The sequence below is a fragment of the Parabacteroides sp. AF39-10AC genome, assembly GCF_003635405.1.
Classification (GTDB): Bacteria; Bacteroidota; Bacteroidia; order Bacteroidales; family Tannerellaceae; genus Parabacteroides; species Parabacteroides distasonis.
In genome coordinates, this window is record NZ_QTLP01000005.1 from 57672 (window position 1) to 115342 (window position 57671).

Annotated in this window: 43 protein-coding genes (2 of these 43 cut by a window edge); 11 read left to right on the forward strand and 32 right to left on the reverse strand. The window is 44.4% G+C overall.

What is annotated here, in order from left to right; genetic code table 11:
• Positions 1 to 725, reverse strand: partial view of a FecR family protein gene (locus DW033_RS06000; RefSeq protein WP_036613589.1) — the 5' portion only. The gene continues 334 nt to the left of window position 1, outside the view; the window shows 725 of its 1059 coding nt (coding positions 1–725); the start codon lies at positions 723 to 725; the stop codon falls past the left edge of the window.
• Between the two features lie 324 nt (positions 726 to 1049).
• On the opposite strand from DW033_RS06000, the gene DW033_RS06005 reads away from it, so the two are divergent.
• Entirely contained in the window at positions 1050 to 1604 is a 555-nt protein-coding gene (locus tag DW033_RS06005) for an RNA polymerase sigma-70 factor (RefSeq protein ID WP_008778443.1), read from the forward strand.
• A gap of 96 nt (positions 1605 to 1700) precedes the next feature.
• On the opposite strand, the gene DW033_RS06010 is transcribed toward DW033_RS06005, so the two are convergent.
• The 11 genes from DW033_RS06010 to DW033_RS06070 form a co-directional block, all read right to left on the reverse strand.
• Positions 1701 to 5453, reverse strand: a complete 3753-nt coding sequence (locus DW033_RS06010) for a glycoside hydrolase family 2 TIM barrel-domain containing protein (protein WP_122382531.1) — start codon at positions 5451 to 5453, stop codon at positions 1701 to 1703.
• Between the two features lie 3 nt (positions 5454 to 5456).
• Entirely contained in the window at positions 5457 to 6926 is a 1470-nt protein-coding gene (locus DW033_RS06015; RefSeq protein WP_122382532.1) for a glycoside hydrolase family 30 beta sandwich domain-containing protein, read from the reverse strand.
• Between the two features lie 27 nt (positions 6927 to 6953).
• A complete protein-coding gene (locus DW033_RS06020) occupies positions 6954 to 8495 on the reverse strand; it encodes a RagB/SusD family nutrient uptake outer membrane protein (RefSeq protein ID WP_122382533.1) in 1542 nt (513 codons plus the stop codon).
• A gap of 20 nt (positions 8496 to 8515) precedes the next feature.
• A complete protein-coding gene (locus DW033_RS06025; protein ID WP_233554136.1) occupies positions 8516 to 11827 on the reverse strand; it encodes a TonB-dependent receptor in 3312 nt (1103 codons plus the stop codon).
• A gap of 297 nt (positions 11828 to 12124) precedes the next feature.
• Complete coding sequence (locus tag DW033_RS06030) at positions 12125 to 13156, reverse strand: FecR family protein (RefSeq protein ID WP_122382580.1); 1032 nt, start codon at positions 13154 to 13156, stop codon at positions 12125 to 12127.
• Positions 13157 to 13238: 82 nt separating this feature from the next.
• On the reverse strand, positions 13239 to 13781 hold the full coding sequence (locus tag DW033_RS06035; protein ID WP_122382535.1) for an RNA polymerase sigma-70 factor: 543 nt from the start codon (positions 13779 to 13781) through the stop codon (positions 13239 to 13241).
• Between the two features lie 374 nt (positions 13782 to 14155).
• Entirely contained in the window at positions 14156 to 15757 is a 1602-nt protein-coding gene (locus DW033_RS06040) for a xylulokinase (protein ID WP_122382536.1), read from the reverse strand.
• Between the two features lie 12 nt (positions 15758 to 15769).
• Positions 15770 to 17296 (reverse strand): L-arabinose isomerase, encoded by a 1527-nt coding sequence (araA, locus tag DW033_RS06045; protein ID WP_005866983.1) that lies wholly within the window; start codon positions 17294 to 17296, stop codon positions 15770 to 15772.
• Between the two features lie 61 nt (positions 17297 to 17357).
• Positions 17358 to 18044 (reverse strand): L-ribulose-5-phosphate 4-epimerase, encoded by a 687-nt coding sequence (gene araD, locus DW033_RS06050; protein WP_122382537.1) that lies wholly within the window; start codon positions 18042 to 18044, stop codon positions 17358 to 17360.
• A gap of 1136 nt (positions 18045 to 19180) precedes the next feature.
• Positions 19181 to 19741, reverse strand: coding sequence for an RNA polymerase sigma-70 factor (locus DW033_RS06065; protein WP_005866979.1), 561 nt, complete (start codon positions 19739 to 19741; stop codon positions 19181 to 19183).
• 637 nt (positions 19742 to 20378) lie between these two features.
• On the reverse strand, positions 20379 to 20573 hold the full coding sequence (locus DW033_RS06070; RefSeq protein WP_122382538.1) for a hypothetical protein: 195 nt from the start codon (positions 20571 to 20573) through the stop codon (positions 20379 to 20381).
• 543 nt (positions 20574 to 21116) lie between these two features.
• Here DW033_RS06070 and DW033_RS06075 point away from each other — a divergent pair.
• The 3 genes from DW033_RS06075 (at position 21117) to DW033_RS06085 (ending at position 26494) form a co-directional block, all read left to right on the forward strand.
• Entirely contained in the window at positions 21117 to 23936 is a 2820-nt protein-coding gene (locus DW033_RS06075) for a TonB-dependent receptor (RefSeq protein WP_122382539.1), read from the forward strand.
• Between the two features lie 264 nt (positions 23937 to 24200).
• Entirely contained in the window at positions 24201 to 25760 is a 1560-nt protein-coding gene (locus DW033_RS06080) for a sensor histidine kinase KdpD (RefSeq protein ID WP_005861390.1), read from the forward strand.
• Between the two features lie 2 nt (positions 25761 to 25762).
• Entirely contained in the window at positions 25763 to 26494 is a 732-nt protein-coding gene (locus tag DW033_RS06085; RefSeq protein ID WP_005861388.1) for a response regulator transcription factor, read from the forward strand.
• Between the two features lie 53 nt (positions 26495 to 26547).
• Here DW033_RS06085 and DW033_RS06090 read toward each other — a convergent pair whose 3' ends face one another.
• From DW033_RS06090 to rsmH, 14 genes are all read right to left on the reverse strand, one after another.
• Entirely contained in the window at positions 26548 to 27957 is a 1410-nt protein-coding gene (locus DW033_RS06090) for a carbon starvation protein A (protein WP_005866976.1), read from the reverse strand.
• Between the two features lie 115 nt (positions 27958 to 28072).
• Positions 28073 to 28522: a GatB/YqeY domain-containing protein gene (locus tag DW033_RS06095; RefSeq protein ID WP_005861384.1), complete on the reverse strand. Its 450-nt coding sequence runs from the start codon at positions 28520 to 28522 to the stop codon at positions 28073 to 28075.
• A 19-nt stretch (positions 28523 to 28541) separates the two neighbouring features.
• Positions 28542 to 29906: a cell division protein FtsZ gene (gene ftsZ, locus DW033_RS06100; RefSeq protein ID WP_122382540.1), complete on the reverse strand. Its 1365-nt coding sequence runs from the start codon at positions 29904 to 29906 to the stop codon at positions 28542 to 28544.
• Between the two features lie 33 nt (positions 29907 to 29939).
• Entirely contained in the window at positions 29940 to 31298 is a 1359-nt protein-coding gene (ftsA, locus tag DW033_RS06105) for a cell division protein FtsA (protein ID WP_122382541.1), read from the reverse strand.
• 5 nt (positions 31299 to 31303) lie between these two features.
• Positions 31304 to 32032 carry a cell division protein FtsQ/DivIB gene (locus DW033_RS06110; protein WP_005866972.1) on the reverse strand — a complete coding sequence of 243 codons (729 nt, stop codon included), beginning with the start codon at positions 32030 to 32032 and terminating at the stop codon, positions 31304 to 31306.
• On the reverse strand, positions 32029 to 33417 hold the full coding sequence (murC, locus tag DW033_RS06115; RefSeq protein WP_005861375.1) for a UDP-N-acetylmuramate--L-alanine ligase: 1389 nt from the start codon (positions 33415 to 33417) through the stop codon (positions 32029 to 32031). Before murC ends, DW033_RS06110 begins: the two co-directional genes overlap by 4 nt.
• Positions 33418 to 33422: 5 nt before the next feature.
• Entirely contained in the window at positions 33423 to 34529 is a 1107-nt protein-coding gene (gene murG, locus DW033_RS06120; RefSeq protein ID WP_008773833.1) for an undecaprenyldiphospho-muramoylpentapeptide beta-N-acetylglucosaminyltransferase, read from the reverse strand.
• A complete protein-coding gene (locus DW033_RS06125; RefSeq protein WP_005866970.1) occupies positions 34526 to 35833 on the reverse strand; it encodes an FtsW/RodA/SpoVE family cell cycle protein in 1308 nt (435 codons plus the stop codon). Before DW033_RS06125 ends, murG begins: the two co-directional genes overlap by 4 nt.
• An 11-nt stretch (positions 35834 to 35844) precedes the next feature.
• Positions 35845 to 37182, reverse strand: coding sequence for a UDP-N-acetylmuramoyl-L-alanine--D-glutamate ligase (murD, locus tag DW033_RS06130; RefSeq protein WP_009018312.1), 1338 nt, complete (start codon positions 37180 to 37182; stop codon positions 35845 to 35847).
• Positions 37183 to 37185: 3 nt separating this feature from the next.
• A complete protein-coding gene (gene mraY / locus DW033_RS06135; RefSeq protein WP_005861367.1) occupies positions 37186 to 38445 on the reverse strand; it encodes a phospho-N-acetylmuramoyl-pentapeptide-transferase in 1260 nt (419 codons plus the stop codon).
• Between the two features lie 13 nt (positions 38446 to 38458).
• Positions 38459 to 39919 (reverse strand): UDP-N-acetylmuramoyl-L-alanyl-D-glutamate--2,6-diaminopimelate ligase, encoded by a 1461-nt coding sequence (locus DW033_RS06140; RefSeq protein ID WP_009276483.1) that lies wholly within the window; start codon positions 39917 to 39919, stop codon positions 38459 to 38461.
• A 2-nt stretch (positions 39920 to 39921) separates the two neighbouring features.
• The gene (locus DW033_RS06145) at positions 39922 to 42117 is read right to left on the reverse strand and encodes a penicillin-binding protein (RefSeq protein WP_122382581.1); all 2196 of its coding nucleotides are present in this window, start codon (positions 42115 to 42117) and stop codon (positions 39922 to 39924) included.
• A gap of 18 nt (positions 42118 to 42135) precedes the next feature.
• Complete coding sequence (locus tag DW033_RS06150; RefSeq protein ID WP_005861360.1) at positions 42136 to 42489, reverse strand: FtsL-like putative cell division protein; 354 nt, start codon at positions 42487 to 42489, stop codon at positions 42136 to 42138.
• Positions 42490 to 42501: 12 nt separating this feature from the next.
• Positions 42502 to 43419, reverse strand: coding sequence for a 16S rRNA (cytosine(1402)-N(4))-methyltransferase RsmH (rsmH, locus tag DW033_RS06155; RefSeq protein WP_057319203.1), 918 nt, complete (start codon positions 43417 to 43419; stop codon positions 42502 to 42504).
• 476 nt (positions 43420 to 43895) lie between these two features.
• On the opposite strand from rsmH, the gene DW033_RS06160 reads away from it, so the two are divergent.
• Both DW033_RS06160 and DW033_RS06165 read left to right on the forward strand, forming a co-directional pair.
• Entirely contained in the window at positions 43896 to 44720 is an 825-nt protein-coding gene (locus tag DW033_RS06160) for a 1-acyl-sn-glycerol-3-phosphate acyltransferase (protein WP_121956253.1), read from the forward strand.
• A 12-nt stretch (positions 44721 to 44732) separates the two neighbouring features.
• Complete coding sequence (locus DW033_RS06165; protein WP_005866962.1) at positions 44733 to 45707, forward strand: GNAT family N-acetyltransferase; 975 nt, start codon at positions 44733 to 44735, stop codon at positions 45705 to 45707.
• A 104-nt stretch (positions 45708 to 45811) separates the two neighbouring features.
• Here the strand turns inward: DW033_RS06165 and DW033_RS06170 are convergent, their stop codons facing one another.
• The 3 genes from DW033_RS06170 to DW033_RS06180 form a co-directional block, all read right to left on the reverse strand.
• Entirely contained in the window at positions 45812 to 46543 is a 732-nt protein-coding gene (locus DW033_RS06170) for a YjbH domain-containing protein (protein WP_048927964.1), read from the reverse strand.
• A 66-nt stretch (positions 46544 to 46609) separates the two neighbouring features.
• Positions 46610 to 48865, reverse strand: a complete 2256-nt coding sequence (locus tag DW033_RS06175; RefSeq protein ID WP_008780715.1) for a carboxypeptidase-like regulatory domain-containing protein — start codon at positions 48863 to 48865, stop codon at positions 46610 to 46612.
• Between the two features lie 11 nt (positions 48866 to 48876).
• Positions 48877 to 50127 carry a hypothetical protein gene (locus DW033_RS06180; RefSeq protein ID WP_034527693.1) on the reverse strand — a complete coding sequence of 417 codons (1251 nt, stop codon included), beginning with the start codon at positions 50125 to 50127 and terminating at the stop codon, positions 48877 to 48879.
• A 597-nt stretch (positions 50128 to 50724) separates the two neighbouring features.
• Between DW033_RS06180 and cls the strand changes: the two genes are divergently transcribed.
• A complete protein-coding gene (gene cls / locus DW033_RS06185; RefSeq protein ID WP_005866953.1) occupies positions 50725 to 52161 on the forward strand; it encodes a cardiolipin synthase in 1437 nt (478 codons plus the stop codon).
• Here cls and DW033_RS06190 read toward each other — a convergent pair.
• The 3 genes from DW033_RS06190 to DW033_RS06200 are packed head-to-tail and all read right to left on the reverse strand — an operon-like array spanning position 52133 to position 54153.
• Positions 52133 to 52690, reverse strand: coding sequence for an RsmD family RNA methyltransferase (locus tag DW033_RS06190; protein WP_005861342.1), 558 nt, complete (start codon positions 52688 to 52690; stop codon positions 52133 to 52135). The two genes, cls and DW033_RS06190, sit on opposite strands and share 29 nt — an antisense overlap.
• Positions 52681 to 53505 (reverse strand): DUF3822 family protein, encoded by an 825-nt coding sequence (locus tag DW033_RS06195; protein WP_122297549.1) that lies wholly within the window; start codon positions 53503 to 53505, stop codon positions 52681 to 52683. Before DW033_RS06195 ends, DW033_RS06190 begins: the two co-directional genes overlap by 10 nt.
• A 12-nt stretch (positions 53506 to 53517) precedes the next feature.
• Positions 53518 to 54153, reverse strand: coding sequence for a hypothetical protein (locus DW033_RS06200; protein ID WP_048927963.1), 636 nt, complete (start codon positions 54151 to 54153; stop codon positions 53518 to 53520).
• Positions 54154 to 54246: 93 nt separating this feature from the next.
• Between DW033_RS06200 and DW033_RS06205 the strand changes: the two genes are divergently transcribed.
• The 4 genes from DW033_RS06205 to DW033_RS06220 all read left to right on the forward strand — a co-directional run.
• On the forward strand, positions 54247 to 55662 hold the full coding sequence (locus DW033_RS06205) for an ATP-dependent RecD-like DNA helicase (protein ID WP_122297547.1): 1416 nt from the start codon (positions 54247 to 54249) through the stop codon (positions 55660 to 55662).
• A 109-nt stretch (positions 55663 to 55771) separates the two neighbouring features.
• A complete protein-coding gene (locus DW033_RS06210) occupies positions 55772 to 56503 on the forward strand; it encodes a hypothetical protein (protein WP_122382542.1) in 732 nt (243 codons plus the stop codon).
• Between the two features lie 9 nt (positions 56504 to 56512).
• A complete protein-coding gene (rsmI, locus tag DW033_RS06215) occupies positions 56513 to 57217 on the forward strand; it encodes a 16S rRNA (cytidine(1402)-2'-O)-methyltransferase (protein WP_122297545.1) in 705 nt (234 codons plus the stop codon).
• Positions 57218 to 57236: 19 nt separating this feature from the next.
• Positions 57237 to 57671, forward strand: the beginning of a protein-coding gene (locus DW033_RS06220) for a hypothetical protein (protein WP_005861330.1). It continues 438 nt past the right edge of the window; the window shows 435 of its 873 coding nt (coding positions 1–435); it begins with the start codon at positions 57237 to 57239; the stop codon falls past the right edge of the window.

Consider the following 57671-nt stretch of genomic DNA (forward strand, 5'->3'; position numbering starts at 1 on the left):
TTTTCGGATGGTAGTAACGTCCTATGACTCACATTCCCTGATTTATTCTTCACCTCGAGATTTACGGAGCCCGTCACTAAAGTAGTCGAAATTATATTCTCATCCCCATAAGCTTGTATATTAAACTCCGTGCCTAAAACTCTAACCCTATGCTGATCTCCTGAAGTACTGACAATAAAAGGTTGTTTTTCGTTGTGAGTGACTTTAAAATAGGCTTCTCCTGATAAATATACTTTTCTTTCTTTTTGGTCATAAGACATCGGATAGGATAAAACACTACCCGAATTTAGATAAACAACAGTACCATCCGGTAAATTAAAGCGTGTACGGACTCCCGCATTTGCCTGAAGTGTTATAATTTGAGGATCTCCAAATTCAGAATCAGCCTTTCTATGGGAAAATAAGGTTGATAGTCCAATGATAGCAATTATACAAGCCGCAGCGACAGAGAACCTCTTCAGCCAATATGAACGAGTCCGTTTTGCTAATCGTTGTTCCAGCTTTTCGTAGGCAATCAATGGATTTCGGCTAGCGATCCGTTCCATCGCATTGTTCGCATAATATATACGGGCGGTCTGTAATAAGATCCTCTTATTATTTTCATCCGCTTCCAGCCAAGCTTCAATATAAGATTTTTCCTCATTAGAAGCTGTGTCCTTTATATACCGTAAAAGCATCATACCTTCCGGCTCTTGGAAATTAATATGTCTATTTTCAGTTTTCATTCTTATCTGTTTCTATAACTAAGACAATCCTGAAAGAACACACCCTTAATTAAAAAGCAATTTTTTTTCAACTTTCTCATTTTTAGCCCAAGGTGACCGCATCAATTTTTTTTACGGAAGACCGTTAGACTTTTACTACTTACTTTCCCATAGGATATATACTTCATCAGTAAAGTAAGTAGTACTTCATCGGTAAAGTAAGTATATCTTGTGATAAGGATGTCCTAAAAGTGATATTTCGATGTGGTTACCCTGATTTTAACCTTGAATATCCAAGATAAAATATATCTTTGCTTACAGAAAAGAAAGGATGAAGAAGGTGCTATGGATGATTCTACTTTAATTGAACAAATACAATTAGGAAGTAAAAACGCTTTTAAACAGATGTTTATCAAATTTTATTCGCCACTATGCGAATATGCTTCCCAATATGTTTCTGATGAGGATGCCGAAGAACTTATTCAGGAGCTAATGTTATTTATATGGGAAAACCGAAATTCCTTATTTGTAGAGATATCCCTAAAATCCTATCTTTTTATGGCTGTTAAGCATCGTTGCCTCAATGCGATCAAAAGGCAATTGTATCATGAGCGAGTACATAGCCTGATTTATGATAAGATTAAAGATCAATTTGAGAATCCTGATACCTATTTCGTAAACGAGCTTACAGAGAATATCACGAAAGCGATCGAAGAATTGCCTGAGAATTACCGGGAGACATTTAAACTTAGCCGATTCGGAGAGCAATCTAATCCCCAAATCGCAGAGGCCTTGGGGGTTTCTATCAAAACCGTGGAATACCGGATTACACAATCCTTGAAAATATTGCGGGTTAAATTGAAGGACTATTTACCTTTTATCATGTTCTTATTCGCATAAAAATAGAGAAAGAAATGCGCAATGTAGCATATCACAAGAGTACTCACGCAAGCGTTCGTGGGTAGTCATGTACGCTTGCATGAGTAGTCATGAATGTTAATGCGGCTGCTTACGTAAATCAATAGGTTTTATCCTTATCTCACGTTCATAAGCTCCGGGGTACACTTTATAACTATCAAAAACCGCACGAGCCGTACATCCGACCCCGGTCGTCGCATAATCCAGATTGAACGTTATTCCATCTTGTTTCTGGAGCTGATAGGTATACATCGCTTTTGTCAGGTTATCCGTGGAATAAGGATACGCATTAAAATTGAAAAACTTATTCATTGAGAACTCTAACCCAAGCCCCTGTTCATCGGTCATGCGTACCCAACGGTTATCCGTACGGAGTCCGTAATCTTGCGGGATTAAGTAAGGTTCATACATATCATCCACCGTAGACCGGTAAATACCGATTTTATAGCCCGTCTTACGATCCGGATAATTCTCTTGAGGGCCACGCCCGTACCATTCTACTTGATTCAGACGTTCATCCAATGTGAGTGTCATACCAACACGAGGCAACCAGAGAGGAAGTTTTCCTTGCGGTAGTAAAGTATGCTGCAGAACAATTTGCCCATCACCCGCAATCATATAGGTATACATATTTTCAAAACCATTACTTTGAGTTCCCCAGATATACAAATCTTTTTTCTCCACGGCGCTATTGCCTGTCAAGCAAATTTCCCTAACACGGATCAAAGCTTTCCCTTCTATCAACTGAGCGTCCACAGAGATTGGATAATGATTGAGTTTATCAATCCCTGTTGAATAATATTCCGCTGCGATTTGCTGGCCATATCCCTCTTTCCAACTATAAGAACGAGCATTTCGGGAATTCCATTGGTCCTGCTCATTTGCCAATGGAGCCCTCCAAACATTCATCTTTAAAGGTTCTTTCAGCATTTCACTATTCTTATAGATCATGGAGATCAATGTCCCTTGCTTTTTATCAAAAACATATTTAAAATCCGTTCCGGAAATCAAGATTTGCCCCTTTTCTTGTTCTAATGATACCGGGGAAATGGATACCGTTTCAACCTCCTTCTCTCTATGCCAAGGAAGTTCCAATTGGTCCCAAGCTACCTCAAAGCCAGCCGGAGCCCAGCATTCCTTATTCCTTAATGTCGAACTGAACGTAATCCGATATTCTGCACCTGCTTGAATAACAGGTTTCTTAAATGGTATTTGAACTTTCACCTTCGATAACGGGGCTACTCGCAAATCCAATTCACCTTCATCCAATACCGTACCATCCGCTTCCAAGAACCATTTCGTACGATAATAAGAACTATTCAAGAAATGACTTCTATTCCAAACCTCTATCCAACCATTTCCGGCATCAAGCCATGAGATTGAAATAGGTTGAACAGACTTCTTCATCTGCCACATCTCCGGTTGAACAGTACGATCCGGCCAGATACTCCCATAAGTACGGGCACCTATACCATAACTAAAGAATGATCCTAAGGTCGTTTCAGTCTCAAAGTCAAGCCATAAGGCAGCTTGTTCGGAAGAACAAGACTGATCTGGCGTAAAAGCGGTCGTAAAAATACCGACATTGTCCATCTGTGCGTCACAGATATAAACATCCGTTTCTTGGCCATGGATCTCCGCATTTCTACCGATATTCACGGGGAAAGGAAAATTCTTGATCGTACCGGATACCGCCTGTTCACCCACCTTTTTTTGATCGATATAAACCGCCATCGCCTTGCCATCATATACACCCGATAATTGATGCCAATTATTCTCCCAATCCACCGGCAATTTCACACGTAAGATATGACGTTTATCCGTATATAAATAAAAATCCAGTGAATCTTCCCCCTGTTGCTGCAATCCAAACTGATAACTACCTTTTGTGATAAAAGATCCGCAGCTACTTATCAGTTTCCGAGGATAAACATCACAAGTTAAGGTTAACTGGTCACCCGTAATTTCCACATTCGACTGCCTATAGACCTCTACCCATTGATCGTGTCCGTTCAAATCCAGTACATTTCCCTTACTCTCTTTCACCAAACGGGCATTACCCATAATATGAGCGGGAGTTTGATAAGGGGATTTATCATTCAATAGACGGACTGGCTCCGTCAAACCCGGACTGACGAAATCCCAAATAGCCCCTCCCATCGTACGGGGATGCGCATAAATCACCCGCCAGTAATCGTCCAAACCGCCACCTCCATTTCCGGCGACAGACAAATATTCATCCATAAAGGACGGACGGATATCCGAGCTATCCGGACAAATACCTACTTGCATCTCTAATTCGATCGGAGTCGGGTAACGAGGACCTATAATCTCTTCCGCCGGATGAGCGAAAGCATTACCGCCATACATCCAATAACGTGTGTAATCATATTTCCGGCCTTCCTTGACAACCTCACCAATATTAAATCCCTCGCCACTCTCATTTCCGGCACTCCAGAATAAGATACTCGGATGATTACGATCACGAAGAACCATCTGCCGAACTCTCTCCTTATACATCTCCGTAAACTCCGGCTTTTTTGAGACAAACTCGGTAGCATGAGCCTCTACACCCGCCTCATCTATAACGAAGAGCCCATACTCATCCGCCAGTTCCAGATATTTATTCACCGGTGGATAATGAGACGTTCGGACCGCATTGAAATTAAATCGCTTCAATATCTCAAAATCTTTTCGGATAATATCCTCGGTCATCGCATGGCCCATCTCCGGATGCTGCATATGGGAATTCTGGGCATTCACTTTTAAGAGTACTCCGTTTAAATAAAAAGCCTCTCCTCTAATTTCAGTCTCCTTAAAACCCATACGGGTTGCTATCGCATCGTGCTCCGCACCATCCATGGTTAGCAAGCTCATTTTTAGCGTATATAAATACGGAGTCTCAGAGGTCCATTTCTTTGGATTTTTTATCAACCGTGATAAATCCAACCTCTTCTTACCGATCGATTCGATCTTAAACGGATCGCTATTTAATTCCGTAACCAATTCCTTCCGGTCATCCCATAATTGAACTTTCAATCGGTAATCTATCGAAACCTCTTCCGTGTACTTTTTAATGTCTACCTGCAGCTTCAAGTCCGCATCTGTATAAGTATCATCCAGATCAGTCACGACATACCAATCAAAAAGACGGACAGAGGGCGTCGCATAAAGCCAGACATCATCGAAGATGCCAGCTAAGCGCCAATAATCCTGTCCTTCCAGATAATAACCATCCGAATACTTCAAGACATGTATCGCTACAGTATTCTTTCCCGGCTTCAGATATTTCGTGATATTATATTCCGCAGGTTCTTGTGCTCCCTCATTATAGCCGATTGCCTGTCCGTTCACCCAAACAAACGAAGCGGACGCCACCTTTTCCAAACGAAGAAATACTTGATCGTTTTCCCATGATGCCGGAAGCGTAAAAGTCTTCCGATAAGCCCCAGTCGGATTATATTCCTTCGGCACAAACGGGGGATTCGCTTTAAAAGGCGCATGCACATTACGAAACAACTTATCGCCATATCCCTGCATCTCCCAATTAGAAGGAACCGGGATCAAAGACCATGCCTTATCATTAAAGTTCTCCTTATAAAAATCAGAAGGGATACCTTCCGGCGTATCACTAAAGAAGAACTTCCAATCCCCGTTTAAGGAAATATGCTTCTCGGGTATATGATACGCCCGTCCCTCCTCTTGATTCCATCCAAAGACTGATGTGTTTTCTATATAATCAGATAGATGGTCCAAGTATTTTTTTTGTTGGGCTGGTAAAAAGCAGGATGCTGCCAGAAGGCAACATCCTACGATAACGGATTTTCTCATACGCTACTTAATTAAAAGTGTATTCACTGAATTGGCTTTTAATACAGGTGAATATACTGAATTGTTAACCTTAAAACTTACCAGTTTATCCACTGATCCAGAGTTTCCCGCCACAATAACGACACTATTATCCGGATTCACGAAAGCCAATACATCTTTATACGCACCATCCGTCACTAATCTTTTCGCACCCGGTTGTACATAATGACTTACATGTTTCATTATATAGTATTCCGGAGTATACGAGAAAGTCTTACCGTCTTCACTTACCACCACCAAGGAATTCTGAGCCCATCCCCAACGGCTGATACCTCCGTGCTTTAAGGATGTATTCCAATAAGTATAGACAGACACGCCATGACTCAAATAATGTTTCATCAAATCCCAAGAATGAACAGCACCATTCCAGTCATTCTTACCATTTCCACATTCTTGCTCCGTTTGTAGGAACTTCAAGTGCGGATATTTACGAGCGGCTATCGGCAAGGCATCTTTTCCAGCCCACTGGAATCCGATGGCTTTCACATAACGCTTGCAATCCGGATCTTGCATAATGGAATCAATCATCGCCTCACGGGGACGCTCCACCGTTCCATACATCATCTCTACCCCTTTCTCTGCCATAGCTGGACCAAGATATTTCCCCATAAAGGTAGCCAATCCACCCAAGGTCCAGCAACAGCTTGGGTAGGGCTGGTCAGAGTTAAACTCATTCTGAGGCATCACTCCAAATATATCAATACCCTCCTGCCGGTAGGCATCAATGAACTTCGAGAAATAAAGCGCATAAGCCTTGAAATAGGCATCTTTCTGAATGAAAGCGTCCGCACCCTCAAATGCTTGGCGGTCCTCGGGCAGCTCGTTATCAACTACCCTGAACATAAAGGTTTCTTCTCCCGTCTGTCTTTTCTTCAGCCGCTTAGCTAATGCGGTCGTTGATCGGGAAGCGTAGTGCTTATTCCACTTCATCCACGAGGGAGGACACCAAGGTGAGGCCCAAATCTTGATGTTCGGATTGTAACGCTGGGCACCTTGAATAAATGGGATCAAGGTAGCCCGGTCGTGATCGATCGAGAAATTCTTCATTTCAAAGTCTCCTTCTGTCTCATTATACGAATACCAGTCTATGGCGAAATCATTCGCCGCTACCGGCATCCGGCAAATCGTAAAATTCGCGCCTACACCCGGGGCGAACATCTCTTTTAAGATACTCTCACGTACGGTTTCATCTAGCAGAGAGAGAGAAGTCCATCCCAACTCATTGAAACAAGTACCAAACCCATCAATCGTTTGAGCGGTCTTTGTTACGTCTACAACCACATCCGGCTCTGAAGTTTCAGATACCGCTACCACTTCGGGTTGTGTAACCCATGGGGACTCAAATGTCGTACTTACCCACTCCGCTTGAGGAGCCGTCTTGCATGAACAGCAGATACAGCTAAACGCTAGTATTGATAAAAAATGTGTTTTCATAGATATTTATTTAAATTCATTCCTTAATTACCAACCTGCATTCTGTTTCAAATTCGGATTCACATTAATTTCCGTATCCGGGAATGGTAATAACCAATTACGTTCCTTAAAACCCGCATCCGGGAAATCGAAATAGGTTCCATCACCTCTAGGGATCTTCTTACCTTGATCAGCCAGCACTTTATCCGCATCTCCCCAACGGATCAAATCTTGATAACGTACAAACTCAAACGCAAGTTCCAAACGTCTCTCTAGCTTAATGTCCTCAAATAACTTATCGCCTCTGGAGGTCAAATCCGGCATTTGCGCTCTAGCACGAACTTGATTGATGTAACTTAAAGCCTTTGTGTCATCCGGGCTCGACTTACGATTATAAGCCTCCGCTGCCATCAAAAGGACATCCGCATAACGAGTAATACGGTAGTTCATCCCGCTAATGGTATGATACTCCTCGCCCGGGGTCTCATCGACAAAAGCGCCATGCTTGATACGTACATACCCTTCCGTTCCATAGGGTAAATTACCTTCCGAATCACGGAAAGAACCTCCGAACTCCGAAATCAAATCTTGCTCACTGATTACAGTACCTTTCCTGCGCACTACATCACCCGCCGCAACAAAAGCGTCATATAATTCAGCTCTCGGGCCGCACCAGCCCCAACCGGTTTCCGTGATACCGCTCGTCCCTGCTGTAAACCATGGCGTACGAGGGCCACAATAGGCCACAACCGTATTCCCTTCCGTTATCGTTGACAACTCATCCGCATAAGACACCTCAAAAATAGATTCCTTCCCAAACTCGGTAGATTTACGGGTTAACATCGAAAAGTCTGGATTCAAGGCATATTCATTGCTATTGATCACCTCATCGAATATGACCGCAGCCTCATCATATTTTTTCTGATAAAGATACGCTTTTCCTAACCAAGATTGAGCGGTACCCTTGGAAATATTTCCTTTTTTCGCCGCCGATAACTGACTTTTTAAAGGTAAATCGGGGATAGCCTCCTGTAAATCCTTCTCTATTTGCCCCCAAAGCTCTTCTAGCGTGGAGTTGGGTTGCGCATAATTATCCGGATCAAGAGGTTCCGTTACCAAAGGAGCAGTTCCCCAAAGAGTCACTAACTCAAAATAAGCATAGGCACGGAAAGTCTTGGCCTCCGCGATCGCCATCTTTTTCACTTCCGATTCCGGAGCCACTTTGTTAATCAATAAGTTCGCAGTATAGATGATCTGGTAATATTTCGTGAACATCGCACGAAGTATCGTATTACTCGATCCGAAACGAAACTCATCCAATTCCTCACCTTGGTTATTATCTCCACGACCGCCACCACCAGCCATGGCGTCATCCGAAAGAAGATTCTTGAACTGGAACGTATTCAAATCACTGCTTTGCATCTTATTGTAAATAGCATATAAAGCCTCTGTAACCTCTGCGTCCGTCTTATAAAAAGACTCCTGTGTCGTTACCCCTCTTTGTTCCGTATCCAGAAAATCCGAGCAACTAGCCGTACACAACGTAAATGCCAACGATAATATTCCGTATTTAATGATTCCTGTATTCATAATCCATGCATAATTAGTAGTTAGAAATTAAGAGATAATCCGAATAAAACCTTCTTAGATATCGGGAAGAATCCACGATCTATACCGATGCTATTATTATTGGAGCTAGATGCCTCCGGGTCCATACCCAGATAATTCGTAAATGTGAAAAAGTCATCCAAAGACGCATAGATACGTGTATGCCCGATATGCAACTTATTTGTCACGAGAACCGGTAATGAGTAACCTAATTGTATTTGCTTGATTTTCATAAAAGAGCCGTTAAATAACATCTGGTCACTATTCCAGTACTTAGCGTCTACGGTTGCGGACGGGCGTGAGGCGTTCGGATTCTCCGGAGTCCAACGATCGGTGTAGAACAAAGACAGCTTGTTTGTCGCCGGACGGTCCGTACGGATAATACCCATCAAGATATCGTTTCCTGCTTGTCCCTGTATGAACATCGTAAAGTCAAACCCCTTATATTCCATATTCAAGGTAGCTCCGTAGGTAATATCCGGAATAGCGCTACCGATATACGTAAAATCATTCGCATTCACCGTTCCATCGCCATTTACGTCCACAAAGTTCACGTTTCCTGTTGCCGGATCTATACCATCCGTCTTATATCCCCGGAAATACCAAACCGGAAGGCCTTTCTCGAACGCCGTGGCAGAAGACCATTTGTTTACGGAAGCACCATTTAGGCGACTGATTGTTGGGTCTAAGTAAGTCACCTCATTTTTCAAGGTAGATAAGTTCGCCGCGATACTATACTTAAAATCACCTATATGATCACGCCAAGTCAACTCAAAATCAAATCCCTTATTCACCACGTTTCCACCATTGATCGGGGAAGCGCTATTACCGGCTTCTAGTGGAGGCGTATTTGTCGTAATCAGATCTTTCGTAGTCTTATGATAGTAGTCCATCGTAAACCCTAGACGATCGGCCAAGAAGCGTAGATCGATACCAAAGTCTAACTGCTCACTGGTTTCCCATGTCAATTTATTATTACCCAATACGGAAGGAGAAGAAGCGGTCGCATATGTACCATCCGCCAAAGGATACAAGGTAGAAGCATTCATGCTTGACCAAGTCAGATAATTGGTTACAGAACCGGATGACACGACATTAGACGCATAACTGTATTTACCAAGGTTCGACAAACTACCATTTTGTCCCCAACTACCACGAATCTTAGCGTAAGAGAACCCATTCAGTTCCGGAAAGAAATCCTCGTTACTGATCACCCAACCCGCTGATAAAGCAGGGAACGTACCCCAACGATTATCCTTCGGAAGGATAGAAAGACCGGCAGCGTCCCGGCGAACCGTCGCTTGGAATAAATATTTATTCTCATAATCATAATTGATTCGGGCAAAATAGGAAAGCTTCGTATCAGTCAAGGTGGTTCCACCTACCTTTGAATTTGCCTGCGTAGAGATATAATCCAGATCGGCATACGAATCTTGGTCTTTGATCAATGGATAACCGGAAGCCGTAACCGTCTTATAATCCCTGCGGGAAACCGCGGTTCCTGCCATGAAGGTAAAGTTATGCTTATTGAAGCTCTTTACATAAGAAGCATAATTTTCCCATTGCCAATAGGTCATGGTAGCGTCCGACTCGCTAACAGAAGCAAACGCATTCATCATCTCGCCGCTATAATAGTATTCCGGCTTATAGTTGTGTACGTTTTTAGAGAAATAATTAATACCTAGCTTTGAGGTAAAAGTAAGTCCCTCTAACGGAGTGATATCCATATAAGCATTACCCATCAATGACGTAATCGTAGTAGCAGTTTGAGACTGCCCCTTCTGTACGAACGGATTAATCGTCTCTCCGTTTACATATTTAGAGATTCCGTAATAATTACCATTCTCCGATTGCATCACCGGCTTCCCGGCATCGATCAATTCCCGCACACGGGTAGGAACCTCGCCTACATATTCTACCGGTGTCAGCGGGTCTAGCAAAATAGCGTTAGAGATCACGCCACGAGACTCGTCATTCTCGTTGATCGAATGCTGTACGGATCGGTTGATCTGGACACTACTACCTACCTTCAACCATTTGTTCACCTTCTGGCTTCCGTTAAACATCCCGGAATATCTTTTATAGTTATCATCGTCACCTTTTACGATACCATCTTGATTCAAGAAAGATAATGACATTAAATAAGTAGACTTTTCATTTCCTCCCGAGATTGACAAATTATGCTTTTGCATCGGAGCCGCCTCAAAGGTCTCTTTCACCCAATCCGTATCGGTACCGTCCCATTGAATACCCGGAATAGCGCCGGATTCATCCATGTAAGATATGTATTGCTCCGCATTCATGACTTTCGGAGTCTTGCCCAAGCTCTGAATCGTATATTGGAAATCGTAAGTCACTTGAGTCTTACCAGCCGAACCATTTTTCGTGGTAATCAAAACGACGCCATTACCACCTTCCGCACCGTAGATAGCAGCAGATGCTCCATCTTTCAAAACCTCCATACTAGCGATATTACTAGGTTCCAAACCACTAATATCATCCGTACGCAAACCATCGACAATATATAAAGGGTCCGAGTTACCATTAGAGCTATAACCACGTATACGGATTTTCATACTGGAACCCGGAGCGCCGGAAGAAGACAATACCTGTACACCGGAAGTCTTTCCTTGCAAAGCTTGCTCCGGTCGTGTATTAGCGCTATTCATCATATCCTCGGCTTTTACGGATGAGATCGCTCCCGTCACCACGCTCTTTTTCTGGATACCGTAACCTACTACGACTACCTCATCCAACGCTTTCGTATCCTCCGCCAATTTTATCAGAAAGGAGCTTTGGCCTTTTACCACTATCTCCTTAGGAGAATAACCGATATAAGAGATTAACAATGTAGCGTTATCCGGAACCTCCAGTGAAAATTTACCATCCATATCTGTAATCGTTCCGTTCGTAGTGCCTTTCTCTACGACATTCGCTCCAATCACCGGAATCCCGGTACCATCCACGACAACGCCGCTTACCCGTCTTCCTTGCTGGACGATCATGACATCGGATGTCTTATTCAAGACAATCTGCCGGTCACTTATCACATAATTCACATCACTCTTTTTAAAGAGATTATCCAAGATAGTTGTTATTTCTTTCCCGTCTACAGAGATATCAACTTTTCGGTCTACATCTACCGATTTCTTATTATACAGAAAACGGTATTCTGTTTTCGATTCAATCTCAGTCAAGACATCTTCTACTGATACATTTTTTAGATCTAATGAAAGTGTAGTCATTTGCGAATAGCCGGTAGAAGCAATAACTTGCATTACACTACAGATCAGTAATAACAGGCATATTCTCATAATACAAAAGAATTTAGAGGTAATTAACCGCCGTTTAATTTCATCAAGTGAAACTGATTTCATAATTTTGCTGTGTTTAGTTAGAAAATAAGGTTATAAAAATTTTACGACTAAGCTTTATAAAAGGGGAGGTGTACGAGACCTTCCCTTTTTTAGCCTAATTTCGTGTCATGATATAGTTTTTCCACTCTTTTTTATTCCATAGGCAACATCTATTTAATAGTTAACAAATAAAATCCTTCTACATAGACAAGACGTCTCAACTCTAGAAGTCCACACCCAAGATGTGTATTTTTTTCACTTTTTTGTTTTGTACACCTCTATTTTTTGTTTTCGGTAGTGATTATCGGTACCCCGGTCCCTGTTTGAATATTTATATTGGATAGGAGCCGTCAACCGTAATAGGCGCAATATCTCATCCAACGATTCTTGTTGGAAGGTAGCCCGATAGGGCTGATGAGCTATAGCGGTATCTTTTAAAACAATATCTACATTAAAGGTCTGCCCGATTTTCTTGAATACATATTCTAAAGGATCATCCCGGAAAACCATGGCACCATCTTTCCACGCATACCATTTATAGGGATCGATCCGCTCGATCCGACAAGAAGAAGTATTCACGTTGTATCCCATCCGTTCGCCGGATACCAAGGAAAAGACTCGTTGTTTCCCCAGAGAGACATTTACTTTTCCAATCGCCATCGTCACGGCCACGATTGAATCGTTCCGATAAGCCTCCACATTGAAAGCGGTTCCCACAGCAGAGACCTCTACCCCATCAGTTTGAACAATGAATGGATGCTCCGGATCTGATTCCACCTCGAAATAAGCCTCTCCGGAAAGTTCTACTTGTCGCTTATCCCAGTCAAACACAGTCGGATATTTCAAAGAGCTTCCCGCATTCAGCCAGACCAAGGAACCATCTGGTAAATTCACCCGGGAATGGGTACCATAAGGAGCGAAGACCTCTTGATAAGTGACTTGGGCATATTCCGTACGTTGGTTGGAAATAAATAAATATGAAGAAAAAAGAACCAAGGGCAATAGAAGTATCGCCGCCGCATATTGCCAATAACGGACAAATCTCGACTCATACCATTTTACGGGATCAATCCGACTCATCATTTTTTCATTGGCACTAACTACATGAATCGTATCTGCCCCAAAAGCGGGATGGGCAACCTGCCATATATTTTTCAATCGCTGATAATACCGAAGATTGTCGGAACTTTCCTTTATCCAAGCCACCAATCGTTCCGTGTCTTCCTTATTTGTATTCCCGGAAAGATAGCCGGTTATTAACTCCTCTATTTGTTTTCTTGTGCTCATCATAACTTTATATTCTATAAAAAAGACGTTTAAGTCCTAAAGCCCCACATTCAAATAACATTCTTTAAGAGAACAGGGTAATCTATAAAACAAAGAAATCCTTTAGGTGATGACGTAATAGTTCCAGTGCCTTGCTAATCCGCACCTCGACAGTACGCTCGGATACCTGTAAACGTGTAGCGATCTCTTTATACTTTAATTGTTCAAAACGACTCATCCCGAAGGCCTCCCGGTAAACAGGAGGAAGTTTTTCCAACGCATCTTTTAAATGAGTGTATAAATCAGAATATAATATGTAGTTCTCGGTATCGACATCATCTAGTTCCGCATAGGATAAAACGGTGTCCTCATGTTCCCGTACAACGTAGCGATGTCGTATCTCATCTAGGCAACTATTTCGTACCGCAGTTAATAGATAGGATTTAAAAGAGGTTTCGATAAAAAGGTTCTCACGATCGTTCCAGAGCTTTAAAAACACGGATTGAGCAACATCCTCACAGATCGTTTTCTCGGGCAAATAACAGCCAGCGAACATTACAATATCCTTGTAATAGGCTGTAAATAAAAGCGAAAACACCTCCTTATTTCCCCGCCTAAGCTCAACAAGTAATAATTGTTCTTCCATATTTACGTACTCTTATCTCCTTTCTTCAATGCGTTTCTTGTCTAAGAACGACTAGTGAAAACAACAATCGTCTATTTCTTACATTTTATAGAATTAGAATATTTAATAATTTACTTTCTCACTTGCCAAAACACTTTTAGAGTAATCTCTTAATCGGTTAGCATCAATGTGGAAATTATCTTATCAAAAGTATTTCCATGAAAGATGTATCGCTTACAGCAACAAGATGTATCATTTTGTAGGGGATACTATCTATTTAGGTTTTTGTATGTATAATTGCCCTTGCTTAAGCTGGTCAAAATACAGAGTTTATAAATCTTTAAAGATATACACCCCTCTTCAATGACAGATTGAAAAGAGGCGCAAAACTCTAATTAACAACATTTAAATCGTACAGCCACTTCCGCTATGGGCAATCCGGCTTTGTAATTTTCGATGTATGTGTTAAAACCTTCTACCTCTTCCGCCGTGGGTGAAATTTCAACACCGGCATCACTGGCAAACACATACTCGTCCAAGAAATCAGCCAGAGATTGCTTCCCGTCATTGTTCACAAGAAAAGCACCCAGCAGGGCAATTCCCCAAGCACCCCCTTCACCGGCGGTTTCCATAACGGATATGGGTGAGTTTATAGCCGCAGCCAATATTCTTTGACCTACACCCTTGGTCTTGAACAGACCTCCATGTGCTGTAATTCTGTCGACTTTGATTTTCTCTTCTTTGAAAAGGATGTCATTACCTATCTTAAGAACCCCTACCGAAGCATACAGATGAGTCCGCATGAAATTCGCAAGGTTAAACTTGTCATTCGCCGAGCGTATAAATAGCGGTCTTCCATCCGAAAGCCCCGTTACAGGTTCACCCGAGATGTAATTATATGAAATAAGACCACCACAATCCACATTCCCCGTAAGCGCATGATTATAAAGCTTTCCAAATACCTCGTCCATGTCCACAGGTACACCCAGCAGCTCTTGATATTCCTTGAATAAATTGACCCATGCGTTAAGGTCGGAGGTACAATTATTGCAATGTACCATAGCCACAAGGCTTCCATCCGGTGTGGTAACCATGTCAATCATCTCGTATGGCTTTAACAACTCCTTCTCCAACACGATCATAGAGAATGAGGATGTACCGGCGGAAACGTTTCCCGTACGTCGCTTGACGGCATTGGTCGCCACCATACCTGTACCAGCGTCGCCTTCCGGAGGACAAACAGGTATGCCCGCTTTCAAATGGCCTGATACATCAAGCATTTTAGCTCCCTTCAATGTAAGATGACCGGCATTTTCACCAGCTAGCAAGACCTTAGGCAAGATATCCCGCAAATTCCAATCATATCCCTTTGTAGCGATTAATCGGTCGAACTGGGATATCATTTCGGCAGAATAGTTCTTGGTGGCCGGATCTATGGGAAGCATACCGGATGCGTCACCTACACCCAATACTTTTCGCCCCGTTATCTGCCAATGGATGAAACCGGCAAGGGTTGTCAGATAATCAATATCCTTAACGTGTTCCTCATTATCCAAGATCGCTTGATACAAATGAGAAATACTCCATCTCAAAGGAATATTATATACAAACAATTCCGATAAGGCCGCCGCAGCCTTGCCCGTATGGGTGTTTCTCCATGTGCGAAAAGGCACGAGTATCTCCTCTCTCTCATTGAATGCCATGTAACCATGCATCATGGCGCTAATACCGATTGCCGCCAGTGTCTCGATCTCAACGTCATACTTTTTTTTCACGTTTGAACGAAGATCCGCATAGCAATCCTGCAATCCATACCAAATAGCCTCCACGCTATATGTCCAAAGTCCGTCGACTAACTGGTTTTCCCAACTATGACTTCCTTGTGCGATCGGTTTGTTTTCCTCATCGATCAAGACAGCTTTTATTCTGGTCGAGCCAAATTCTATGCCAAGAATAGCTTTCCCCGCTTCAATGGTTGATTTCGCGTCTACTTTCATATTGATTGAAGTTTAACAAAGCGCTTTGTTCAACATATAATAAACCTCATTCATGCGAAGTTCCTTCTTGAAGTTGCTGATAGCCGTATCCTTGTTGATATGTACCATTTCGATACCTGCGATTTCAGCATAATCTTCCCAATATTCCGCAGTCAAGTCGTACGAGAAACATGAGTGGTGAGTACCACCTGCCAAAATCCAAGCACCCGCACCTATCTCGAAGCTTGGCATCGGAATCCAAAGGGCAGACGCAACCGGCAACTTAGGCAGCGGCTCCGGTTCGATACATTCCACATCGTTTACGATCAAACGGAAACGATTCCCCAGATCTACGACAGTAGCCGTACAACCCGTACCTACTTTTGAGGTGAAGACCAAACGTACCGTCTGGCTCTTACGGATACCTATACCCAAGAAATGTACTTCAAGACGTGGCTTGGATGCGGCGATAAGAGGACAAATCTCCAACATATGTGATTGAAGAATTGAACTTTGGCCACCTTTAAAGTTCAAGGTATAATCTTCCAAGAAAGAACAACCATTGGAAAGTCCTTGGTTCATTACCCATACCGTACGATAAAGGGCGGCGGACTTCCAATCACCTTCAGCGCCAAATCCATAACCTTCCGCCATCAGACGCTGAGAAGCCAATCCCGGGATTTGGTCGAAATAACTACCGTCTGTCTGTCCTAGGTCATCAAAGTTTGTAGTAAAACCTTTGGCTCCTTTCGCTTTGAGGATAGCACGGAGAGCTAATTCCGCTTTCGCCGCATTCCATACTTTCTCATAAGCTTCTGTAGATTTATCTTCCAATGAAGCGTCATGGTCGTATTCACTAAAATAGATTGCTACAAGAGCTTCCACATCGGCATCCTTGATATTTTTATGATATTCCATCAGTTCGCTCACCGGGCAGTAGTCCACATGGTAACCCATGCGTTGCTCCGCCTCAACCTTATCTCCATCCGTTACCGCTACATTATTCATCTGGTCGCCAAAACGGACAATCAGCATGTCTTGAGCATCCGCCCAAGCCGCACAGACACGCATCCAAACAGCAATCTTACGTTGAGCTTCCCCATCTTTCCAATGCCCTACCACTACTTTGCGGCGAATTCGCATTCGAGTACAAATATGCCCGAACTCACGATCGCCATGAGCAGACTGATTCAGGTTCATGAAGTCCATATCCATGGTGTCCCAAGGTATCTCCTTGTTGAATTGGGTATGAAAATGTAATAGAGGTTTTCTCAATTCCTGCAAGCCATGTATCCACATTTTCGCCGGAGAGAAAGTATGCATCCAAGTGATTACACCGATACATTTGTCCTCATTATTAGCGGCCTTGAAAGTGGCCGTTACCTCTTTGGCAGAATTTACCGTACCTTTATATACTATTTTTACGGGCAAGAGACCGGATTCGTTCAATCCATTTACCATCTCGTTAGAGTGTGCATCTACCGCTACAACCGCATCGCCGCCATACAGAAGCTGCGCCCCTGTAACGAACCATACCTCGAAATCATTGAAATTATTCATGGCTTATTGATTTAAAAAGTTAATAATGTCGTTATTTATCATCTATTTATAGTGTTCATACTTATTTTTGCCCGTAATAAGCATTCGGGCCGTGCTTTCGATAAAAATGTTTCGTAACCAAATGTGGATTCATACCCAGTTGAGGATTGATGCCATAAGATATATAAGCCATCTTGGCCACTTGCTCCATTACAACCGCATTATACACAGCCTCATCAGCATCTTTTCCCCAAGAAAATGGTCCGTGATTCTCTACGAGGACCCCGGGAACATATACAGGATTAATTTGCTGAAAACGTTCGACGATCACATTTCCTGTCTCTTTCTCATACTCACCTTCTATTTCCTGCTGAGTCATTTCGCGCGTGCAAGGAATGGCCTCGCTGAAATAGTCAGCGTGTGTCGTACCGATATTAGGAATATCACGTCCGGCTTGAGCCCACGAAGTGGCATAGGTGGAATGCGTGTGAACAACTCCCCCTATCTTGGGAAAAGCATTATACAAGACCAAATGAGTCGGAGTATCCGATGAAGGTTTCAACCTTCCCTCCACTATATTACCCCGCAAATCCAGCACGACCATATCATCAGCCTTCATAGTCTCATAAGAAACACCCGAAGGCTTAATGACTACTAATCCTTTTTTACGATCAATGGCACTTACATTTCCCCAAGTAAAAATAACCAGCCCATATTTGACCAAATCCAAATTCGCCTTGAAAACTTTCTCTTTTAATTCCTCAATCATTACTTTTTACATTATAGAGTAATTTACTATACACCTATTTATTAAAAGATTGAACTCATATAAGTGCAATATCAAAACTTATATATTTGAGCGTAAAAATAACACTTTATCCATTACCTAAAACAAAGACGAACATGTTTCGTAACATACTTCATCTTTCTATATGAGTCTTTTATCTACTTGGTATATTATAAATAAATGAACACTCCAATTCATCAGCTCACAATCTGTCGATCGCTTATCACATAATTCACTCCACTTCTTTCGAACAGATTATCTAGAATCGTTGTTATTTCCTTCTCATTTAGATGATATATCAGCTTTTTTGTTCAATTACCGATCTCTTATTATTAAAGAAAGCGGTATCCCGTTTTTGATTCGATCTCATTCAAGACTTCTTCTACTGATACATTTTTTAGATCTAATGAAAGTGTAGTCATTTGTGAATAGCCTATAGAAGCAAAAGCTCGCATTACACTACAGATCAGTAATAGCAGGCATATTCTTATAATACTAAAGATTTTAGTGGCAAATAGTCGCCGTTTAATTTCATCAAATGAAACTGATTTCATAATTTCGTTGTGTTTAGTTAGAAAATAAGGTTATAAAATTTTACGACTAAGCTTCATAAAAGGGAGGATGTACGAGATCTTCCCTTTTTTATCCTAAATTCGTGTCATGATATAATTTTCCTGCTCCTCCTTTATTCCATAGGCAATTTCTATTTACAGGTTAACAAACAAATAGTCTTTACATATATAAGACGGATCAACTTTAGAACCCCACATAAAATAAAACGTATTTTTTCGCTCCCTATCTAATTTTATAGACTTCTATCCTTTGTTTCTTATAATGATGATGCATCTACCTTCCGGTTGGAATATTCATAACGAATCGGAGCGGTCAAACGCTGAAGGCGTAAGATCTCATCCAAAGATTCTTGCCTAAAAGTGGTCCGATAAAGTTGATGAGCTATACATTAAATGTCTGCCCGATCTTTTTGAACACACATTCCAAAGGATCATCCCAGAAAACTAAACTCCCATCTTTCCATGCGTACCATTTATAAGGGTCAATGCGCATAATTTGCGCTAGAGAAGGTATTCAAGTTATAACCCACAGCCAAATAACATTCTTTAGGGAAATGTTGTGATCAATGCAGACAAAAAATCTCTCAGATAATGACGAAGTAGCCCCAAGGCCTTACCTACCCTTACCTCCACCGTACGTTCAGAAACATTTAGCTTTACCGCTATTTCCTTATACTTCAACTGTTCGAAACGACTCATCTCGAAAGCTTCCCGGCAAGCTATAGGCAATTTATCCAAGGCTTCTCGCAAATGATCGTATAAGTCTGAATATAATATATAATTCTCCGTATCAATATCATCTAGTTCCAGATGGGACAAAATAATGGATTCATGCTCCCGAACAACATACCGATGCCGTATCTCATCCAAACAACTGTTTCGTACGGAAGCCAGAAGATAGGATTTAAAAGAAGTCTCTATTATTAGGCTCTCACGATCATTCCAGACCTTTAAGAACACTGATTGTACGACATCCTCACTAATATTCCTCTCTCCTAAATAGCTACCAGCAAACATCACAAGATCTTTGTAATAAGCCATGAATAAATGGGAAAAAGCATTTTTATTCCCCCGTCTAAGCTCTACAAGCAGAAACTGTTCCTCCATATTATAGTTATCTTATCTCCTTATTTCAACCTTTTCTAATGACAAATAAAAAATAATCGTTCCTGTTTAATCGTTAAATGTAACTTATTTTTTTAAGAGAAAAAACATTTCAACCCTTTTTACCACGGCTTTTTACACATTTACAAATCCCAAGGCAACCGCACAAAATTTAATTTTTTAAAAAGTACAATAAGTTTACTATTTAAAGATTATTACATATACATCTGATAATCAACACATAACACTAACACATCTATAGAAAAGCCTATTTCTATCCATAGTATTTTGAATTACTATTAATACTAATCGTGCTTTCTATGGATAGTACAGCCCACTACTATGGAACCTGTTTTTAAGAAATACACAATAAACAGGACAGTTCTAGGCGGATTAGCGACGCATTTGGTGACAAAATACGAACATGGATACGTGTTAAGTAAAGACTTAAATTTTGGTGCGGTTGCCCTGTACAAACCCTAATGCTTAATAAAACTATCAATATTTTTTTAATAAAAAAGTTGCAGAGAAGACCTTGTTGGTTTCGGTATAAAAAGACTTTCCAAGTGATTAGTTATTCACTTCCCAAGCCGTTAGTTAGCGGCAAGGTATAGTCGCTAGTTATTCACTCGACAAGCCGTTAGTTATTCACTTCAGCAGCCGGAGCAGCAATAGTAGAGTTGTCGGAAGTAAGAACCGTCTCAGCGTCGATAGAGATGATCTTATGTCCGATAGACATTTCAGCGTAAGCGTCTTTCTGACCCTCTACCAAAGAGAAAATGTCACGAGTTGTATTACATTGTATAAAAACCATATTCATAATGTACGTGTACATATACAATATTAATCCCCACAAATTTTCCTATCGGTTAGCATATACTTGATCTCGTAGCCAGCGAAAGCATTCCTTATGATCATGCCAGAAGTACTTCCAAAAGTAAGGGGCAGTAAAACCCTAGCGGGGATAGGCGTATCAGTTAGCCATGCGAAAAAGGTATCTTAGTTTCATTGAGAAAGTATCCTAAGTTCATTGGCGAAGTATCTTAGGTGCATGGGGCGATGAAGATACGATACTTTTTTCATGAGCACCTTGTGTGAGTATCGGTGTCGTCATACGCAACTACCGGCGTAGGCTGTAAGGACTACTCGTGCAGGTTCTAAGCTCTAGTGCTTATCGCTTGTGCCGATACGGATGAAATTCACCTCGATCAAAAGAGTGAGGATGGTTAACTCATACACCTATCCCCACTGAGGTTCTACGGCCCCAAGAATAAATATCATGTGTTAATAATATCAAATCCATAAAAGTTATATTAAACTATTTTGAGTGAACCTTGTCTATCTTTTCGTAATTGTAAACAATGTAATCCATATAGTTATGAAATCGGGAAAGTGCCTTTTGATGTTGTTGATGATCCTTTTTTCACCGATGGCTTTCGCACAGCAAAGCGGTGTTAATGTTACCGGATCTGTCGTTGAGCAAGGTAGTGATACCCCCATCGAGCAAGCAACGGTACGATTGCTGAACGTAAAAGACAGTGCCATGGTACGAGGTGTGGTGAGCGCCCGTAATGGTAGTTTTACCTTGAAAAACGTAAAGAAAGGAAGTTATTTACTACACATCACATTCATCGGATACGATCCATTGTACCAACCCTTGCAAATCACCGGAAAGAAAAATCCCGTAAACGTAGGTAAACTCGAATTAAGCGACGGAGCGATCGAGTTGGGAGAAGCCGTAGTTATAGGTAAGGCACCCGAGGTTACCGTTCGCAACGACACTGTGGAATACAACGCGGATTCTTATAAAGTAACCGAAGGCTCCGTTTTGGAGGATTTATTGAAAAAGATGCCCGGTGTGGAGGTAGATGGCGAAGGCAAGATCACCGTCAATGGAAAAGAGGTGAAAAAGGTAATGGTAGACGGAAAGGAGTTCTTCTCCGATGACCCGAAAGTGGCCTCCAAGAATCTTCCGGCCAAGATGATCGATAAATTACAGGTACTTGATAAGAAAAGCGATATGGCCCAAATGACCGGCTTCGACGATGGAGAGGAAGAGACCGTCATCAACCTAACCGTGAAACCCGGCATGAAGCAAGGTTGGTTTGGCAACGCATATGGCGGATACGGAAGTAAAGATCGGTATGAAGGCAACGCCATGGTCAATCGTTTCGTGAATAATGACCAGATCACGTTCATGGGGGGAGCGAATAACACGAATAATATGGGCTTTTCCGATCTAGCCTCAACAATGTTCTCCGGTATGGGAGGCGGTGGAGGCCGACGAGGAGGTTTCGGAGCGGGTAGCGGTATCACCTCTTCCGGAAACGCAGGTTTGAATTTCAGCAAGGAATTCAAGCCGGATAAACTAACTCTTGGGGGAAATACTCGTTATTCCCATTCCGACAATGACGCTCGTAGCAAGAGCGACCGGCAGAATATTCTTCCCGGAGATAGTTCCTCCTACGATAATAGCGAGGCGATGAGCCGTACGAAGAGCGATAACTTTGGCGTAGACTTTCGCTTGGAATGGAAACCGGACACGATGACTCAACTTATCTTCCGCCCGAGTTTCAGCCTCAGCCATAGCATGAATGACAATTTCAGTGATGCTACCACCTTGGATAACGAACGGGATACGGTCAATACCAACAAATCCAGCAATTACTCGGAAAGTAACGGGTACAACCTAAATGCCAGCATCGATTTCAGCCGTAAGCTGAATAACAAAGGGCGTGTGTTCAGCGCCACCCTTTCCGGAGGCAATAGCGATTCGTACAGTGACGGCATGAACCGTTCCGACATCGTTTATTTCAACCAGACTGATGCCTTGAAGAATAGCATTATCGACCAGCGCTCACGTTACGACAACAAAGGTTTCAATTACCGGGCCTACGTATCGTGGGTAGAACCGATCGGGCATAATAATTTCATCCAAGCCACTTATAGCATCAGCCAACGGAAACAAGAAGCCTTGAAGAATGTTTACAACCAAGACGCTGATGGTATATATAATGTATTAGATTCCGCCTACAGCCAAAGCTATCGCAATAACTTTATCAGCCAGCGGGCCAGCTTGAGCTTCAAGTCTCAACGGGCAAAGTTCAACTACACGATCGGCTTGAATCTGGACCCATCCTATTCCAGCAGCGAGAATTTCGTTGGCGACACGACCTTATCCAAGATAACCCGTAAGGTGGTCAACCTCTCCCCGATGGCTCAATTCAACTATATGTTCGATAAGCGTACGAATCTTCGTATCATGTATAATGGCCGTACCAGCCAACCGAGCATGACTCAATTACAACCGGTAGCGGATATCTCGGACCCGACGAATATCACGATCGGTAACCCGGATTTGAATCCCCGCTATACGAACAACGTATTTATTCGTTTCCAACAGTTCACGCCGGAGAAACAACGGGCCTTCATGATCATGGCAAACGGTAGTTATATCATCAACGATATCGTAAGTTATACCTCTTATAACCAAGAGACAGGTGTAAAGACCACCACTTACAAAAACGTAAATGGCAACTATAGTGGCAACGTCCGTATGATGTTGAATACCCCCTTGAAGAATAAGAAATTCTCCATCAACTCCATGACAATGGCCTCGTTCGCTAATAGCAACGGATATATCAACGAGGAGAAGAATACGAACCGGAATCTCATATTGTCCGAACGTGGTGGTATCGACTTCCGCTCCTCTTATCTGGATCTGGGCGTAAACGGGAATATTCGTTACAATGCCACCAGCAACTCTCTGCAAAAGGAAAATAACCAAAACACCTTCAATTACGGAGCCGGCGGTTACACGACAATCTATCTGCCCCTCAATTTCAAGATAGAGAGTGACGTGAACTGGTCTACCAACTCTGGCTACGGGGACGGATTCAAACAGAACGAAGTCCTATGGAATGCCTCAGCCTCCAAGTCTTTCTTAAAGAATAACCAAGGGACGCTCCGTTTCAAGATCTACGACATCCTGCAACAACGAAGCAATATCTCCCGTTCCGTTACCGCTAGCTATATACAAGACTCAGAATATAACACGCTAGGCAGTTATTTCATGGTACACTTCATCTATCGGTTCAGCATCTTCAAAGGCGGAGCCACTACCAGCGACGTGAAAACGCCGGGTAGAGGCGGACGGGGAAGAGGTCCGATGGGCGCTCCTCCGGGACATCGATTTTAATCCCCTAAGTGGAGACTTTATAAAGTCCGTACGCAACAAAAAACGCACCGGACTTGTTTTTACTTAGGATAATATATAAAAAACTTAGGATAAAATAACGCTAACTAGCGCATTAACAGCGGAGTTTCAATGCTTAGCTAGCATACATTCTCTATGCCCACAAAGTATTATTAACATTTTAAACGGATTATTTTTACCTTTTTTGTGTAAATATTAAACTAAAACATACGTTATTTGTTGCAATATTAAGAGAAAGATATTGATATGAGGAAGTCGACAATTTGGTTGCTTGCGGTAGTTATGGCTTTTGCCTTCGCCGGGTTATTATACCTACAGGTAAACTATGTGAGCATTATACTTAAGACACGCAGCGAACAGTTCAATGAGACTGTCAAAAGAAGCCTGCGCCAAGTATCTAAGAATCTGGAATTGGATGAGACCCGTAAATACCTTGAGGATGATATCAACCGGGATGAGACAAATTTCATGTATCAAAATGCCCCGGATGCCCAAAGCCTAGGACAAGTGATCAACCATGAGAAATACCAATTACAGATCAAGGATTCTAATGGAACCGTTCAACAAATAGAGATGCAAAGTTTTAGCGCCCATAAGTTCGAGCCGCTCTCTTCCTTGTCAAAACGGCAGTCTGCCAACAGCATCGTAAACACATCTAAAGATTTACAGAAGACACTAAAAAGACGTTACCAGTACCAAGGTGGACTGATAGAGGAGGTGATTTACAACATCTTATACACCGCGAATCTAAAGCCGATTGAGGAACGTATAGATTTTAAAAAGCTGAACAATTACTTAAAAACAGAATTTATTAACAACGGTTTGAACTTGCCGTTTGTGTTTTCTGTTATTAACAAAGATGGAAATGTAGTATACCAGAGCGGAGAATTCCAAAAGCAACCGATCGCCTCTGACGTGATCACCCAAGTGCTTTTCCCGAACGATCCCCCATCGAAACTAAACTACCTGAGAGTTTATTTTCCGACGAAAGGGGATTATATCTCAAGCTCTATTACTTTCATCGTTCCATCGGTTATATTCTCATTGATCCTGTTGATAACCTTCGTCTTCACGATTTACATCGTATTCCGTCAGAAGAAGTTATCCGAGATGAAAAACGACTTTATCAACAACATGACGCACGAGTTGAAGACACCGGTATCCACGATCTCGCTCGCCGCCCAGATGTTGAAGGATTCGGATATAACGAAGAGTCCGGACGTATTCAAGCATATATCCGGCGTAATCAACGACGAGACGAAGCGATTGAGCTTCTTGGTCGAGAAAGTGCTACAGATGTCTTTGTTCGAACGACAGAAAGCAGCGCTTAAATTGAAAGAAATTGACGCGAATGATTTGGTAGCGAACGTGGCTAACACCTTCGTTTTAAAGGTCGAGAAGTACGGCGGTACAATGGATATAGACCTGCAAGCTACAGAATCGGATATATATGTGGATGAAATGCATATCACCAATGTATTGTTCAACTTGATGGACAATGCGGTTAAATACCGCCGCCCGGAAGTTCCGCTTACATTGATGGCACGCACTTGGAACGAGAACGGAAAGCTGTTGATCTCCGTGGAAGATAATGGTATCGGTATCAAGAAAGAATATCTGAAAAAGGTATTCGACCGTTTCTTCCGCGTACCGACAGGCAACGTACATGACGTGAAAGGGTTCGGCCTCGGACTCGCTTACGTACGTAAAATTATTGAGGACCACAAAGGTACGATCCGTGCTGAAAGTGGTGCCGGAAACATTGGAACAAAATTTATTATTACTTTACCTCTTATAAAAAGTTAGTTATGGAAGAAAAACTAAAGATCTTCTTTTGTGAAGACGATGAGAATTTAGGAATGCTTTTAAGAGAATACTTACAAGCTAAAGGGTATGTAACGGACCTATTCTCTGACGGAGAAGCCGGATACAAAGGTTTTACCAAAGGTAAATACGATCTTTGTGTGTTGGATGTCATGATGCCAAAGAAAGATGGTTTCACCTTGGCACAAGAAATTCGCTCTATCAATCCTGATATCCCTATTATCTTCCTTACAGCCAAGACTATGAAGGAAGACATCTTGGAAGGATTCAAGATCGGTGCGGATGACTACTTGACAAAACCGTTTAGCATGGAAGAGCTATTGCTTCGTATCGAGGCTATCCTTCGCCGTGTGAAAGGTAAGAAGATGAAAGATATTCCTTTCTACAAGTTAGGAAACTTCTTGTTCGATACCCAAAAACAAACGTTGGCTATCGGCGACAAGGTTACGAAACTTACTACGAAGGAATGCGAATTATTAAGCTTGTTGTGCGCCCATGCAAATGAGATCCTTGAGCGTAACTACGCCTTGAAAACAATCTGGGTAGACGATAACTATTTCAACGCTCGTAGCATGGACGTTTATATCACGAAATTACGTAAATTGTTGAAAGACGATCCGGGTATCGAGATCATCAACATCCACGGCAAGGGTTATAAATTAATCACTCCTTCCGGGGAGGAACAAGCCCGTGAGGAAGGCATACAAGTGCTTTAATTCACTTGAACAATAACGACAGAAAAGGCTGGCTAAATGTAAGCCAGCCTTTTTTATACTTTCTTTCTTTTCCAGACTAAGAAGATCCCGAAAACGATCAATGTAACTAGTAGCCCCAAAAGTTGAGAAAAACCGGAGGAAAGACCAAACCCTTCCGGAGCTACAAAAATATAGGTAGAACATACCGCCGTCATGAATAAGGCGGGAATCAAGGTTATCACATATAATTTCTTTGCTTGTACCAAATATACGGTTAAGGCCCATAGGGTAAATACTGCCAACGTCTGGTTACTCCATGCGAAATAACGCCAGATCATATCGAAGCCATCCTTATCTTTTTGACTATATAATAAGATTCCTATCGCAACGATAAACATGGGAATACAGATCATCAGACGTTTGACCACCGTTTTTTGCTCCATTTGCAGGAAGTCTGCGACAATCAGACGAGCCGAGCGGAAAGCCGTATCGCCAGAAGTAATCGGAGCTGCTATCACACCCAGTATCGCTAATACACCTCCGACAGCGCCCAGCCACTCTTTTGTGATACTGTCTACTACGACAGCGGCATTGTTCTCCTCCATTCCGTTATTATGGAAGAAATACGTAGCGGCGGCGGCCCAGATCAAGGCTACGATACCTTCGGTAATCATCGCTCCGTAAAATACGGGACGGGCGTATTTCTCACTTTTCATGCAACGGGCCATCAATGGACTTTGGGTAGCATGAAAGCCAGAGATAGCGCCACAAGCGATACTAACAAACATGATCGGAAAAATAGGCAAGCCTCCCGGATGCGTATTACTAAGTCCATCCGTAATCTCAGGTAACGGCGGCTGGTTAATAAATAACATAACCAAGATACCTACGGCCATAAATAGCAAAGCGATGGCGAATAATGGATAGATCTTTCCGATAATCTTATCAACAGGTAATAGAGTAGCCAGTATATAATAAATGAATACGACGATAATCCAGAACGTAGCATCTAGATATTCCGGAGTCAGTTTAGCCAGCAACCCTGCAGGCCCAGCTACGAAAACAGCACCCACCAAGATCATCAAGATAACCGTAAAGCCCCGCATAAATTGCTTAAAGTTGTTCCCCAGATACCGTCCGATCAATTCAGGAAGACTTTCTCCATCATGCCGCAACGAAAGCATTCCCGATAGGAAATCATGGGTAGCGCCCGCAAATATACTTCCCAATACGATCCAAAGGAAAGAAGCTACCCCAAATTTAGCCCCCATGATAGCGCCGAAAATAGGTCCCAGACCCGCTATATTCAAAAATTGGATCATGAAAATCTTCCAAGTAGGCAAGGGTATATAATCAACACCATCTTGTTTTGTGAAAGCGGGAGTAACCCGGGAGGGATCTACGCCAAACACCCGCTCGACAAATTTACCATACGTAAAATATCCAACGATAAGGGCTATCAGACAACATGTAAAAGTAATCATGGTTTTCTAAAGAATTAAATTGTCAAAGGAAAAGGTATATACGAGAAAACCGTACCAAGGGCATTCTAACGAGTAATTGTCAGAATGCCCTTAGTGCGGTCTTCGTATGAATCAATTAATTAAGTAAACGCTTAACCGTCTCGGAAATCATCCGTCCTTCGGCTCTTCCTGCCAATGCTTTTGAGGCTACACCCATTACCTTACCCATATCTTTCGGGCCAGCGGCACCGACTTGAGCGATAATAGCTTTCAATTCTTTCTCCAATTCCTCGGCAGACATTTGTTGAGGTAAATATTTCTCAATCACTTTTACTTGCTCCAACTCAACATCCGCTAGGTCTTGACGGCCCTGTTGTACATAAATCGTAGCGGAATCTTTCCCTTGTTTCACCAACTTCTGCATGATCTTCAAGGCATCCGCATCCGTCAGCGTATCATTGGCTCCCGGAGCGGTTTTCGCTTCCAAGAAAAATTTCTTTACATTTCTCAATGTCTCCAAGGCAACTTTATCTTTCGCCTTCATCGCGTTTTTAATGTCTTCACTGACTTGTTCAAATAAATCCATATCCTTATTATATTATTAACTATCGGAAACTGATCACTTGTTTCCCCCCCCGCTGAGAATCTTGGCGAGGTTGGTTAGCCGGTTGCTTCGCCGTTGTCGAAGCCGATACTTGAATATCCTCTCCCGCTACTTTGGAACGGGCACGGGCTACGATCTTCGGATCCCGGTTATAAGTCGGATTATCCTCTATCAAAGCGATCAAGGCATCATCGTCCAACTCTTCCTGAGTCAAAACTACCGCTTTCGCACGAGAGGTAAAACGACCCGCCTTTTGTGCGGAAGCACCATAATATTTACCAATCAAATCACGCTCCTTACGCTCTTTCTCGATTCGCTCTTCTTCTAAGCGCAATTCTTCTTCCGTCATCTGAGCGGCTTCATTCCTGCGTTTATCAGCGATCAATGGAATATCATCCATCGTAAATCCAGTAGCGAGGATCGTCATTTTCACTTTATTACCTAATGTATTATCCACGGCAGTACCCCAGATAACCTCTATATCACGGTTGAACTCGGACATAAAGTTATGCACGTCGTTCATCTCCTCCATGCGCAACTCGGCTTCCTCGCTGAAATATACGTTGAACAGGATTTTCTTGGCGTTCTTTACGTCGTTGTTGCTTAATAGCGGAGAATTCAGAGCGTCTTCCACCGCTTGGCGAACACGTCCTTCTCCTTCACCAAAACCATTACTCATCAAAGCGACACCACCATCTTTCATCGTGGTGTTAACATCGGCGAAGTCGAGGTTGATAATACCCGGAAGCGTAATGATCTCCGCGATACTCTTGGCGGCGATCGTCAAGGTATCATCGGCCTTGCCGAAAGCGTTCATCACGGAAAGGTCCGAATAAATCTCACGCAAACGCTCGTTATTGATCACCAATAAGGCATCCACGTTCTTCGCGATCTCCTCCACACCATTCAAGGCCTGTATAATCTTACGCTCACCCTCGAACAAGAAAGGAATGGTTACGATACCTACCGTCAATATTCCCATATCCTTCGCGATACGAGCGATAACCGGAGCGGCACCCGTACCGGTACCACCACCCATACCGGCGGTAATAAATACCATCTTCGTACCGTCGTTCAACATACCTCGAAGATCGTCCAGACTCTCCTCGGCCGCCATCATCGCACGTTCCGGCTTATTGCCCGCGCCCAATCCCTGCGTGATCTCACGTCCCAGCAATAACTTGATAGGAACATCCGAACGGTTCAAGGCTTGATTATCCGTATTACATAACACGAATGTAACATCGTGTATGCCCTCCTTATACATATGAGTAACAGCGTTTCCGCCACCGCCTCCAACACCAATCACCTTAATGATTTTGGGAGTATCCGTAGGATAATTAAAATTTAATATTGTATCGTCCATTGTCTTCCGGTTTTATTACATTCGTAGATCACGTTATTTACTCTCGTTATCATCGTCATCGAAGAGGGTTTTACCAAAGGTATCGATTCCTTTTGTCAACCGCCCGAACAAGCCGGGACCTTTTTTCTTCTCTTTCTTCGGCTTCTCCTTGACGGGTTCCGGTTCCGGAGTCGGTTCCACTGTCGGTTCAGGCTCAACCACCGGCTCAATCTTAGGCTCCGGTTTAGGAGGAATATATAACGCGCAATTCTTAGTTCCTTTCGCCAAGAGGCCGACGGCTACCGCATATTCGGGATTGCTGGCGACCACTAAATCACCACTAGCGACAACCCCCTTGCGAACCGCTGAATAGCGAACCTCCATCTTCAAGCGTTCGCTCATAACAGCCGGTAAATTCTTCAAAGCGGCGCCTCCACCCGTAATCACGATGCCGGCACCGAGAAGGCTCATCAAGCCTGTAGCCTCCAGACGAGCATATACATTCTCTAAGATCTCATCCATACGGGCCTCGATCACACCGTTCAACTCGGCCAGCTTAATCTCACGCAAGCCCATTCCATCCGCTAAACTCACTTGGATGGTCATATCATTATCCCGGTCCGCTTTCGCGCTACCATAAGTGATCTTCAAGCGTTCCGCCTCAGACTCTACGACCCTGAGATTGGTTATATCTTTTGTTATCAAATTACCTCCAAAGGGAACAACGGAAAGGCTGGCCAACTTACCACCCTTATAGACAGATATCGTCGTCACGCCGGCACCGAAACCGATCAAGGCGCAACCCAAGTCCTTCTCATTGTCGCTCAAGACAACATCTCCCAACGCAAGGGGTGACACCAGAATACCGGCGATCTCGATTTTCGCTTGTTCCGAGATGCTATTGACAATATTTAATTTCAAGGAAGGACGTCCAACAATCAACTTATAACGAGCCTCGATACGGCTACAAGGCACGCCCACCGGGTTGGACTCTGGTTTATCATCTAAAAAATAGGAAGGAGAAACCACGTCAAGAACGGTCAACATATCCGGACGATAATCCTTACACTCTTGATAAAGAGAGTCTATGATCTCCTCCGTGACCACTCCTTCCGTTCCCAATACCTTGCAAACCGTATGCTCGATAGAACGGAGTGACTGGCCACCCAGTCCCACATATACCTGCCCGATCTTGGTCCCCCCCAGTTTATTCTCCAACTTGAGGATCAAGCGTTTTATCTTACTCGCCGTCTCCTTCACGTTATATACACATCCTCTTCGTATGCAGGTGCCGGAGTTCTCAACTTCGTAGGCGATGATTGAAAGAGCGCCCGTCGCATTCTTAGTCCCCACCATTCCTACCATATGGGAGGTACCTAGGTCAATAGCTGCTATAAAGTCTGTGTATGCCATATCATCTATTTTTTAGTACAAACAATCTGATTCTTATATTTTAAATTAATCATACTGTACTTTTCCCAACCCACTTTAGGGATCGCTTGTTCATAGAAAAGCTTTAAATTCGCAAGCTTTTCTTCGAATTCATCCAAAGTACCCAACATGATCCGGTGGTTACCCACTCTTGGAATAAGTTCTATATCATTATCCGGATAGACATAGATTTGTTCTATCTGGTCATTCCAGAACTCATTCTCTTGCAAAAATAATGCAAATTTGTATAAGTCGGTCACCGCAAGCTCTTTTTCCACATATCCACTCACAATTGGCACATGCGCGGCATACCGACGACTGATCGGCATGGTGGTTCCCAGATTATCCACGTAATAACTACCTCTTACGCCCATAATCCGGAGGATAGGCATCTTTTGCATGACCTCTAGCTTGATAATACCCGAAGGAGTCTTATACGCCTCCACTTGGGCGATCATCTCATTCTTAAGCAATTCCGTCTCTATCCGATCCGTATTCACGTCGGCCATTGACCGCTTGATCGGATCTAGCCCAGCTTTCTTCAGTATAGACACAAGGTCACTCTCGCTCACGAAGTGTTTATCCAGACTGTCTTTCACCACGACTTGCAGATCTTGGCAAATAGAGTCCTGACGTATTTCCCGAAAGAAAAACGACACAAACACGATGTAACAGAACAACAACGTGGCTACTACTATGGAAATTATTCGGATCACGGTTTCCTTATTTGTTTACATAAAATCTCTTTTACAGGCTCCACCAAACGGTCGATATTACCGGCGCCTACCATTAATACTACCTCATATTTCCCGGCGGCAACCACGTCCAAAAGCTCTTCCTTCTTACACAGCGTCTTGGAAGGGATCGTCACCTTATCAAAAATGATCCGAGAGCTCACCCCCGGAATCGGTTCCTCACGAGCCGGATAGATATCCAGCAAGATCAACTCATCCAATAAAGAGAGACTCGCGGCGAAATCACCAGCGAAATCCCGGGTACGGGTATATAGATGCGGCTGGAAAATACCTGTCACCTTACGACCCGCATATAATTCCTTCACCGACAAGATACTCTGTCGCAATTCGGCCGGATGATGGGCATAATCATCGATCAATACCACTTGATCAGTCTTCAAATGGAAATCGAAACGGCGGCGAGGTCCGGCAAATGTAGCCATACCCTTTTTCAAATCCTCCGGTTTCACTCCGTTCAACCAAGCGATCGCCATAGCCGCTACCCCGTTCTCTATATTAACCTTTACGGGAACACCTAATTCCACATCAGGAATACGGATTTCCGGACCAACGAAGTCAAAGGTAATATTTCCGTCGCAAATACGAATATTTTCAGCGTAAAAGTCCGCTATTTCCGTAACGGAATAGGTATATTTCTTGACACCCTCCTGTAAACGGGGCGTTACGTTGATTCCCTTCTTGATCAGTAGACAACCATCAGGACGAATTAAGGAGGTAAATTTCTCGAAACTCTCCCGGTAAGCCTCCGCCGTACCGTAAATATCCAGATGATCTGGATCTGCGGAAGTAATCACTGCCATATAAGGAGTAAGCCAATGAAAAGAACGATCGAACTCATCCGCCTCGATCACGGTAAAGTCGCTCGTATCAGACAACATTAAATTACTCTCGTAGTTCTTTAGGATTCCTCCGAGGAAAGCATTGCAATCCACTGGCGATTGTTTCAGCAAATGAGCCAGCATAGAAGAGGTCGTTGTCTTGCCGTGCGTTCCCGCCACGCATAAACCCCGGCTGCTTTTCGTAATCTCTCCCAAGACACGTGCCCGCTTCATCACCTCAAAACCGTGCGCCCGGAAATAGGTCAATTCCGTATGCGACTCCGGGACCGCCGGCGTATAAACCACCAGCGTATCATCGGGCGACTTGAACGCCTCCCCGATCAAAGCTACATTATCCTCATAGTGAATATCGGCTCCCTCCTTTTTCAACTCCTCGGTTAAATCGGAAGGGGTCTTATCGTATCCGCCCACTCGTTTTCCCTTAGCGAGGAAATAACGGATCAAGGCACTCATCCCAATGCCCCCGGCACCTACGAAATACACCGCTGTCACTTTATTTATATCCATATTCCTTATTTCTTATCTATAATCTTAACAATCTCATCCACGATACGGTCTGCGCTATGGCGTTGCGCCAAGGTCTCGATATTACGGCTCAACGTACGCAAACGTTCATCGTCATGAACTATCTTCAAGGCAGTAGGCACCAAATCCTTTTCCGCGTCTTTATCGGCGATCATAACGGCGGCATCCTTATGGACCAAGGCCAAGGCATTCTTGGTCTGATGATCTTCCGCCACATTCGGCGAAGGCACCAAGACCACCGGTTTTCCTAATAAGCAAAGCTCCGAGATAGAACTAGCCCCCGCACGGGATATCACCAAATCGGCCGCTGAATAAGCATAATCCATACGGGTAATAAAGTCTGAGCACCAAACCGGCATTCCCCGGTACGCCTTCAAATGCTTGGAAGCGTCGCTGTAATAATACCTACCGGTTTGCCAAATAACCTGTACATCCGAGGCGAAGAACTTATCCAGATCCCCTTGAATACTCCGGTTAATCGTCCGTGCGCCAAGGCTACCACCTACCACAAGGATCGTTTTTTTCTCCGGAGAAAGCCCGAAGAACGCCAACGCCTCCTCTTTCTTACTCAGCGCCTCTTCCAAATCCTGTCGCACCGGATTTCCCGTAATCACGATCTTATCCGCCGGAAAGAACTTCTCCATGCCCTCGTAAGCGACACAAATCTTGCTCGCTTTCTTCGCCAACAACTTATTGGTCACACCGGCATATGAGTTTTGTTCCTGTATCAACGCAGGAACACCTTGCGAAGCCGCCATCCATAAAGTCGGTCCACTGGCATAACCGCCCACGCCGACCGCTATATCCGGCTTGAACTCACGGATCGTCTTCCTCGCCAAGCGCAAGCTTTTCGCTAAACGAGCCATGACCTTCACGTTGTTCATCAAGTGGGCACGATCAAACCCACTCACTGGTAAACCTACGATTTTATAACCAGCTGCCGGAACCTTATCCATTTCCATGCGGTCTTCCGCCCCCACAAATAAGATTTCCGCATCCGGAAAACGTTTCTTGAAAGTATTAGCGATAGATATGGCCGGGAAGATATGGCCTCCCGTACCACCACCACTTATTATGATCCGGTACTTTCTCATACTTTTGACTCTACAGTTATCGTTTCGACAGCCGATAGCGGATTATCTTCTTTCTCTCCCTCGACCGCCTGATTTATTGTCTCTCCGGATGGCTCGTCGGAAGGATTCTCTGGATTCTCCGTATCCTCCTCTTCCTCATCCTCATTTCCGATATTGGCTCCAAAACGACTTACGCTCAATATGATCCCGAAATAGATACAAGATATAAGCGTAGACGTACCCCCCCGGCTCACCAACGGCATCGGTTGCCCGGTAACGGGCACTAAATTCACGGCTACCGCCATATTCGCCAAGGCTTGGACTACCACCAGCAACCCACATCCCAACACTAGGAATTTCGGGAATGATTTATCACATTTCCGGGCGATCATCCCGACCCGCACTAGCAGCATTATATAAAGCAACAGTACAAAGATCCCCCCAACGATACCCAGTTCCTCTATGATAATCGCATAGATAAAATCTGAATACGCCTGTGGCAGGAAGTCACGCTGTTGGCCATGTCCGGGCATCTGTCCTAATACGCCTCCCCTGGCAATAGCTATCTTCGCATGGGTTACCTGATAATTATCATCGGTTATCTTATACGTACCACTCTCATCCAAATTATCCTTATGCCCGTCGAAGAAACGCTCCAAACGCCCCTGCCAAGTAACGAATCGATCCGGCAAATACTGAGTAATAGCGGCTGGCGTAAACTTAAGCAACACCAAGAACAATACCAACGCCAACATCAAGATGCCCGCCAGCTTCGCCAACTTACCAAATGGCAACTGACCGATAAACATCATCAGGAAACAAACCCCGAATAGCATAAACGCCGTAGAGAAGTTCTCTGGCAGAATCAAGACACAGGTGAGTCCTACTCCAATCAGTATATACTTAAAGATCTGGTTCTCCGTTAATTTCCCCCGCTTGCTGAGCAAGAAAGCGACAAACACGACACAAGCCAGCTTCCCGAACTCCGAAGGCTGGAACTGTATTCCCATGATTTCCAGCCATCGATGCGCATCATTAGCGTCCACGCCGATAAAGGGCGTCACGATCAACATCAACATCGAGACCGGCAATAATATAATAAACGCAGAGAAGAAACGACACGGTATATTATGTAACAGCAATACCATGACGAACCCCCCCAATAAAAAGGTGGCGTGCCGTACGATAGGCGCCCAGTGATTCGCGTTCTTATAAGCGATCGTACTGGTCGCGCTGAACACCTCCACCACCGATATAAGACACAGGAACATGAAGATGATCCATATCACCCGGTCGCCCTTAAACAGTTTACTCGCCAGATCCATTTTATCCTTTATTACAAATTACGTACGCAAGCCTTGAACTGATCGCCCCGATCCTCATAGCTCTTGAACAGGTCGAAGCTGGCGCAACAAGGAGAGAGCAATACCGTATCTCCCTTATGAGCCATCTTATAAGCTTTCGCCACAGCCTCCTCCATCGAGCGGGCGTCTTCGATGTTCGCCACTTTCCCGTCGAAGAACGCATGCAGTTTCGTATTATCCACACCCATGAAAATCAATGAATGTACCTTCTTATTCACTAATTCCTCGATCTCCGAGTAATCATTCCCTTTATCCGTGCCCCCTAAGATCAAAACGACCGGAGTCGTCATGCTCTGCAAGGCATACCAACAAGAGTTTACGTTCGTAGCTTTCGAGTCATTGATATAATCAACACCACGCACGCGAAGCACCTTTTCCAAACGGTGCTCAACACCCGTGAAATCACTGAGTGAGGCACGTATTTTCTCATCATGAATGTCCACGATCTTGGACGCTATCCCCGAAGCCAAAGAGTTATACAGGTTATGCGTACCAGTCAATGCCAATAGGTCTTGTTCCATCGTAAATGTTCCGTTTGCCGTTTCAATAACTACTTGATTATTTTCCGTATATCCCTTCACGCCGTTCTCATGTGTCTCGGCGAATGGGTAAAGAGTAGCCTCAGGATGCCGTTTGGCGATCTCACGGGCTATGATCGGGTCATCGTTCCAGAAAATGAAGGCGTCGTCCTTCGTCTGATTTTGCAAGATGCGGAACTTAGCGTCTACATAATTCTGCATCTCATAGTTATAACGGTCCAGATGATCCGGTGTTATATTCAATATAATAGCGATATCCGCTCTAAAGTCGTACATATTATCCAGTTGGAAACTGCTCAACTCGATCACGTAGACCGCATGTGGATCTTCCGCAACCTGAAGCGCCAAGCTGTTTCCGACATTTCCGGCCAAGCCCACGTCCACGCCCGCTTCTTTCAGTATATGATACGTAAGCATCGTCGTTGTCGTCTTGCCGTTGCTACCCGTGATGCAAATCATCTTCGAGTCCGTATACCTTCCGGCAAACTCGATCTCGGAGATGATCGGCGTACCTTGCTTCTTCAATAACTGTATGATAGGAGCCTTGTCGGGAATACCCGGGCTCTTGACAATTTCGTCGGCACTCAAGATGTCGGCTTCGGTATGCTGTCCCTCTTCCCAACGAATCCCGTGGTTGTCCAGCATCTCCTTATACTTAGGTTTGATAGACGATTTATCGGACACGAACACGTCGAATCCTTTCGCCTTCGCCAAGACAGCGGCTCCCGCGCCACTCTCCCCGGCCCCTAATATAACCATTCTCTTACTCATCTTTTATCTCATCTTTAACGTAACTATCGTCATTACAGCCAAAATAATACCGATCAACCAGAAACGGACCACGATCTTCGATTCAGGCACGACATTGAACGGCTTTTGGATCAACGCCTGTATACCCGCGTTTCCCGGTTTCTGGAAATGATGGTGTAAAGGAGCCATCTTGAAGATACGGCGACCTTCCCCATACTTCTTCTTCGTATATTTAAAGTAGGCCACTTGCAACATGACCGATATATTCTCCACCAAGAAAATACCGCAAAGGATCGGAATCAACAACTCCTTACGGATGATGATCGCGAAAACGGCGATAATACCTCCCAAGGTCAAGCTACCCGTATCTCCCATAAATACTTGGGCCGGATACGAGTTGTACCATAAGAAACCGACCGTGGCACCGATAAAGGCAGCGGCATAAACCACCAACTCCTCCGCGCCGGGTATAAACATGATATTCAAGAACGAGGCGAACTCAAAGTGGGATGACATATAGGCCAAAATACCGAGCGCCACCCCGATGATCGCCGATGTCCCGGCAGCCAAGCCGTCCAATCCATCCGTCATATTGGCTCCGTTCGACACGGCAGTCACCACAAAGATCACCATCAGCACGAACACTAGCCACGCGGCCTCCTCCTTATAATCGCCCGCCCAGTTCACCAAGTTGGCGTAATCGAAATTATTGTTTTTCAAGAACGGGATGGTCGTCTTTGTCGACTTGGTCTCCACCGTATGATAACGCACCTCCTCGATCACGTTATCATGGCGCACCTCCATATTCTCCTTGATCACCACATCCGGGCTCATGAACAATACCAAGCCAACGATCAGGCCCAGTCCTACCTGCCCGACGATCTTGAAACGTCCGTGCATGCCCTCCTTATTCTTCTTGAACACCTTGATATAATCATCCGCGAATCCCAAGGCTCCCAGCCAAACCGTAGTCACCAACATCAATATCACATAGATATTATTCAGCTTGGCACACAGTAAAGTCGGGATCAATATAGCGATAATAATGATAATACCTCCCATCGTTGGCGTTCCCTTCTTGCTCATCTGGCCCTCCAGCCCAAGATTTCTCACCGTCTCGCCGATCTGCAACATTTGCAACTTATCGATGATACGCCGGCCGATCGCCGTAGAGATAAACAAGGACAAGATCAAGGCCAACCCCGAGCGGAAAGATACGTACTTAAACATACCCGCTCCCGGGAAATCCAACTGATCCAAATAATTAAAAAGATAATAAAGCATGTCGTCTTAAATATTATGATTGTTGTGTCGAAAAAATCTCGCGTAACTTCTCACGGTCGTCAAAGTGATGTTTCACCCCCTTGATCTCCTGATAGTCTTCGTGGCCTTTTCCGGCAACAAGGATCACATCCCCTTTCTTCGCCAACATCGTAGCGGTCTTGATCGCTTGCGTACGGTCCGTGATACATAAGGTACGTTCCATATCCATTTTCGTCAATCCGGCTACCATATCGTTAATAATATCATCCGGTTCCTCAAAGCGCGGGTTATCGGAAGTCAGAATTACCTGATCGCTCAGCTTGACAGCCTCTTTCGCCATCAGCGGGCGTTTCCCCTTGTCCCGGTTTCCCCCGGCACCTACCACGGTAATGATACGTCCTTTCCCATCCAATACCTCATGAATGCCATTCAGTACATTCGTCAAGGCATCCGGCGTGTGAGCGTAATCCACGATCGCCGTATAACCGAGCGGAGACTGGATCGTCTCGAAGCGACCGGATACGGAGCGAAGCGTGCTCAGCACGATCAACACCTCCTCGGGATCTTTCCCTAAAGAAACCGCGGCTCCGTACACGGCCAGCAAGTTATAAGCGTTGAAACGTCCCACGAAATGCACCATAACCTCCCGACCGTTAATGATCAAGTCTGTACCCTCGAAATGAGATTCCAATATCTTTCCCTTGAAATCGGCCAAGGTACGCAAGGAATAGGTCAGCTTTTTCGCCTTCGTATTCTGCAACATCACCAAGCCGGATTTATCATCGGCATTCGTCAAGGCGAAAGTCCCGGCAGGCAGGTCATCGAAGAATTTCTTCTTCGCTTTCAAGTAATTCTCCACGGTCTTATGGTAATCCAAATGATCGCGGGTCAGGTTCGTGAAAATCCCCCCGTCGAAAGACAAGCCGCTGATGCGCCGCTGATCGATCGAATGAGAGCTAACCTCCATAAAAGCATACTCGCATCCGGCCTCTACCATCCGGGCCATCAAGGAATGAAGCGTAAGCGGGTCCGGTGTCGTATGATCCGTCGGTACCGCCTCGCCATCTATATAATTACATACCGTGGAAAGCAATCCCACCTTATGCCCCATCTTCCGGAACATCTCATATAATAAGGTAGCGATCGTAGTCTTCCCGTTCGTACCCGTCACGCCTACCAACACCAATTTCCCGGAAGGATCACCATACCAGCGGGAAACCAAAAGACCCAGCGCCTCCGCCGAATCCTTCACCACGATAAACGAGCATCTCCCCTCCAAATAGGACGGAGCCTCCTCGCATACGATAGCGACAGCCCCCTTCTCTATGGCGCTGTCCATATAGGCATGGCCATCCACGGCCGTACCTCTCACAGCGACAAACAAAGACCCTTTCGTCACCCGACGAGAGTCTGATTGAATATTCGTGATATCCACATTATCCGCCCCCATCAACATAGGAGCTTCCAACGCACCGATTAAATCCCTTAGTTCCATACCTATTTCAATGTTAATAATACGGTCTGCCCCTTAGACACTCGCTGTCCGGGTTGAATACTCTGCGAAACGACCCGTCCGACACCCGACAAAGAGACACGCAGACCGGCTTGCTCCAACAAGAAAACCGCATCTTTAGCACCCATGCCGACTACCCGGGGTACCAGTCCCTCACGAATCGTCAGATCGCTTAATTTCACCTTATTCTCTTCTTGCTCGGCGGAGGCTACGACCCACTTTGTCTCCAAACTGTCCGTATCCGCCTTAATATCCAATTCATCTAATACTTCCTCTACCGCCCTCAGGTCGCCGCCTTTCACACGAGGTACCATCACGGCCATCGAATCCCGTTCCATATCCCGGACATCGAACGACATATGGCTGGCGTATATCTTCTCGGCGATCGCACGCACCACGCCTCCCGACATCGTATCGCCCGAAGGATAACCAATACGAGGACGGCGGATCACCACGATACAAGAATACTTCGGATGATCGGCCGGGAAATAGCCACAGAAAGAGACTTGGTGCCCGCTCGTACGGTAGACACCGCCCGTAGCGATCTGCGCCGTACCGGTCTTTCCGGCGATCCGGACAATATCCGAATGAACCGCCTTACCGGTCCCTTTCTCCACGACTCCCAGCAACATATCTTTTATCAACGCCAGCGTATGATCCGAGCAGATCGAAGAGTTGATCACCTCCGTGGAAAAACTCTGCACGGTCTTGCCGTTATGTAAGATCTCTTTCGTAAACATCGGGCGAACCATCTTTCCGTTGTTCGCGATCGCGTTAAAGAACGCCAACGTATTGATCGGCGGTACCTGCGTCTCGTAACCGAACGACATCCAAGGCAAGGTGGTCTTGGACCAATAACGGGTCGTATCATCCGGACGACGTATCTTGGCACGTCCCGCCCCCGGTATCTCCAAACGAAGATCCGCGTTCATACCGATACGGTACAGTCCCTCCACGAACTTTGTCGGGTTATCCGAATAACCTTTCAGGATCGTCTTGGCCACACCGATATTGGAGGAATACCAAATCGCCTGCTCCACCGAGATCCGGCCGTATCCACCTTTATTCATATTATGGTCCGTCATGCGGGCACCCTTATACATATATATACCATTGCCTACATCGACCGTATCTCCCGGATTGCATAAACCATCCTCCAAGGCCACCATGATAGAGGCCACCTTGAAAGTAGAGCCCGGCTCGATCTCGTCCGCTACGGCATGATTCTTCGTCTCGCCATATACGCCCTCACGGATACGCCCCATATTCGTAATTGCCTTGATCTCTCCGGTCTCGACCTCCATCACGACAGCCGTACCAGACTCGGCATCGATCGCCTTCAATTTATCGACCAGCGATTTCTCGGTTATATCCTGTATATTGATATCGATCGTGGTGCGGATATCCATGCCATCCACCGGGTCCACCTCAATCACGTTCGTCCAGCCTCCACCGACACGGCGAACGGAACTCAACCCGGCCTGCCCCCGCAGGAGCGAATCGTATTGCAACTCCAATCCATTCTTCCCCTTCGTAGTTCCACCCTCCTCGATCTCTCCGTAGATATCACCGATCGTACGAGACGCCAAGGTCCCGAAAGGTTTCTGGCGCTGCACCATCTCCTTCGTATAAAAACCGCTCTTATAACGTCCCAGACGAAGGAACGGGAACTTACGGATCTCCTTCAAATCCGAATACGAGACCTTCCCCGCGTAAATCGGGAACTGGCGGCTCTTACCGCTCAGCCCTTTCAGCAGATAAGCCTTATAGCCCGCCGGCGTACGATCCTTCAATTTACGGGAAAGATAAAACGCCAACGAGTCCACCCCATCCTTCTTGGACGTCTTGAACGTATCCAGCCAATTATACTTGGCATCCTTAGCCGGAGTATACGCATCCGCCTTAAAGTCGATATACATATAATAACGAGGCACGCTGGTAGCCATCAACTTACCGTCCGACGAATAGATATTGCCACGTCCGGGCAACACCAAACGGTTCGGTCGTTTCTGGCTCTCGGCCACCTTCATCCATTTATCCCTCTCCACGAAGGCCGTATCAAAGGCACGGAACAGGATTCCTACGGCCACAAGCCCCAGCAACAGCACGACCACGAAGTAACAGAATAAAATCCGGCTACTTTTAGGCTCTATTTCTTTCGGTTCGTTTTCTTCAGACATACCCATTTACACCTTATCTTACTTATATAACTCATAAGGAGGGGTTTTCGCACCCTCCAGATCAATACCTTGCTCCTCGATCAGCAACTCGATTTGCGATTGGCGGCTATTGCCGGTCAACTCGGATGAGATCGACAACGCCTCGAAACGCACATCCCTCAATTGCTGTTGCAACCGGTCGATCTCACGCAACTTTTGCATACAAGTATACCGGTTACCGATAAAGAAAAACGCCAACACGACAAGTAACACGATCATGCGCGTATGCCTCAAGATAAAATCCTCTTTCAGCACGCCGCCACCGAGTATATACCAGAACGAAAGACGCTTCTCCTTCTTCCTCGTTTTCTTATGTTGTCCGTTTTCTTCCATATCTATTTCTCCTTATACCTTCTCAGCGATTCTCAACTTGGCGCTCCGGGAACGGGGATTCCGCTCCACCTCCTCGTCGGTCGGGACGATCACCTTATTATTGACCAAGCGGAAAGGCGATCGTACGTTCCCGAAGAAATCCTGCTCGCATTTCCCCTCGAAGTTTCCGGTCTTCAAAAAGTTCTTTACCAGACGATCTTCCAAGGAGTGATACGTGATAATCACCAAGCGTCCTCCCGGCCTCAACACCCGCAAGGTACTCCGCAGCATCTCTTTCAGCGCCCTCATCTCATCGTTCACCTCGATACGAAGCGCTTGAAAGACTTGCGCCAAGAATTTCTTCTCCTTGTCCTTTCCCGTAAACGGCTTGATCACCTCCAAGAAGTCCCCGATCGTCTCTATCTTCTTTGTCTCACGGGCTTTCACCAGCACAGAGGCTAATTTCCGTGACACCTTCAGCTCGCCATATAGATAAAACACATCGGCCAACGCCTCCGCCGTATAATTATTCACGATATCGGCGGCGGTCTGCCCCGCACGCGTATTCATCCGCATATCCAACGCCCCGTCGAAACGGAAAGAGAAACCGCGATCCTTATCGTCGAAATGATGGGAAGAGACACCTAAATCCGCCAACAGACCGTCTACCTCCCCGCTTTCTCCATAGTAACGCATAAAATTATACAAATAACGGAAATTACTGCGCACGAAAGTGAATCGTGGGTCTGCCGGGACATTATGCTCGGCGTCCGCGTCTTGGTCAAAGCCGTAAAGTTCGCCCTCGCTACCCAACCGTTTCAAGATCTCGCGGGAATGTCCTCCACCGCCAAACGTAACATCCACGTAAATCCCGTCGGGACGGATATCCAATCCCTCCAGACTTTCCCGCAGCATTACCGGTACATGATAGCAACTATCTTTTTCTTCCATTCGTCGTTCTTACGTTAAACTTCCTCTTAAAATCAAGCGCCGTACTCCTTTGATACGCACGCACATGCCTTATCGGTGGGTAAAAGTACACATTTCCAAAATTACCCGCCAACATTTATATAAGAAAAGTAGGAAAAAGTTATCAACAGGTCGTTAACCCTTCGTCTTTTCGTCCTTATCTCTTACGCTTTTCATCGGTATCCGTTAACCAATTATTCCTTTAACCTTCATCTTCTAACAGCTGCTGGATGATCATGCAACAGTTGGTAGATGATCTTCTAACAGTTGGTGCATGATCGTCCAACAGCCGTTAGATAACCGATAGTCAAGCTCCCGGGGACTAACCTCCCTAATGGTAGCGGCTAAAAGATCAAGGGGAAAAGGCTAAGATAGCTGGCGAAAAAGCAAAAACTTCACTCAAACCTCTCTCGTTTTAATTATTAACTTTATCTTTGCCCCTTGACAAGCTTATATAGATGACAAAACAAGGTGTGACAAAGATAGATATTAAGCAAGTATTGGCACAAAAGGCGCCCAAGGCGTCACGCAAGATTCCGGGATTTATCGTGGACTACTTGATTCGCACGGTTCATCAAGAGGAACTGAATGATATATTAACCCGTTACCACGATAAGGAAGGGGTAGATTTCATGCGTGAACTTATCGGCTATTTTGACCTTACCCTCGATCTGGTACATGCGGAAAACATCCCGACCGAAGGCCGCTATATCTTCGCCTCCAACCATCCGCTCGGAGGATTGGACGGTATCTGTCTCTCCGCCGTTATCGGTTCTCGGTTCGAAGGCCGCATCAAGTATCCGGTCAATGATTTATTACTTTATCTCTCCAATCTAAAATCCATCTTTGTACCGATCAACAAACACGGCACCCAAGGAAAGGACAACGCACGGATGCTGGAGGAGGCTTTTGCCTCGGACGACCAGATCATCACTTTCCCCGCCGGATTATGCTCTCGCAAGATTGGTGGCAAGATACAAGACTTGGAGTGGAAGAAATCGTTCATCCAGAAGGCGGTGCAATACAAGCGGGATATCGTACCGGTCTATTTCGACGGGAAGAATTCCAATTTCTTCTACAACCTCGCCCGGATACGCAAGGCGTTGGGTATAAAGATGAATTATGAGATGATTTATTTACCGGACGAGATGTTCCGGAGCAAACATAAGACCTTCCGGATTTATTTCGGGAAGCCTATCCCTTGGCAGACATTCGACAATAGCAAGAAACCCGCCGAATGGGCTGAGTGGATAAAAAACAAGGTTTACAAACTCAAGGATTAACAGACGAAACATATGCAAGACATTATCAATCCCATAGACAGGGCACTACTGAAGGCTGAATTGACCAAAGAGAAGAGGTTGAGAAGTACCAATAAATCGAAGAATGAGATTTATATCGTCACGGCGCACGACTCACCCAATGTCATGCAAGAGATAGGGCGTCTGCGGGAGGTCGCTTTCCGTTATTACGGGGGTGGCACGGGATTCCCTGTGGATATCGATGAGTATGACACGATGGAAGACGCTTACCGCCAGCTGATTGTCTGGAGCCCGGAAGATGAGCAGATCTTGGGGGGATACCGTTTCCTTTGCGGTTCGGACGTTAAGTTCGACGAGAATGGTAAACCGATCTTGGCGACCTCGCACTTGTTTAATTTCTCTGAGAAATTTATCAAGGAGATCCTTCCTTATACGGTAGAGTTGGGACGCTCGTTCGTGGCTCTGGAGTATCAATCCACCCGTTCCGGGGCGAAAGGCTTATTCGTGTTGGATAACCTGTGGGATGGATTGGGGGCTTTATCCGTGGTTGATCCGAGCTTGAGGTATTATTTCGGGAAGGTGACTATGTACAATACGTACAACCAAGAGGCCCGTAATATGATCTTATACTTCCTCGGATTGCATTTCCCGGACGCAGACCAACTGATCACTCCGGTATATCCTTTGGAGACTAATATGGATGTAGAGAAGATGAGATCTCTTTTCCCTCACGATAATTTCAAGGATAACTACAAGGTATTGAACCAAGAGGTTCGTAAATTCGGCATCAACGTGCCTCCTTTGGTAAATGCTTACATGAGCTTGTCGCCTAAGATGCGTGTATTCGGCACAGCGATCAACCATGAGTTTGGAGAGGTGGAAGAAACGGGTATCTTAATCGCTATTAACGAGATATTAGAGGATAAGAAGAAACGGCATATTGAGACGTATCTGGAAGAGGAGTACAAGTCCGCCGAGTTGATACGCAAGAATTTCATCGGGGAATAAAGCCGTAGATATGGCTAGCGCGACAGCGTAACAAGATATAAAAAGGTTCAGCCTAACCGTTCGCCTCCAAGCGGATTAAAAACGGACAAAGGCTGAACCTCTTTTTATCTCAAATAAATCTTATAGCATAGTCCACCGGAGAAATATTTCATTCGCTGCAATTCAAATTGAAAATGTATATGATTGAATAGTAGGTAAGTGGCTCCCATAGCGAAGTCTTTCGAATCGTATTCGGCTATGACGTTCAAATGTGGGGCGAATGAAGGATTGTAGGTGATACCTCCCGCTACACCGTTCAAGGGATAATCCTCACGGCGGTTATACAGATAGGATAAATGAACACCTAAGGTTTCCCTTCCCAGCTGAAAATGTTTGGTAGCGGCCAGATAATAACGGCAGAAATAGCCGTTTCCCGTAGCCGAAGCGAATTTATGCCCGGATGACGTAAAAGGGTCCGAAGTCCCCAGCACGACAGCGGGGATGTATTTGCTTTCTTTCAACACACGTAAGCGGGCGGAGAAATAACGATCTTGGTTCGTGAATCCGGAATAGCCATGCTTATCCAATCCAAGGCTCTCGGCCGTAAACAGCGTACAAGTATACGCTACTTCCAGAAACGGGAAGATCGTCACGTTCAAATAATAATTCCACGTATTAAAATTAAACTTGGGAGGCGTAAGCTCTTGATGCAAGAAGTTTCCGCCAAGCATCACGGTCTTGTCCTTTTGCATATCGGCGGACGGGGCATGCAATAGCCCTGTCGTGCCATAAGATAATTGAGCCGGAAGTAAGGTCCAGCAACTTAAGAATATGATCAATAAGAGTAATTTCTTCATTTTTCTTTGTTTACTTATAAACTTCCGGCTCAACATTATTTATAGGGAGGTCAGTCTTCTTGTTGATTATTTACCAAAAATACCGCCTCCGGCATTGTTTCCATTGCCATGGCCATGTCCGTGGCTTTGCTCATAAAGAGGAGCAGGATTAGCCTCTTTCACGCTCAACACCGTAACAGATACCGATTCCAAAGAACCACCTTTATTCAGATAGTAGACAACATATTCTTTAGCCGCATACTTAACAGTAATGTTTACACCCTTAAGAGTCATGCCTTCGTCGACCTTCACGTCATATGATTTTTTGAAAGAGATCAGACCACCATCAGCGTTGATTTTCTTGCCTAAGCAGTTCTTCAAATAATCCTTAGCCGCATTTCCATACGGAACTGAAAGGACAGCTTTATCCAAATCTTTATTATTTAAGAAAGTCGCATTATAAGTAAACTCTACCGAAACCATCTTGTTGTATTCTCCAAACTCCGATTTCTCGATAAAGAACGTACTATCAGAAGGAGCGGTTGTAGTCTTAACCGCCATCAATAAACCTGCGCTGAATTGAGAATAGTGAGCTACAGGGATATTCAATTGGCCATTCTTAAGCTCTACTTTAGCATCTTTATCAACTACCCAATTATCTCCATTCTTATACAGAAGGTTTAGAGGCATATCGGATACGTTCTTGAAGTCCGCAGGAGCGGAAGCTTTAATCACCATAGCCGGAATAATAACCGTACCGTCAGGCTTTCCTGTATAAATACGGGTAACAGCTGCGGCTGGAGAACCGCTTTCTGCTACTGTGCTAGCATCCGTTCCAGTCTCAATCTCCGCTGCTTTCTCACTATTAACCGTTAATTCCACCGTAGCATCACGTTTAATAGAGAAATCCTCCGTAGTGTTATTAGGAGTCACGATAACAACACCTGTATTAGAACCTTCGGTAGAGAATGAAATTTCATCAACCTCAGATTTGTCCTCTACTACAGATTCAATCTTGCCCAAACTTGCAGCGAATGTCTCAGGATTGGCAACAGCCACATTTGCGCCAGATTCATATTTATCCGCAACAGCCTCCGGTATCTTTACAGCAACCTCTACTGTCTTTCCTGTCTCATCTTTTACCTCGACCTTTTTCTCTTGATTAGCTTCAATCTTTTCCTCGACCTTACCTACTTGCTCAACGCCGATTTCCGGATTCACCTCTGTAATCGGTTTAGAAACCTCTCCGCCCTTAGTTACAGGATCGGGATCTGGGGTTGGGTCTGGGGTTGGAGTCGGATCTGGAGTCGGTGTAGCAGGTGTCAAATGGAAATCAGCGATCACATTCGCAGTCTCACCCGGTTTCAGCTCATCCAAAGTAAAGTTGTAAGAATATGCGGCATATCCTTCTGCGACAACACGAATTGTAAATCTCATTTGAGCCGTAACAGCATCTTGAGGAATTACAAAACGATAATGAGAGCCTGTCACAGTCTGAGTCTCAAACCCAGAACGGTAAATCATCTTTGTTAAAGCGCCCGACAAAGTAATTGTCGCATTAACAGCTTTACCATTCACATCCTTAACATCACCTTCCACAATATAAGAAGGACCTGTCGGAGTAGGCGTAGAAGCCTTCAATACCAAATTAGCCGGATACTTCACGTCAAATGTATCACCGTCACCCTCAGCCTTCTCTTGGTCCTCAACCGGAGAAACAACAACTTTAGCGACTGTCTTCTCATAACCGGAAGCCGTAGCGGTAATATCATACGTACCCGTTGCCACGTCAGACAACTCAAAGCTAGCCTTGTTCTCCTTAGCGATTTCCTTGTCACCTAATTTAACGAGCACTGAAAGATCGGAAGCGGTAATATCTTTTCCAGCCTCGTCTTTCACGCTAACGGTCAAGAAATACTTCGCCTTCTTGTATTCCGGCGTAGGCTCGGGAGTTGTTCCCTTTTCCATCACGGCATTCTGGATATTCTCACCCAAGCCGGATTCTACCTTCTTAACGGTTATATCATAGCTTCTCTCGATATAACCTTCTTTAGAGAAAGTCACCTTATAGGCTCCGGCAGCATTCTTTCCCAAGTCGAAAGTATACTGTCCGTCAGCAGCAGTCTTAGCGGACATTGATTTAGCTCCAGATAACGCGACATTCACATCCGCCATAGCAGCACCGTCCACGTCTGTCACTTTACCACTGATCGCATAAGTGGCTTCATTGCCCGGAGTAGGCCCAGGCACATCCCCATCGTCATCCTTACAGCCAGCGAAACCGATCATGGCTGTTGTCAAAAACAAGACCAATAAGGTCTGTAACTTTGTAATTGTTCTCATAATAAAACTATTTAAAAATTGAGTAATTCCGACTTTATAAAGTACGGGTTGAATTGATTTTGCTTCATCATGTTATCTTCCGGCAACGCATAATAGTTCTTATAATAATACCGTTCGTTTCCGGCATTATAAGACATACCCCAATTGTCGGAAGTTGTCACCCTTGCATATTTACGTTTGTATTTATAGGGAGGAAGAGCCACTTGGAAGCGAAAACCTCCATTCTTCAAAGCACCTTGCGCCTTCATCGCATAGAAACCAATCGAGCAATATCGGAAATGACGAATCAAGTCGATTCGTCCTCCAACCTCATGCAATAAATATTGTTCCGCCTTCAACGATATCTGCGTATTGTATTTTGGCCAGTAGAAACTCCCCCCCAACGACCAAGTGATTCGTTGATGCTTACCATAATGAAATTCGAACCCATTCCAATACCCCGTCCCGGTACAACCAATCCGCCCTTCCACAGAAAAACGTTCATCCTTGAAATAATGTACCGCCTTCAAATCTATACCATAGCGATCCGAATCAAACAACCCTACGCTTACTCTCGCAAACGTACGCATCGGTAAGCGGAATGATTGAGAAAGAGCGATTGTTCCCGGGTGAATCTTATCCATCCGCTTTCCATATCCATCATTATATATAGGAAACACCATCTGCGCCGTCAGCTTCATCCCATTCCAGAAAGAGACCTCGATCGCAGGCGAGAGGTTGAATAATACTTGGTAGATTTGCGTGATAATGAGGTTCTTCAGATACAACTCCGGATAAACCACCACGTCTACTTTAAATAAGGAGCTATTCATACGGTACTCTTTCTTCACCTTATCCCAGCTATCGCCCAGATCGTAAGTAGCATCCCAGGCGGAACGGGCCGCATAGGAGCCGGGAGCCGCCTTCAAGCTGTCCGGATTTGCCGTATAGATCAATGAGATCTGCGGTATATTATTATCCAATACGACGATACGGCAGGATTTGCCCTTCTCCGGCAAGCCTGTTTTCTGGATGCGGTCTATGGCATGGGCCAGTCCCACACCCTGCAAACGCCAAGGGGTATTCTCCAAGACATACACTCTCTCCTTCTCGTCTTCCGACCAGACAACATTCTCAAAACCCATATCGACCAGCATATTTGCGGTGATATCCGCATATACCTTATTATATTGGGCCTTTGTAAACATAGGCAATAGTAGCAAAAAGAATAAAAGGCATTCCTTACGGAGTAAAATGGCTCGTATAGAAGACTTTCTATTCATATCTCTAGAGTTTGATTCCAAGTTATCATTGGTTTACTGTTTTTCTTATTCTTACCCTTCCACATAAAAAACGACTAGTGAAAACGATCGTTTAGATCTTGCATTTTTTTAGAAAGTAAAAAGATGATGCTCTTTTGTCATATTCGTGACACTTTGATTAATCTATCCTGTTGAGAAGAAGATATATAGCAGGACAAAATTTAATCGGAAAAGGTTGCCGGTCTCGGAGAAATGCCTACCTTTGCAAACGACTAATTGAAACGATCGTTTTTTACAGTCGTTTTCAATCTAAATATTTTTATTGTTATCATAGATACTTCTCATAATAGCCTGCGCCAAAATCAACAAATGACACTTTATATTTAGAGAACGACCTCATTATTTTAAGATGTACATAACCCCGCATCCAAAGTCAGCTAGCTTCGTTGGCAAAGTAAGTTAACTTACTCGGGCATTTAAGTTAGCTTACTTTGCCATTTAAGTTAACTTACTTTTTGGCCCTTCTATACAGTCCAAAAAGAATACGGAAATTTGCTATTCTCGGAAAGCATTCTTATCTTAGCAAATTATAGCAGATTATAGCAAAGAGAGAGTTTCATGTTAGCAGCCATTCATATACAGTTAATCGTTGGTACGATATTTATCATATTGTATAGCGTCACTATATTAGGACTGGTATTAGTTATCATTACAGAGAATAGGAATCCGTTAAAGACAATTCCTTGGGTAATCGTCTTATTATTAGCACCCGGTATCGGACTGCTTTTCTATTTCTTCTTTGGACAAGATAACCGGAAACAACGGATCATATCGAGGCGTACCTATAAACGCATCATGAAAAGGCCGCAAGAGGGTAAATTACCTCAAGACGCCTGCGTAGTTCCGGACCCCTATAAACCTTTATCGACCTTGTTGACTAACACCAACCAATCCTCCCTCCTATACGGAACACAAATCACGATTTATACGAATGGTACCGATAAGTTCAAAGACTTGCTGGAAGAGATCCAGAAAGCGACCCACCATATCCATATACAATATTATATATTCTGTGATGACGAGATAGGAAAACAGGTGCAACAACTCCTTATCAAGAAAGTAAAAGAAGGTGTGAAGGTACGTGTACTTTATGATGATGTGGGTTGCTGGAATGTAAAAGACGGCTTCTTTAAGGAAATGAAGGAAGCGGGTATCGAGGTATATGCGTTCTTGAGGGTAGCGTTCCCCGTTTTCACCAGTAAGGTGAATTACCGGAACCACCGCAAGATTATCGTGATAGACGGTAAAGTCGGGTTTATGGGAGGCATGAATATAGCCGACCGATACGATAAGGGAACCTCTTGGGGCACATGGAGGGATACGCATTTCAAATTTGTAGGGAAAGGAGTGCACGGGCTTCAATCCGTATTCCTCATCGATTGGTACGTGGTTAGTAAAAAACTCTTGAACGATCGGATTTACTATCCGGCCGCCCAAATCTATAGCGATAATATTATGCAAATCGCCACTAGCGGTCCGGTAGGTCAATGGAGAACTTTGTTGCAAGCGACCATTTTCATGATCGCCAACGCCAAGAAGTATATCTTTATACAAACCCCTTATTTCCTGCCTACCGAAGGATTGAACCAAGCGTTGCAAACCGCCGCCTTAGGGGGAGTGGATGTTCGTTTGATGCTGCCTAAGCGTTCCGATACACGCTCAGCGAATATGGCCAGTCATTCCTTTATCGACGAGATGGTAAAGGCCGGCGTAAAAGTATACCTCTACAAACCGGGCTTCTTGCATTCCAAGCTAGTCGTGTCCGACGACGCATTGACAAGCATCGGGTCCGCCAATATGGACTTCCGTAGCTTTGAGCATAACTTCGAGATTAACGCTTTCGTATATCAAAAGGAATTCGCCCTGCAAATGAAACGGATCTTTACACACGACATGCATCACTGTGAGCGCTTGATCCCTTCCCGCTGGTTAAAGCGCCCCCTCAAGCAACGCATGGCGGAATCATTTATGCGTCTGTTTTCTCCCCTTCTTTAAGGAAGATGCTAAAGTTCACGGAGCCATACACCCGGTGCTGATAAAAATAAGGCAAAGATGAGAAGTCATTGGTCTTAGGATGTTCCATGATGAATATCCCTCCATCCCTTAGTAAATCACGCTCGAAAACCAAGGCGGGTATTTCCGGCAACTCCGGCAAGGCATACGGGGGATCGGCAAAGATGAAATCGAAACTTTGCTTAGGGGCTGAATTCAAATAACGGAAAACATCCCCACGAATCAGAGCCAATGCATCCGTCTTCAGCTCTTTCGCTACCTTGGCTATAAAAGAGGCATGAGCGTTATTTTTCTCTATGGCGGTTACATTCCGGCATCCTCGTGAGATCAACTCAAAAGAGATACTTCCGGTTCCGGCAAAAAGATCCAACGCATCCATACCTTCCAGATCCACCAAATTATTTACTACGTTAAAAATATTCTCTTTCGCAAAATCCGTCGTAGGACGTGCGCTAAACGAAGAGGGCACGTCAAAACGCCGACGACCGTATATACCGCTTATTATTCGCATATTAATAAAGATATTAAATCCATAGGGGCTTTCGTTACATCCGTTCCCAGCAGATAGGCTTCCGAAGGGATCTCCACCGGCTTAACATAGCGTAAATAGGTTCGCAATCGCTCCAGAACCCGCATTCGCGAGGAAGATTCCCCCGCTAAAAGCAACTGGTCCTTTTCTTGGTCCAATCCCGCCTGTTTCCATACATATAATATATAGTATACTATATCGTCCGATTGGTCGATCGGGTAAGAGTTCACAAATAAGAGTTTCCCTTGAGCATAGCACGCCACATCCATCCGCTTTCGTTCTATCACGACATACATTTGCCGGGGTAAGCTAGCACTACTTTCTTTTGTCCATAGCGTTAGCGGAGAAGTCATGTAGTGGGAGAAAAAAGGATGCAAAAGAGAACGGGAGCAAAATTCGTAAACCTCCTCGTCTACACCAAACACCAACTTAGCCTGTTGTTCCTTTAAAATATCGGTTAAGCAATACAATTCCAGTGTAGAAAAGCTGAAATCCAATAAATGCCCTTCCTTACCGTCCCCCCAATAATTATCAGGGATCAAGCTATATTCCGGAGATACACAGATCACGTTAATCCGTTTATAAGTCCACGTAAGAAACTCATGAGCGAAGAAAAACTCCTTAAGGGAAGAAATGAAAGAGACCGCCCGATCGAATTCCGTTTCCCGATAAAAGAAACTTCCTCCAGCCGAGGGATCATACCCGGAAAAAGAAAGTCCACCCGACCGAAGCCGGATGGACACTATATACTTTTCCGAATTATCAGTAGTTAACGTATCAGGAATGCTGATAGTCATATGAGCCGCTGATTATTCCCAGTTACCTGCGTTGTTATTAATTTCTTCCAAAGAACCTACGCGCAATCCCGGGAACTTACCTTGTTTCTCTGCCTTGTCGATCAAGTTATAAGTCAACTGAGCATCCATGTCACGCAAATATTCTTTGTAAGGAACCTCACAAGCGAATACTTTGATCTCATAACCCGAACCAGATTTCAACGTAGCCGTATCCATCTTGAAAGTAATCTTTTCACCCGGAACGGCCGGAACATAACGCATAGCCGCTACATCATAGTTCTTACCCAGCAAAGTATCTTTCGCCAATACCCACATGGTATCACGTCTGATTAAACCTTTCTTAACAGCCTCTGCTTCTGTCATACCTTTCTCCAACTGCTCATCCGTCAATACACCTTCCTTGATCAAGAACGGCAACTTATCCGTATTCAAGAATTTCTCCAAATCGTCGAAACTTCCGGCATGAGTCTTATACATGTTCTTGTATTCGATCTGAGCCTTACGGATTTCAATCAAACGGGCGATGATCGCATTGTCACGAATAGTCTTCTGATCATCATACTCAATCGGACCAATGACGCTCTTGTAGCACATGTAAACTAGCAGTACAACTGCGGCAGCTAATAAAATCTTTAATGTAACTTTCATGGTTTGTATTGTTTTTTGAATTTATTTCGTTCGGCAAATTTAAAAAAGAATATTTAATACACTACCTTTATCGCGAAAATTATTGCGATCAAAATGATAAATAGTTACATAAGCCAGCAAATCGAACGAAATTTCCCCTATAAACCGACGGATGATCAGTTTTTAGCGCTTCATACGCTTACCGAATTTCTCTTGTCAGAGGAACCGGACAGCCTTCTACTGATGAAAGGCTACGCAGGAACCGGAAAAACCTCTCTGGTCGGGGCTTTGGTGAAAACGCTTAACGAACTAAAGCAAAAAACGTTTTTGTTGGCTCCAACCGGACGAGCAGCCAAAGTTTTCTCGGGCTACGCTGGCCAAAAAGCGTATACAATTCATAAAAAAATATATCGTCAACGGGCGTTTTCCAATGAGCCGACGGGTTTCATGCCGTCAGATAATTTACATAAAGATACACTTTTTATCGTCGACGAGGCTTCTATGATCGCCAACGAGGGGCTGGATTCATTTGTTTTTGGTTCCGGACGCCTGTTGGACGATTTAATCCAATATGTCTATTCCGGGGAAAACTGCCGTCTTATCCTAATGGGAGATGTCGCACAGCTTCCTCCGGTGATGCAAACGGAGAGTCCCGCCTTGAATCCTGAGATATTACGGGGTTACAACCTACAGGTTTGGGAGATAGCGTTAACTCAAGTCGTACGCCAAAGCGAGGACTCGGGAATCCTGTTCAACGCTACCCGGCTACGAGACGCACTACGAAACCACATGGTCGAGATCTTTCCGAAATTACAATTAAAAGGCTTCTCCGATTTCACGAAAGTCAATGGAGATGAGCTAATTGAGGAAATATCTTCCGCCTATAGCCGCGACGGGATGGAAGAGACAATGATTATCTCCCGCTCGAATAAACGAGCTACGATTTATAATAACGGCATACGTAACCGTATCCTATACAGGGAAGAAGAGCTATCGTCCGGCGATCGTTTAATGGTAGCGAAGAACAATTATTATTGGACAGCGAATTGTAAGGAGATGGACTTTATAGCGAACGGAGAGATCATTCAAGTCATGCGGGTACGCCGTGTCACGGAGATGTATGGCTTCCGCTTTGCCGACATCACGGCTCGTTTTCAAGATTATGATCTGGAAATCGATTTGAAAATCCTATTGGATACTTTACAGACCGACTCCCCCGCCCTCCCTAAGGAGCTAAACGACAAGCTCTTTTACACCATATTGGAAGATTACGAGGACATTCCTACCAAGGCGGGAAAAATGAAAAAGATGAAGGTAGATCCTCATTACAACGTCGTCCAAGTAAAATACGCTTATGCGGTAACCTGCCATAAAGCCCAAGGCGGCCAATGGATGAACGTCTTTCTCGATATCGGTTACATCACGGAGGAAATGCTTGGTGAGGATTTCTATAGGTGGCTCTACACGGCTTTTACCCGGGCGACCCATCACCTATATCTGGTGAATTTACCGGACGAGTTCGTCGAATGATTTACAATATTTTAAGATCGAAACTGGCAACATTGACAAGAAATACTTATTTTTGTTGCAAAACATGCGTATGTCCGGATGATTTATAGCATCTGAAAAACATATAGAAATGGCAAACAAGGAAAAAATAGATTATCTATTGATCGATATCAGGGAGCTGGAGAAGTTGGTAGCCGGAATGAGGGACGCGGAAATTTATCCCGCCTCTTTCTTCAACCAGACCTTCCAGTTGACCCACAAGGTATTGAAGGAGCTTCATACGCTGGAGGAGTTTCAGTTAGAGGCTTTGCGTAAACAAATGGAGGAACATCAACGACTTATCGATTCTATTCCCGTAAGTAAAACTTTACAGATGCCGGAGGCGCAACCAGCTCCGGAAGTACCCCCTACGATCGAGGTCGTACAGGTACAAGAACCGATCGTCGAGACAATTACGCCGGCAATCGAAGAACAGGTTATTGAGGAACCTATTGTAGAAGAACCTGTCGTAGAAAAAGCGATCCCAGAGGAAAAGATCGTACAAGAGACAATCCCCTTGAAAGAGATAGAGATTCCACATAAAACTATATTAGCGGATAAATCCAGTATTTCACTGAATGATATATTGGAGAAAAAGAATCTTTCTGATTTCCGTAAGGCATTCAGTTTAAATGATCGTTTCCGCTTCAGAAGGGAATTATTCGGAGGAAATGAGGAGAAAATGAATAAGGCGATCGCAGACTTGAACGATCTTAGCTCGTACGAGGAGTCGGTCACTTATCTGAACAAGGTGTTGAACTGGAATATAGAAGACGCTTCCGTAGCCGATTTCATCAAGCTATTGGAAAAACGCTTCTCATAAATATACGATATGGCAAAATTGACTGTAGTCCCAACCCCTGTCGGAAACTTGGAGGATATGACATTCCGGGCGATCCGTGTGCTAAAAGAAGCTGATCTTATTTTAGCGGAGGATACCCGTACGACCGGCATCTTGCTGAAACATTTCGAGATACAGAACAAGATGCAGTCCCACCACAAGTTCAACGAGCATAAGACGGTGGAGCAAATCGCGGCCCGTATCAAGGGAGGCGAGAATATCGCCCTTGTTTCCGATGCCGGTACGCCGGCCATCTCCGATCCGGGATTCATGTTGGTAAGGGAATGTGTTCGCCAAGGGGTAGACATAGAGTGCCTGCCCGGGGCTACGGCTTTCGTGCCCGCCTTGGTAGCGTCCGGATTACCCAATGAGAAGTTCTGTTTCGAGGGGTTTCTCCCTCAAAAGAAAGGAAGGCAGACCCGGCTAAAAGAATTGGCTTTGGAATACCGGACTATTATTTTTTATGAATCACCTTTCCGTCTGCTCAAGACCTTGACGCAATTCGCCGAGTTTTTCGGTACGGACCGCCAAGTTTCAGTATCCCGGGAAATCTCCAAATTGCACGAGGAAACCGTACGAGGCTCCTTAGAAGAAGCAATTCAGCATTTTACCGTGAACGAACCAAGGGGGGAGATTGTTATTGTATTAGCAGGCTTAAAAGATAAAAAGGACAAAGAGACAGAAAAAGATGTTTAACTTAACAAGCAAAAAGAACATGAAGAAAGTATTATTAGTATGTGTCTGCACAGCCATGCTGGCCTCTTGTGGCCAAAATTCAGCGGATTACAAGAAACTAAAGGCTGAGAACGATTCTCTACGTATCGAGAATACGAAGAACACGGATGAGCTTAATGATATGCTCTCCACCCTAAATGATATTGAATCTGATTTTCAATCTATACGTGATGCCGAGAATTATTTGACGATCCAACAACAAACCGGCGGTGAGCTAAATCAGTCACGCAGAGATCAAATCAAGCAGAACATGCAATTGATCAGCGAGACCTTGAAGAAGAACAAGGAGCAAATCAGCCAGTTGGAGGAGAAATTGAAGAAAAGCGGTATTCAATCTTCCGCATTACGAAAGACGATCGATCGTCTTTCCTCCGAGCTGGATCAAAAGGCAACGATGATTGTCGCTTTGCAAGAG

What these genes read in the sequence shown, in the direction of transcription:
- rsmH (WP_057319203.1), bottom strand. Translation starts at nt 43,419, where the DNA reads ATGGAAGAAAAAGATAGTTGCTATCATGTACCGGTAATGCTGCGGGAA.
- DW033_RS06210 (WP_122382542.1), top strand. Translation starts at nt 55,772, where the DNA reads ATGGCAAACAAGGAAAAAATAGATTATCTATTGATCGATATCAGGGAG.
- DW033_RS06205 (WP_122297547.1), top strand. Translation starts at nt 54,247, where the DNA reads ATGATAAATAGTTACATAAGCCAGCAAATCGAACGAAATTTCCCCTAT.
- DW033_RS06020 (WP_122382533.1), bottom strand. Translation starts at nt 8,495, where the DNA reads ATGAATACAGGAATCATTAAATACGGAATATTATCGTTGGCATTTACG.
- DW033_RS06095 (WP_005861384.1), bottom strand. Translation starts at nt 28,522, where the DNA reads ATGGATTTATTTGAACAAGTCAGTGAAGACATTAAAAACGCGATGAAG.
- araD (WP_122382537.1), bottom strand. Translation starts at nt 18,044, where the DNA reads ATGATTGAGGAATTAAAAGAGAAAGTTTTCAAGGCGAATTTGGATTTG.
- DW033_RS06180 (WP_034527693.1), bottom strand. Translation starts at nt 50,127, where the DNA reads ATGAATAGAAAGTCTTCTATACGAGCCATTTTACTCCGTAAGGAATGC.
- DW033_RS06160 (WP_121956253.1), top strand. Translation starts at nt 43,896, where the DNA reads ATGACAAAACAAGGTGTGACAAAGATAGATATTAAGCAAGTATTGGCA.
- DW033_RS06005 (WP_008778443.1), top strand. Translation starts at nt 1,050, where the DNA reads ATGGATGATTCTACTTTAATTGAACAAATACAATTAGGAAGTAAAAAC.
- DW033_RS06010 (WP_122382531.1), bottom strand. Translation starts at nt 5,453, where the DNA reads ATGAGAAAATCCGTTATCGTAGGATGTTGCCTTCTGGCAGCATCCTGC.
- murC (WP_005861375.1), bottom strand. Translation starts at nt 33,417, where the DNA reads ATGGATATAAATAAAGTGACAGCGGTGTATTTCGTAGGTGCCGGGGGC.
- ftsZ (WP_122382540.1), bottom strand. Translation starts at nt 29,906, where the DNA reads ATGGACGATACAATATTAAATTTTAATTATCCTACGGATACTCCCAAA.
- DW033_RS06065 (WP_005866979.1), bottom strand. Translation starts at nt 19,741, where the DNA reads ATGGAGGAACAGTTTCTGCTTGTAGAGCTTAGACGGGGGAATAAAAAT.
- DW033_RS06175 (WP_008780715.1), bottom strand. Translation starts at nt 48,865, where the DNA reads ATGAGAACAATTACAAAGTTACAGACCTTATTGGTCTTGTTTTTGACA.
- DW033_RS06195 (WP_122297549.1), bottom strand. Translation starts at nt 53,505, where the DNA reads ATGACTATCAGCATTCCTGATACGTTAACTACTGATAATTCGGAAAAG.
- DW033_RS06070 (WP_122382538.1), bottom strand. Translation starts at nt 20,573, where the DNA reads ATGTACACGTACATTATGAATATGGTTTTTATACAATGTAATACAACT.
- DW033_RS06030 (WP_122382580.1), bottom strand. Translation starts at nt 13,156, where the DNA reads ATGAGCACAAGAAAACAAATAGAGGAGTTAATAACCGGCTATCTTTCC.
- DW033_RS06040 (WP_122382536.1), bottom strand. Translation starts at nt 15,757, where the DNA reads ATGAAAGTAGACGCGAAATCAACCATTGAAGCGGGGAAAGCTATTCTT.
- DW033_RS06165 (WP_005866962.1), top strand. Translation starts at nt 44,733, where the DNA reads ATGCAAGACATTATCAATCCCATAGACAGGGCACTACTGAAGGCTGAA.
- DW033_RS06170 (WP_048927964.1), bottom strand. Translation starts at nt 46,543, where the DNA reads ATGAAGAAATTACTCTTATTGATCATATTCTTAAGTTGCTGGACCTTA.
- murG (WP_008773833.1), bottom strand. Translation starts at nt 34,529, where the DNA reads ATGAGAAAGTACCGGATCATAATAAGTGGTGGTGGTACGGGAGGCCAT.
- DW033_RS06090 (WP_005866976.1), bottom strand. Translation starts at nt 27,957, where the DNA reads ATGATTACTTTTACATGTTGTCTGATAGCCCTTATCGTTGGATATTTT.
- rsmI (WP_122297545.1), top strand. Translation starts at nt 56,513, where the DNA reads ATGGCAAAATTGACTGTAGTCCCAACCCCTGTCGGAAACTTGGAGGAT.
- araA (WP_005866983.1), bottom strand. Translation starts at nt 17,296, where the DNA reads ATGAATAATTTCAATGATTTCGAGGTATGGTTCGTTACAGGGGCGCAG.
- murD (WP_009018312.1), bottom strand. Translation starts at nt 37,182, where the DNA reads ATGAGTAAGAGAATGGTTATATTAGGGGCCGGGGAGAGTGGCGCGGGA.
- DW033_RS06085 (WP_005861388.1), top strand. Translation starts at nt 25,763, where the DNA reads ATGGAAGAAAAACTAAAGATCTTCTTTTGTGAAGACGATGAGAATTTA.
- DW033_RS06080 (WP_005861390.1), top strand. Translation starts at nt 24,201, where the DNA reads ATGAGGAAGTCGACAATTTGGTTGCTTGCGGTAGTTATGGCTTTTGCC.
- DW033_RS06025 (WP_233554136.1), bottom strand. Translation starts at nt 11,827, where the DNA reads ATGAGAATATGCCTGTTATTACTGATCTGTAGTGTAATGCAAGTTATT.
- DW033_RS06075 (WP_122382539.1), top strand. Translation starts at nt 21,117, where the DNA reads ATGAAATCGGGAAAGTGCCTTTTGATGTTGTTGATGATCCTTTTTTCA.
- DW033_RS06125 (WP_005866970.1), bottom strand. Translation starts at nt 35,833, where the DNA reads ATGGATCTGGCGAGTAAACTGTTTAAGGGCGACCGGGTGATATGGATC.
- cls (WP_005866953.1), top strand. Translation starts at nt 50,725, where the DNA reads ATGTTAGCAGCCATTCATATACAGTTAATCGTTGGTACGATATTTATC.
- DW033_RS06200 (WP_048927963.1), bottom strand. Translation starts at nt 54,153, where the DNA reads ATGAAAGTTACATTAAAGATTTTATTAGCTGCCGCAGTTGTACTGCTA.
- mraY (WP_005861367.1), bottom strand. Translation starts at nt 38,445, where the DNA reads ATGCTTTATTATCTTTTTAATTATTTGGATCAGTTGGATTTCCCGGGA.
- DW033_RS06140 (WP_009276483.1), bottom strand. Translation starts at nt 39,919, where the DNA reads ATGGAACTAAGGGATTTAATCGGTGCGTTGGAAGCTCCTATGTTGATG.
- DW033_RS06150 (WP_005861360.1), bottom strand. Translation starts at nt 42,489, where the DNA reads ATGGAAGAAAACGGACAACATAAGAAAACGAGGAAGAAGGAGAAGCGT.
- DW033_RS06145 (WP_122382581.1), bottom strand. Translation starts at nt 42,117, where the DNA reads ATGTCTGAAGAAAACGAACCGAAAGAAATAGAGCCTAAAAGTAGCCGG.
- ftsA (WP_122382541.1), bottom strand. Translation starts at nt 31,298, where the DNA reads ATGGCATACACAGACTTTATAGCAGCTATTGACCTAGGTACCTCCCAT.
- DW033_RS06035 (WP_122382535.1), bottom strand. Translation starts at nt 13,781, where the DNA reads ATGGAAGAACAATTATTACTTGTTGAGCTTAGGCGGGGAAATAAGGAG.
- DW033_RS06015 (WP_122382532.1), bottom strand. Translation starts at nt 6,926, where the DNA reads ATGAAAACACATTTTTTATCAATACTAGCGTTTAGCTGTATCTGCTGT.
- DW033_RS06190 (WP_005861342.1), bottom strand. Translation starts at nt 52,690, where the DNA reads ATGCGAATAATAAGCGGTATATACGGTCGTCGGCGTTTTGACGTGCCC.